We start from the raw sequence: 57,671 nt of genomic DNA on the forward strand, positions 1-57,671 counted from the left end.
ATTGACAGCTCTGTTTTAAGCGTAAGCAAATTAAAAGCTTTTGCTGCTGATGTTATCGCTGAAGCTAAAGCGGCAGGAGTTTTACTTTCTGTACACTTAAAAGCTACAATGATGAAAGTTTCTGATCCAATTATCTTCGGCGCTATCGTTGAAGTATATTTTGCAGATGTTTTCAAAAAATACGCTTCTTTATTCGCAGAATTAAATGTGGATACTAAAAACGGTTTGGGCGATATCTACGCTAAAATCGCTGGAAGACCTGAGCAAGCTGAAGTTGAAGCTGCTATTGATCAAGCAATCGCTAACGGACCTGCTTTGGCAATGGTTAATTCTGATAAAGGAATTACAAACTTACACGTTCCATCTGACGTTATTGTTGATGCTTCTATGCCAGCAATGATCCGTACTTCTGGACAAATGTGGAACAAAGAAGGAAAAGCTCAAGATACATTTGCTGTTATTCCAGATAGATCATACGCTGGAGTTTATACTGCAACAATTGATTTCTGTAAAAAACATGGTGCTTTTGATCCAAAAACAATGGGAAGTGTTCCTAACGTTGGATTAATGGCTCAAAAAGCAGAAGAATACGGATCTCACGATAAAACTTTCCAAATGAAAGCTGACGGAGTTGTTCGTGTTGTTGATGCAAACGGAACTGTTTTAATGGAGCAAAACGTTGAAGCTAATGACATTTTCAGAATGTGTCAAGCTAAAGACGCTCCAATTCAAGACTGGGTTAAATTGGCTGTAAACAGAGCTCGTTTATCTAGTACTCCTGCTGTTTTCTGGTTAGATGAAAACAGAGCACACGATAGAGAATTGATCGTAAAAGTTCAAAAATACCTTAAAGACTACGATACTACAAACTTAGATATCCGTATTTTAAACCCAATTGCTGCTACTGAATTTACTTTAGACAGAATCATCAAAGGTTTAGACACTATCTCTGTAACTGGAAACGTTTTACGTGATTACTTAACAGATTTATTCCCAATCTTAGAATTAGGAACTTCTGCTAAAATGCTTTCTATCGTTCCTTTAATGAACGGTGGTGGATTATTCGAAACTGGTGCTGGAGGATCTGCTCCTAAACACGTAGAGCAATTTACAGAAGAAGGATATTTACGTTGGGATTCATTAGGAGAATTTTTAGCTCTTGGTGCTTCATTAGAGCACTTAGGACAAACTTTAGACAACTCTAAAGCAATTGTTTTATCTGAAACTTTAGATCAAGCTAACGATAAATTCTTAGCTAACGATAAATCTCCAGCTCGTAAAGTTGGGCAAATTGACAACCGTGGATCTCACTTCTATTTAGCATTCTACTGGGCTCAAGCTTTGGCTGCTCAAACTAAAGATGCTGAATTGCAAGCGATCTTTACTCCAATTGCTGCTGAATTTGAAGCTAACGAAGCTAAAATCGACGCTGAATTAATTGGCGCTCAAGGAAAAGCTCAGAACATTGGTGGTTACTACCAACCAACTCCTGAGTTAGTAAGTAAAGCAATGCGTCCTAGCGAAACTTTCAACGCTATAGTTGCTAAAATCAAATAATTCAGAATACATCTGTATTTCTAAATAAGTAAAAAGGACAACTCACAAGGTTGTCCTTTTTTTATCTTAACTTTTGTTTAACAAAGGTTTCGCAAGAATATTTAGTAAGAATTTGTTAACTATGTAAATCAAAATCAATGTAATGATTACAAAAAATACCTGCACATTTTTTCTTTTTATTTTAACGATTTTCACCTCATTTGCACAGGAAAAATTCACTCTAAGCGGAACCATCAGCGACAGCAAAAACAACGAGACTCTAATTGGAGTTAATATCTATATTCCCTCTCTAAAAATTGGAACTACTACGAACGAATATGGTTTTTATTCACTTTCTGCTCCAAAAGGCGAATATGAAATCGAAATTACTTATGTTGGCTATCAAACTATTCAGAAGAACATCACTTTAAATAGAAACACAAAAAGCAACTTTTCTATTAGCTCTGGCGAAGAACTTCAAGAAGTAGTCATTACAGAAAATAAAGGCAAAATCAATGTCAAATCTCCTGAAATGAGTGTCAATAAACTCTCGATTTCAACGATAAAAAAGATGCCTGTCGTTTTAGGCGAAGTTGATGTCATTAAATCTATTTTATTACTTCCAGGCGTAACTAATGCAGGTGAAGGCGCCTCTGGATTTAATGTTCGCGGAGGTGGTGCAGATCAAAACCTGATACTTTTAGACGAAGCTACTATTTTTAATTCATCTCACGTTTTCGGATTCTTTTCTGTTTTTAATCCAGATGCTATTAAAGATTTAAAACTGTACAAAGGTGGAATTCCAGCACGTTATGGAGGAAGAGCTTCTTCTGTTCTCGATATTTATCAAAAGGATGGAAGCAGTAAAGATTTTCATATGAATGGTGGTATCGGATTAATTTCTAGCCGCCTTCTTGCCGAAGGTCCTATTGTAAAAGATAAAGGTTCTTTTTTAATTGGCGGAAGAGCTTCTTATGCTCATTTGTTTTTAAAACTATCAGAAGACAACAAAAACAACGCTGCTTATTTTTATGATTTGAATACCAAATTAAGCTACAAATTTAATGACAACAACAGTTTGTATTTATCGGGTTATTTTGGGCGCGATGTTTTTAGTTTGAATAAAAGTTTTACTAATACATACGGAAATTCAATTCTAAATTTACGATGGAATCATTTGTATTCTGACAAGCTATTTGCTAATCTGTCTCTTATTTACAGTGATTATTATTACGGATTAGATCTTAATTTTGTTGGTTTTAATTGGGATTCAGGTATTAAAAACTACAATATCAAATACGATTTCAAACATTATCTTTCAGATAAATTAAAACTAAGCTACGGAATAAACGGAACTTATTACCAATTTAATCCTGGAACAATTAAACCAACTGGCGAAGATTCTGGAATTAATCCCGATCAACTGGATAAAAAATATGCTTTCGAACCTTCAGTTTATTTAGATGCCGAAAGTCAGCTTTCTGATAAAATCAACATCTCTTATGGATTACGATATAGTCTTTTTTACAGATTAGGTTCTTCTACTATTAATTATTACGATAATGACCAAGCTGTTATTTTTAATACTAATACGGAGATTTATGAAAAAGGAACACCTACTTCTACACAGTATTTCGGCAAAAATAAAGCCATTAAAAGTTACAACAACTTTGAACCCCGCTTTTCAGTTTCTTATCAGTTAAATGAAAATCAAGCAATCAAGGCTAGTTATAACCGAATGACACAGTATCTTCAGTTAATTTCAAACACCTCTTCTCCTACTCCTCTGGATGTCTGGATGCCGAGCGACAAATACATTAAGCCACAACTTGCAGATCAGGTCGCTCTTGGGTATTTCAAAAATATTCTTAATGGTGATTATTCATTTGAAATAGAAACCTATTACAAAGAAATACAAAACAGACTGGATTATATTGATGGAGCCGATTTAATTGCAAACAACGCAATTGAACAAGTGATTTTAAATGGACAAATGAGATCTTACGGTCTGGAAATTATGTTGAAGAAAAATAAGGGAAAATTTAACGGCTGGATTGCCTATACTTTATCAAAATCAGAACAACAAACTCCAGGAAGAACACCAGAAGAAACTGGAATCAATAATGGCCAATGGTACGCTTCTGCTTATGACAAAACACATAATTTAGCCATTACCTCAGCTTATAATTTAAATGAAAAATGGTCATTCGGAGCTAACTTTGCTTTGCAATCCGGACAGCCTGTTTCCTATCCAAACGGTCAATATGAATATTTAGGAATCACCGTTCCAAGTTATGGTTCAAGAAACGAAAACAGACTTCCTGCTTACCATCATTTGGATGTTTCTGCAACTTTGACTCCACGAAAAAACAAAGACCGAAACTGGAAAGGAGAATGGGTTTTTAGTATTTACAATTTATACAACCGACACAACGCTGCTTCTATCAATTTTCAACAAAACGTTGATACTGGCAATAACGAAGCAATTAAAACATCCATTTTTGGAATTGTTCCTGCGGTTAGTTATAATTTTAAATTCTAAAAAACACTTTTTATCAAAAGGAATAAAAAATACAGTATGAAAAAAGTAATCTTAATAATCGTGTTTTTCATATCAATTTGCTTCTCAGGTTGCGAAGAAGTTGTTGATGTCGACTTAGATACAGCACCTCCAAAATTAGTAATTGAAGCTGCTATCAATTGGGAAAGAGGATCTTCTGGAAATGAACAAACAATAAAGCTCACTACAACAACTGGTTATTTTGACAATGTAATTCCAACTATTTCTAATGCAATTATCTTCATAAAAAATAGTCATGGTGAGCAATTCAATTTTATGGAGGTAAAAAAGACTGGTCAATATATATGTACAGATTTTAAACCTGTGATCGATGAGGAATACACTTTAACGGTTATTAGCAGAGGAAACAGATACATAGGAACTGAAATTTTAAAATCTGTTGCGCCTATTACCCGAATAGATCAAAATAATCAGGGTGGTTTTACTGGAAAAGACATCGAAATAAAAGCCTTTTATAATGACCCTGCCGATGCAGATAATTTTTATCTGTACAAATATTTGTATCCTAACAAAATAAAATCAACCTATTATGTAGATGAGGATAAATTTTTTAACGGTAATGAATTTTTCAGTCTTTCAGATGATGAAGATTTAAAACCTGGATATGAAATCGAAATAACGCATTACGGAATCTCCAAACAATACTACAACTATATGAGCATTTTAGTTAGCATTGCCGGAAGCAATGTTGGCGGACCTTTTCAGACTCCTCCGGCAACAGTAAAAGGAAATATGGTCAATGTAACCAATAAAGAAAATTACCCACTAGGTTATTTTTCGCTCAGTGAAACAGATACTCAAAAATACAAGATAAAACAATGATGCTGCCTCTTATCAAGACCTTAACCGAAAAAAAACTAATGGGTCATTCCATAGAAATGTCTTTTATCGAAAACAAAACCTTTCAACTATGGAGCGGTTTTATGCCAAAACGAAAAGAAATTAAAAATTCGATCAGTCCGAATTTGTATTCTTTAGAAGTTTACAATGAAAATCATTTTGACAATTTTGATCCTAATGAGAAGTTTCAAAAATGGGCTACAGTAGAAGTTTCAGATTTTGAAAATGTGCCAGAAGAAATGAAAACTTTAATTGTTCCTGCTGGCTTGTACGCTGTTTTCCTTCATTTAGGTCCAGCGACAGAAGCACATAAGACTTACCATCATATCTTTGCAGAATGGCTTCCAAATTCAGAATACACTGTAGATGAAAGACCTCATTTTGCAGTAATGGATCACAAATACAAAAAAGACGATCCTGAGTCTGAAGAAGAAATCTGGATTCCGATAAAAAATAGAAATTAGTTATGATTACCGAATCTTTAAAAACGCTTTTCAACAGAGATTTAAACAAACTAAAAGTCGAAATTGAATCGTACCAAAATGAAAATACCATTTGGATGATTGACAAAAATATTTCCAATTCTGCAGGAAATTTGTGTCTTCATTTAATGGGAAATATCAATACCTATATTGGAGCACGACTTGGCAATACAGGATATGTTCGTAATCGACCGTTAGAATTTTCACTGAAAGATGTTCCCAGAACAGAATTAATCGATAAAATTGAAAACACAATTACAATGGTCAATACGGTTCTAGATTCTTTAACCCAAGCCGATTTACAAGTCATTTATCCTGAAATTGTTTTTGAAGAAGAAATGACAACCGGTTTCTTTTTAATTCATCTTTCAACACATTTGGCTTACCATTTAGGACAAATTAATTATCACAGAAGACTTTTGGATTTCTGATTTTAGATTGCAAATTTCAAAAAATCTAAAATCTAAAATCCCTCGTCCTCAACATATGTAAATGTTTTAAAAATTAGAATTGCGAAACCTTTGTATTCTTAATTTTAATTTTTAAAACATGAAACATTTAATTTCATTTCTAGTATGTATTTGTGCATTTCAAACCAAAGCACAGACTTTCAAAAATCCCGATTCTTTATTTAATCCAACACCTTACGGCTTCAGTCACGCTTCTTCGGTTAAAACATCTGGAGAACTTGTTTACATTTCTGGCCAAAGCGGTGGTTTAGGAAAAGATCATATTTTAAGTTCTGACTTTAGAAAACAAGTCCAAGTTGCCTTAAAAAACTTGACAACAGTTTTAGACAGTTATCGTTTGAAACCAGAAAACGTCATGAAAATCACAATCCTGATAGTAGATCATTCCTCAGAAAAACTCAAAATTTGGGAAGAAGAAATCAGCAAAACATGGAAAAACAAACCATTTCCTGCCAGTACATTAATTCCGGTTCCAAGATTAGCCCTTGACAATATGCAGATAGAAGTAGACGCCGTTGCTTTTAAAGCCAATTAAACAAATTGATTTTCTGTCAAAGCCCATAACTTTCGTACATTTGCGGCATATTTTAAATCAACTCTAAATGTCTTCACACCATATTGTACGCGACGATCAGGAACCTGCCTTAATTATTGCTAACGGAGCTGCCTGCAGTTCTGAACTTCTAGGACAATTATTAGAATGGTCGCCGTTGGTAGTGGTTTTAGATTCGGCTATTGAAAGAGTAATCGAATTAGGAATTAAAGTAGATGTTCTTTTAGGTGATTTTGACCGCGGTTTCGATCCCGAAATTTACAGAACAGCGCAATATCCTATCGAAATTGTACATACTGAAGACCAAGAAAAAACAGATCTCGAAAAGGCCTGTGATTATCTTGTAGAAAGAAAAATTCCAGCCGTAAATGTAGTTTGGGCAACAGGAAAGCGTGCCGATCATACGATTACCAATCTTACCAATATTGTTCGTCATCGCGATTCGCTTAAAATTGTAATTCTGGACGATCATTCAAAAATATTTCTTTTACCTAGAAAATTTGAAAAATGGTATACTGCCAAAACGCCAATTTCACTTATTCCAATTGGAGTCGTAAACGGAATTTCATCCACTAATTTAAAATATGAATTGAATGATGACACGCTTACAATGGGCTACAGAACCGGAAGCAGTAATTCTGTTGAAAAAGATGGAATTGTGAGTATTACACATAAAGATGGTGATCTGCTTATGATGGAGTGTTTTGATTAGAAGCAAATTCCTGCTGTCCACTGTATCTTTTGTGGTGAACCCCACCACAAAAGGATGCCGTTTCCATCAGGGCTAGGGATTCATTTTCAAAACAAGTCTTTCTTACCTATCTTTGCAACCGAAATCAATAAAAATGAAAGCAAACGACAATTCTGAAAAAAACATTCTACACCCGCGAAATCTTCATCGAAACCGATATGATTTCGAAAAACTAATTTCGAATTGTCCAGAATTAAAAGTTTTCGTTGCTATCAACAAACATGGAATCGAAACCATTGATTTCAGTAACCCAAATGCTGTAAAAACGTTAAACAGCGCTTTACTGCAAACATATTACGATATTCAGAATTGGGATATTCCTAAAAATTATCTCTGTCCGCCAATTCCAGGACGAGCAGATTACATTCATTACATAGCCGATTTATTAGCGGAAAGCAACAATAATGAAATCCCGAAAACACCGACTGTTTTAGGATTAGATATCGGAACTGGTTCTAATTTGATTTATCCGATATTAGGAAATTCTATTTACAATTGGAGTTTTGTTGGAACCGATATCGATCAAAAAGCAATTGAAAATTGTAGTAAAATTATTGAAGCCAATCCAAAACTAATCAATTCAATCAGCTTACAACAACAGACAGAACCAAGGTTTATTTTCAAAAATATTGTTACTCCCAAAGACCGTTTTACCTTCACAATGTGTAACCCACCTTTTCATGCATCTGCGGAAGAAGCGAACAAAAGCGCAACTAGAAAAGTCACAAATCTAAATCCGAAAGAAAGAAAAAATACAAATCCTGTTTTAAACTTCGGAGGACAAAATGCCGAATTGTGGTGCAACGGTGGCGAAATCGGATTCATCACACAAATGATTTACGAAAGTGCAAAATACGCATCGCAAGTTTTATGGTTTACTACTTTGGTTTCTAAAAAAGAAAATCTTTCTTCGATTTATAAAACTTTACAAAAAGTAAATGCCGTTTCTGTCAAAACGATCGACATGGCGCAAGGACAAAAAACAAGTCGCATTGTGGCTTGGAGTTTTTTAAATAATGCTCAACACCTTTCTTGGAAATTTTAAGATCCCTGATTTTTTAATGACTCCTAATATGTCACTCCTCTGGAGCTTTTATACGATGTGATTATGACTTTTTCTATAAATAATATTTAGCTCCTCTGGAGCCTTAACATAAATTGATATAAAAATCATTTTTAAATAGTCCCAGCGGGACAACATATTTATAGGGAAATTTTAGACCTATTTTTCAAAGCCCCAGCGGGGTGAAATATTTTTTCACAAAACGTTTTTCAAATGTCTGATTTCCAAAACAAAATCTTGATTTTATAATTTGCTTTCGCTACATTTATTATAAAATATTTAAAATCAAGATCATGGCAGAATACATTGGTTATCTCGCATCTGTTTTTATAGTTGGTGGTTTTTTATTAAAAAATCTTCAAACCATTCGGCTAATCAATATGTTTGGTTGTATCTGTTTTGTTATTTATGGCATTTTTTTAAATGATTACCGCGATTTCAGTCAATGGCTTTGGCCTGTGATTATTCCGAATGCTATTTTAGCTTTGGTACAAATTTATTATCTGACTTTCAAAAAGGATAAATCTTAAAATTATGATATTTTAAAATAAAATTGTGATACACTTTCCGCTTACGATAATCGTAACTTTAAGTTCAAAATCGAATTTTATTACTATGTTTAAACATTATTCCCGAATCATTATTCTCTTATTTTTACTCTCCAGTTGTGCTTCAAAAAAAGCAAAATTTGAAGATTATGTTTTTAAAACCAAAAGTGAAGAAATAAAATACCAATCTGCTTACGACAAAGCTTTAAGACTTTGGAATATTCCTTATACCGAGGAAGATGTAAAAACAAGTTTTGGAACCGCACACGTTATTATCGCTGGACCAAAAAATTCAAAAGCTTTAGTTTTACTTCACGGAATGGACGCCAGCTCCACAATGTGGTATCCAAACATAAAAGCTATGGCAAAAAATCATCGTATTTATGCTATTGATTTTATTATGGAACCCAATAAATCGAATTTAACGTCAAAAGCACTTTCGTCAGAAGAAATTGCTGTTTTTTATAATGAGGTTTTCAATTATTATAAATTAAAGAAATTTGATATTGTCGCAGCTTCACGAGGCGGCTGGATCGCAACATTGTTAGCAACTGAAAAACCTAATTCAATTGATAAAATTGTTTTACTAAGTCCAGCACAAACTTTTAAATTTATTGATCAGGTTGGGAAAACCACTTCCGCAATAATGTTAAAGCTTTTTCCAAGTGAGAAGAAATTTGGCAAAACTCTTACTACTTTTTCTACGCATCCAGAAAACATTAGCGTGATTTATAAAAGGCAATTTTATTTGGCTAATAAATATGCAAAATCCAATTCTAGTATGCTAAAAATGCATCCATTTTCTAACAAAGATTTAGAATCGATACAAAATCCTGTTTTGGTTTTAATTGGAGACAAAGATGTAATCAATTCTGAAGAAAGTCTCGAACGAGCTCAGAAATATTTAAAAAACAGTAAAACTAAAATGGTAAAAGATGCGGGACATTTTTTAACTATTGATCAGCCTAAAATAGTGAATGATGCTATTATAAATTTTTTAGATTAGCACACAATCTTCGTATCTTTACAAACCTAATTTTCATCAGCAACAAATGAATTTCCACGTAGCCTCAGAATATAGTCCAAAAGGAGATCAGCCACAAGCCATACAAAAATTGGCGCAAGGTGTAATCGACGGAGAAAAATATCAAACTTTATTAGGAGTTACAGGTTCCGGAAAAACATTTACGGTTGCCAATGTAATACAAGAAGTTCAAAGACCTACTTTAGTTTTAGCACATAACAAAACCTTAGCTGCTCAATTGTATTCTGAATTCAAACAATTTTTCCCGAATAATGCAGTAGAATATTTCGTTTCTTACTACGATTATTATCAGCCAGAAGCTTTTATGCCAGTTACGGGAGTTTTTATTGAGAAAGATTTATCTATCAATGAAGAACTAGAGAAAATGCGTTTAAGCACCACTTCTTCCCTCCTTTCTGGACGTCGTGATGTTTTGGTTGTAGCTTCTGTTTCTTGTTTATATGGTATCGGAAACCCTGTAGAATTTCAGAAAAACGTAATCGAAATCACTCGCGATCAAGTTATTTCAAGAACCAAACTGCTTCATAGTTTGGTACAAAGTTTATATGCCCGAACTGAAGCTGATTTTAATCCTGGGAACTTTAGAATAAAAGGAGATACCGTCGAAGTTTTCCCAAGTTATGCTGATGATGCCTACAGAATTCATTTCTTTGGCGATGAAATTGAAGAAATAGAATCTTTTGACCCTCAAACTTCTCTGGTAATCGAAAAGTTTAAGAGATTGACTATTTATCCGGCTAACATGTTTGTTACTTCTCCTGAAGTTCTTCAAGGCGCTATCTGGGAAATTCAGCAAGATTTAGTGAAACAAGTCGATTATTTTAAAGAAATAGGAAAACATCTCGAAGCAAAGCGTTTGGAAGAAAGAACCAATTTTGACTTAGAAATGATTCGGGAATTGGGTTATTGCTCAGGAATTGAAAATTACTCTAGATATTTGGACGGACGCCAAGCAGGAACAAGGCCTTTCTGTTTGCTAGATTATTTCCCAAGTGATTATTTGATGGTCATTGACGAAAGTCACGTAACGGTTTCGCAAGTTCACGCCATGTATGGAGGCGACCGCAGCCGTAAAGAAAATCTTGTAGAATACGGTTTCAGATTACCTGCTGCAATGGATAACCGTCCTTTGAAATTTGAAGAATTTGAAGCTTTACAAAATCAGGTTATCTATGTTTCTGCAACTCCTGCCGACTATGAATTGCAAAAATCGGATGGAATTTATGTAGAACAGATTATTCGTCCGACTGGGTTATTAGACCCAGTTATTGAAGTGCGACCAAGTTTGAATCAGATTGATGATTTGATTGAAGAAATTCAGGTGCGCTGCGAATTAGACGAAAGAGTTTTGGTGACCACTTTGACCAAAAGAATGGCCGAAGAATTGGCTAAATATCTAACAAAAGTAAATATTCGCTGTCGTTACATACATTCTGAAGTAGATACTTTGGAACGTATTGAAATTATGCAGGATTTAAGAAAAGGACTTTTTGATGTTTTGATTGGTGTAAACTTACTTCGTGAAGGTCTTGATTTACCCGAAGTTTCTCTTGTTGCAATTTTAGATGCTGACAAAGAAGGTTTTTTAAGAAATCACAGATCGTTAACGCAAACTATTGGTCGTGCGGCAAGAAACTTAAATGGTAAAGCTATTATGTATGCTGATAAAATTACAGCAAGTATGCAGCGTACTATTGATGAAACGGAATACAGAAGAACGAAACAGATTAATTTCAACGTTCAAAACAATATAACGCCACAGGCTTTAAACAAGAAAATCGACAGTGCTTTCACCAAAAATCCATTAGTTGAGTATGAATTAGGACATCCAATTCCTGTTGCAGCTGAGCCAGAAACGGCTTATTTATCTAAGACTGAATTGGAAAAAATGATTCGCGAAAAGCGTAAAACAATGGAAAAAGCAGCTAAAGAATTAGACTTCCTTCAAGCAGCTAAATTACGAGATGAAATTAAAAAATTACAGGAACAATTAGCTTAAACATTTAATAAACAAAAAGTTAAACTCAACATTCAGAGTGGAATTTATTTTAAAAATAATCTGACAAAAATAGTTTAGATTACATATTAAAATTCGTTAGATTTATCAAAATTTAAATTCTGAAATGAAATATCGTTTACTCTTTTTTATTTTTTTAATTTTTAATGCAATTTCCACAGCGCAATCAGATCAGAACGATTATTGGAATGAAGAAATAGAAAATTCATCAGATATTATAAAGCCTTATTTGCTTTCTACACATCCGCTTGGAATTTACATTTCGAGATTAAATCACAATTTTAATGTTCGCTCTCCCGAAAAATATTCTTTCGGATTCGAAGTTTCTAGTGGAAATGTTGTGTTGCCTTATGTAAAATCATACGAGTTAACCGATCCGAATGACCGAGCGTTTTCTAAAAGCATTCCTTGGCATGCTCGTGAATTTGCATTTGATTTTGACAAAGTTCCTTCTAAAATCAAAGAATTTACAGCAGATGGCGTGATTCGATCTTATCGTTTCACTTTTATATTACCCATTACTGTTCATCACGAACTTAGTTTTAACCTTCGTGCCAATTCATTAGATCGCGGAAAATATCCTTTTTCTGTTTTTACTTCTGACGAAACTATCGAATGGTTTCATCGCAATATTGCTGGAGGAAAAGATCCTTTTTCCAGATATCATTATGGCGTAAATCAAGCGGGAATATCTTATAAAGATGAGAATGACAAAGTGATTACAATGGAAAATAATGATTTTATAATTCCAGGTTTTGAAATCAACTACAATTATTATCCAAAGTTAGAAATGAATAAAAAACATCATATTTATTTGAATTTTGGAGCACAACTTGGCATCAACACTACAAAATATAATCCCGTTGCAGACATTGGAATTTCCTCTTCTATCCTCAAAAAAATGATTATTAGAGACAAAAATATTTTAAGTTTTGGCTTAAGTGCAGGAGCTTTACGCCAGCATTTTATAGAATATGGAGATCGCGTTAACATCAGCAATCAAGATTTCCTGTATAGTTTTGAAGGTTTGGTTGACTACAAAGTAAAACTCCGCAATAATAATCGTATTTCTTATGGCATTAATTATAATTTTCAAACTGCATTCAACAAAAAAAGAGATGTAGATTATATTGTTTTTACTGGCGAAAGAATCAATACGCACTGGCAAAAAACAATTTATCATCTGTATGAAGATTTAGAAGGATGGAGCTTTATTTGCACCTATTCGACTAAGCGATTCTCTTATTTTGTATATTTCCGCGAAGATTTAAATTTAGATAATGCACCCGATTTTCAGACCGGCATTGGCTTAAAAATGGCTATCAAAAAGAGTTAGAATTCTATTTTACAAAACAAAAAACTACCAGATTAACCATGAAACTAATTTTAAGAGAATACAATCTCAAACTTAAACATACTTTTACTATTTCAAGAGAATCCATTGATTTTCAGCCGTCTTTAATTGTAGAATTACAAAGTGATGGTTTTTCAGGTTTTGGAGAAGCCACTTCAAATCCGTACTATCATATTACAGTTCCCATTATGATGAATGATTTGGAAAAAATCAGATCTATAATTGAAAATACTGAGAACGAAACTCCCGAGGTTTTTTGGGCAAAAATTCATCCATATTTAAAAGATGATATGTTTGCTTTGTGCGCTTTAGATTTGGCTTACAACGATTTGTATGCCCGCAAAAAAAGCAAGAAATTATACGAATTATGGAACTACAAAACCGATCATAATCCGTTGACCGATTATACTATCGGAATTGATACGATTGAAAAAATGGTTTTCAAAATGCAGGAACTTCCTTGGCCGATTTACAAAATTAAATTGGGTACAAAGGAAGATATTGCGATTGTAAAAGAATTGAGAAAACATACCAATGCCATTTTTAGAATTGATGCCAACTGCGGATGGACAGTCGAAGAAACCATTAACAATGCTATCGAATTAAAAAAACTAGGCGTCGAATTTCTAGAACAACCCATGAAAGCAGACAATTGGGAAGGTCACAAAGAAGTTTTCAAACATTCTGTTCTTCCTGTAATTGCTGACGAAAGCTGTATTATTGAAGAAGACGTTGCAAAATGCTTCAATCATTTTCATGGTGTGAATGTGAAACTGGTAAAATGCGGCGGTTTAACTCCAGGAAAACGCATGATTGAAGAAGCTAAAAAATTAGGTTTAAGAACCATGGTTGGCTGTATGACCGAATCGACAGTTGGAATTTCTGCAATTGCGCATCTATTGCCGCAATTGGATTATGTAGACATGGATGGTGCTTTGCTTTTGGCTGAAGATATTGCAACCGGAGTAACCATAAAAGATGGGGTTGTAAGTTATTCAGATTTAAACGGAACAGGAGTTACACTTTTATAAAAATGATAGTCGAAAGATTTCCCGACCGCACAATTGAAGCAGATCAAAAACACTATTTGTATTTTGGTGGAACTGCGTATTTGGGACTTCCAACAAATAAAAATTTTCAGGATTTAGTTGTTCAGAACATTTTAAAATGGGGAACGACTTATGGAAGTTCCAGAACAGCAAATATTCAATTAACGGCTTACGATGCAGGCGAAACTTTTTTAGCTTCTCATATAGGCTCTGAAAGCACGGTAACAGTTTCTTCTGGAATGTTGGCTGGAAGATTGGTTTTAGAAAAATTAAAAAAGCAGACGGATTCTTTTTTTCATTTAAATGAAATTCATTCAGCAATTAAAATTGAAAATACTCTTCCTGTTTTTGTAAACAAAAAATTGAATGATCGTTTACTAGATTCAAAACCAGAAGAAATAACAATTTTGACTGATGGAGTTCCTTCTTTTCAAACGAAGCCTGTTGATTTATCTTTTTTAAATGAAATTTCAAATCACAAAGAAATTACTTTAGTTGTTGATGAATCTCATTCGTTAGGAATTATCGGCGAAAATGGTTCTGGAATTTACTCTAATATTGATTTTCCAATTAAAAGAAAAATCTTGGTTTCGTCTCTTGGAAAAGCTTTCGGATTAACGGGCGGTGTTATTGCATCAGATTCCGAATTCATTCAAGAAATAAAAGAAATCGAAACCTTTACAAGCGCTGCAGGAATGAATCCAGCTTTTGTACAAACACTTTCTGATGCTTCCGAAATTTATAAAATACAGCATCAAAAACTTTTAGATAATTTGAGTTACATTGATTCAATTTTAACTCAAAATCAGAATATTAAGTTTGATAAAAGTTATCCTTTAATTTATTTATTATCGAATGAATTAGTTCATAAATTAAAAGACGAAAACATAATTATTGCCAGTTTCAGATACACCAAAGAATCCGAACCGTTGAATAGAATTGTTGTAACCGCAAATCACACAAAAGAAGATTTAGATAAATTGGTTGGCGTTTTAAATAATTACAGCTCTTAACCACAAATTTGCGCAAATTCTTTTTCTTTTAAAATTCTGGAATTTGTGAAAATTCGTGTAATTCGTGGCAAAAAAATAAACCGTACATTTGTAAAAAATAAACAATGACAAATAACGATATACTTAAAAAACTTCGCGTGGCTTTGATGCTCCGTGATGACCAAATAGTTGAGATTTTAGAATTAGTAGATTTTAGAATTTCAAAGTCAGAATTGGGTGCTTTTTTTAGAGCTGAAGATCATCCAAATTATATGGAATGTGGCGACCAAGTTTTACGTAATTTCCTAAACGGATTGGTAATTCATTTAAGAGGAACTAAAGAAAACCCAAAAAATCCAAACGAAGTTTTAGCAAAACATAAAGCCGAAATTCCTAAAAAGGAAACTTCTAAAGAAAGACCTGAATTTAAAGCAGCTCCAAAAGATTCTGAGAAATACAGAGGAGATCAAAATCCATCAAAGTCAGGCTCATCAACTGGAAAACCTAAAAAGAAATCATTCCCAAAAGGAAATGGAAAACCAGTTGTTGTAGAAAAAGTGGTTTACAAAAACGGTAATAAGAAAAAGTCTTAAAGTTTAACCGCAAAGGAAGCTAAGAATTACGCAAGGTTCGCAAAGATATTTTATAGCCACAGATTAAAAAGATTAACGCAGATTTTTAAATCCCTCTAATCTTTTTAATCTGTGGCTATATTTTTTTTAAACATACAGCTTTGCGAACTTTGCGTTTATATATTCACAATATTTAGCAAAAAAACCTTGCGCGCTTTGCGGTTAAATTTTCTTCTGATCAATTTCATCAAAAAAGGCATCTTTAAAAGTCGCCCCAATTGGCAACTCTTTTCCATTTACAAAAACAGAAAAATTATCTGTTGATTCGATGTGCTGCAATGAAACCACATACGATTTATGAATTTGAATAAAATCAGTTGACGGAAGTGATTCAATTACATTTTTTAAAGATGAATGTGTAACAATTTGCTGTTTTACAGTATGAATGCAAACATAATTTTGGAGACTTTCTACATATAAAATATCATTCAGAAACACTTTCTGAAATTTATTTTTTCCATCCGTTTTTATAAAAAGAAAATCTGGAGCACTATTATTACTGTTATTTGAAACTTCTATTTTTGGTTCAGAATTGAGTTTTGAAACTGCTTGATAAAAACGCTCAAAGGCAATTGGTTTTAAAAGATAATCGACAGCATTCAGCTCAAATCCTTCTAAAGCAAAATCAGGATAAGCAGTCGTAAAAATGACTTTTATATCTTTAGAAATGATTTTAGAAATCTGCAAACCTGTCAATTGAGGCATTTGAATATCCAAAAAAATAACATCCACCGCTTGCGTATTTAGAAATTCTAAAGCTTTTAAGGAATCATTAAAAACGCCAACTTTTTCCAGAAAATTCACTTTCCCGATATAGTTTTCTAATATTCTGGTTGCAGGCGGTTCGTCATCGACAATTATACATTTAAAAGCCATAAATTATTTCTTTAGTGGTATTTTCAAGTAAGTTTTAAAGGTATTATTTTCTTCTGTTTTTTCAAGAATAAATTGGTTTTTATATGTGTATTCTAATCTTTTAGTCAAGTTATCAAAACCAATTCCGGTTGAAGAATAATTTTCTCCTTCGATGAAATAATTAAAAGTCGAAATTTCTAAAAAATCGTTCTTTATCCGAATAGAAATAATGGCTTTTTCTTCTTCATTATTAAATTTTCCATGTTTGAAAACATTTTCAACAAAATGAACCAAAGCCGAAGAAATAATTTTTTCGTTTGAATAATTTCCTTCAACCGAAAAATCTAAAAACAGCTGATCTTCAAATCTTTTCTTTTGTAAATGAATGTAGTTTTGAATGAATTGAATTTCTTTTGAAAGGATCGCTTCATCTTTGTCTGTTTCCGTAATTACATATCGAAGTAAATCAGAAAGTACTAAAACATCATCGGCCATTTTATCGTCTTTTAGAATCAATTGACTGTAAAAAGAATTCAAAGTATTAAACAAAAAATGCGGGCTCACTTGCGCTTTGAGCATTTGAAATTCGGCTTTTTTATTTTCTAAAAGTAATTCCTGATTTTGATGTTGTGCAGTTTGGAACTGCCAAAATAAAAAAGTCAACGCACTTAAAATGATAGCCGGCAATCCGAAGAAAAAATTATCTTTTATGTAATAGGTAATTTCTCTTGCTTCTTCGTAATAGTTGTGTTGTCCAATAATATTGTACATAACAACTTCTTGCAAAAAATAACGAACAGCCGCAAAAAACAATAACGAAACTGGAATGGTCAGAATATAAAAAAGTAATTTCTTTTTATTCAAAAACCAATTACAAAAGAAATAAAAATTAAAAAGGTAAATACAAAATACTGCCAACATGTAAGTTGATGTAGTCCAATAATACATTTCTGTCATTACGATTTCTATTTTTCTGTCATTAAGCCCAATATCCCAAGAAATGTAGGTTAGAAATAATAAAAAGAAAAAGACAATGTGATAGTAAAAAGGGATTCTTGATTTCATAGTTTTTGATAATTAGTTCAAAAATACAATTAAGCCTTAAATAGAAAATCAGATTTATTTAAAACATGCTTTTTTAGGGATGAACTGCCAAAAACTTTACACCAAAATATTCCATCACAAATTTCATGTGTTTATAAAATGAAATCCTGTGTTCATCAAAAACAAAAAATTGCCTCTAAAAGTCGGAATATATTTGCCATGAATTAAAAACAAACCATCATGCAAAAAATCATTTTACTATTAGCCTTTATTACATTTAACATCACTTTTGCTCAACAAGGCAAGAAAAAACAAATTTTATTAATTGGAACTTTTCATTACGCAAATCCAGGAAACGATATTGCTAAGATTAAAACTTTCAATGTAATGTCTGAAAAAAGCCAAAAAGAACTCGAAATAATGAGTGATAAAATCAAAAAATTTGGTCCAGATAAAATATTTGTAGAATGGAAATTTAGTAAACAAGTAGAATTAGACAAATTTTACAATAAAAATACCGACAGTTTACTTAAAAAAGATCCGAATGAAATTACTCAGTTAGCGTTACGTACTGCTAAGAAACTGAATCATAAAAAAATGTATGGAATTGATTATCGTACTCGTTTTCCTTATGACAGTTTAATGATGTCAATGGAAAAAGCGAATCAGAAGGATTTAATGAAAAGAAGCAATGAGACTAAAAAAGGATACGAGAAGGCTGACAATGAACAAATCAGTAAAAATTCTCTAATCAATCTTATGCTTTACAACAATCAAAAAGAGACTCTTGATAAAAATATTCAGTGGTATTTGGAAGTAGCCAACAGAGCTGGAAATCCAGATGATTTCACAGGAGCTTCTTTGGTTTCAAATTGGTACAAAAGAAATTTATATATGTATTCTTTAATTCAGAAATTAACTGAAAGCACAGATAATAAAATAATGGTTTTAGTTGGTGGCGGACATGCTTCAATTATTAGAGACTTTTTAGCGCATGATCCTGAATTCGAAATTATAGAATTATCAACTGTTTTGAAATAATAGCTTTTTTAACCGAAAAACAAGCAATCATATTTAATATACGAGAACGATATACATTATCCATAAAAACAAAAAATCATGAAAAAAATCATTCTATTACTAGCTCTTATTACATTTAACATGACATCTGCTCAAACTAAGAAAAAGCAGATTCTACTGGTCGGTACTTTTCATTATGCTAATCCAGGTCTTGATGTTGCTCAACTAAATAATTTCAACATCATGTCTGAAAAGAGTCAAAAAGAACTTGAGATTATGAGTGACAAAATCAAAAAATTTGGTCCCGATAAAATTTTTGTAGAATGGGAATTTAAGAAACAAACCGACTTAGACAAGTTTTACAATAAAAACACCGATAGTCTTTTTAAAAATAATAAAAGCGAAATAACACAACTGGCACTTCGCACGGCTAAAAAACTGAATCATAAAAGATTATACGGAATGAATCTTTACACTTCTTTCCAATATGACAGTTTAATGATGTCAATGGAAAAAGCCAACCAGAAAGATTTGATGGAGAAAAATAAGTTGACAACAGAAAATTTTGAAAAACAACATAACGAAAAAATCAGAAAAAGCACTTTACAAGAAATGATGCTGTATTACAATACCAAACAAGCCGAAAATGAAAACCTTCGATGGTATTTGGAAGTAGCAAACAGAGCTGGAAATCCAGATGATTTTACAGGACCATCTTTGGTTTCAAATTGGTACAAAAGAAACTTATATATGTATTCTTTAATTCAGAAATTAACTGAAAGTACAGATAACAAAATAATGGTTTTAGTTGGAGCTGGTCATGCTGCAGTGATTAGAGAATATATAATGCACGATCCTGTATTCGAAATTGTGGATTTATCAACTGTTTTGAAATAATACTTTTGGTTTTCTAACAACCGCAAAGAGTGCAAAGATTTACACAAAGTTCGCAAAGTTATTTGGATATAGCTTTGCGAACTTGTGTTTACATTAAATCTCACAGTTAAAAATCCTTGCGTGCTTTGCGATTAAAAAAGCAATAAACGCATGATAAAACATTCAATATTAAACCCAGATAAATTATAAAGTATTGTTCTGACGAGATACAAGGAGGACAATCATAATTATCCAGACAAGGTTCGCAAAATGGTTGATAATACCAATAGAGTAGTAATAAAAACAAGTCTAGAATTAGTATTTTGAAAAAACAATTTTTAATTATTTTGTGTATCTGAATCATTTTCTAAATCCTTTAATCTTAATAACAAAAAAACCATTCCTTTCGGAATGGTTTTCTATATAAATTGATTTCTTATTTAATTAAGAAAGAGCAGCTTTAACTTGGTCAGCAGCTTCTTGGAATTGAACTGCAGATAAGATTGGCATACCAGAGTTGTCAATTAATTCTTTTGCAATTTCAGCATTTGTTCCTTGCAAACGAACGATAATTGGCACATTGATAGCATCACCCATGTTTTTGTAAGCGTCAACAACACCTTGAGCAACACGGTCACAACGAACGATACCACCGAAAATGTTAATTAAGATCGCTTTTACGTTTGGATCTTTCAAGATAATTCTGAAAGCTGTTTCAACACGCTTAGCATCAGCAGTTCCTCCTACGTCAAGGAAGTTAGCAGGCTCAAAACCAGCGTATTTAATTAAGTCCATAGTTGCCATAGCAAGACCAGCTCCGTTTACCATACATCCTACAGTACCGTCAAGGTCAACATAGTTAAGACCAACTTCTTTAGCTTCAACTTCGATTGGATTCTCCTCACGGATATCTCTCATTTCAGCATATTTAGGTTGTCTGTATAAAGCGTTATCGTCGATATTTACTTTAGCATCTACAGCTAAGATTTTGTTATCAGAAGTTTTTAAAACTGGGTTGATTTCAAACATAGAAGCATCAGAACCAATGTAAGCATTGTAAAGTGCGTCGATGAATTTCACCATTTCTTTGAAAGCATTTCCAGAAAGTCCTAAGTTAAAAGCAATTCTTCTAGCTTGGAAACCTTGCAAACCTACAGAAGGATCAACTTCTTCAGTAAAGATTAAGTGTGGAGTGTGCTCAGCAACTTCTTCGATATCCATTCCACCTTCAGTAGAATACATAATCATGTTGCGTCCTGTACCTCTATTCAATAAAACAGAAACATAAAACTCAGAAGTTTCGCTTTCTCCAGGATAGTAAACATCTTCAGCTACTAATATTTTGTTTACTTTTTTACCTTCTGGCGGAGTCTGAGGTGTAATCAATTGCATTCCGATGATTTGTTCTGCTAACTCCTCAACTTGTTGTAAGTTTTTTGCCAGCTTAACTCCACCACCTTTTCCACGACCACCTGCGTGAATTTGTGCTTTTATTACATGCCATCCTGTACCAGTTTCGGCAGTTAATTGTTTTGCAGCAGCCACAGCTTCAACCGCATTGTTAGCCACAATTCCGCGTTGTACGCGTACTCCGTAACTCGCTAAAATTTCTTTTCCTTGATATTCGTGTATGTTCATAATATAGAATTTGTCTGGTTCTGAATTTATTTCAGAATAAAAGTGCGACAAAAGTAACAAATAACAACTTAATAGGAAAATCTTTTTCAATTAAATAAATGTTACCTATAGGTATTAAGCGTTGAAATTTTAACAACGCAAACAAATCGTTAACGAAACAATTTGTTAATGTTAACACAAAACCACTAAAACGTTTGATATTTAACAAAAATTTCACTGGATTCAATAGCTAAGCGACGATTTTTCTTAATATATTTTATTAGCAATTATGATTTTGATAATTCGTAATGCTTTATCTGATAATTTTATCATTTAAGAACCCTTTTTCTAATATAACAACAAAAATGAAAGCGATTATATAATTTCAATACATTATGTTTAACGAAATCTGTATTTTTGTAAAAAAAATATCAAGAATGAGAGTTAAAGAACAAGGGCTTTATCTGCCTGAATTTGAACACGACAATTGTGGTGCAGGATTTATTTGTAATTTGAATGGTATTAAGTCAAATGATATTATTCACAAAGCATTAGACATCTTAATTAAATTAGAACATCGTGGTGCCGTTAGTTCTGATGGTAGAACTGGAGACGGAGCTGGAATTTTATTCGACATTCCTCATGATTTTTTTAAGAAAGTATGTGACTTTGAAATCCCTGAAGCACGTGAGTACGCAGTAGGAATGGTTTTTTTACCAAAAAGCAAAAACCAGGTTTCTTTTTGTATTAATGCATTTGAGGCAACAATTAAAGATCAGAACTTAAAAGTTTTAGGTTGGAGAGATGTGCCAGTTGACGTTGAAAATTTAGGTGAAATCGCCGCAGAAAAAGAACCAACAGTTAAACAAGTTTTCGTTTCTAAAAACGGTCAGGATTTAACTGAAAATGAATTTAATGCAAAACTTTTTGCAGCTAGAAAAATTGCTGAACATGCCGTAAGAGGATCTAAAACTTCTGAAAGCCATATGTTTTATTTTACTAGTTTATCGACCACTACTATAATATATAAAGGTCTATTGATGCCGGAAGACATCAGCCGTTATTATATAGATTTGAAAGATCCAGATTTGGTTACACGTCTTGCACTTGTACACCAACGTTTCTCTACAAATACATTCCCATCTTGGGACTTAGCTCAACCGTTTAGATACATGTGTCATAATGGTGAGATCAATACACTTCGTGGAAACGTAAGCCGTATGCGTGCTCGTGAAGAGCTTATGCAAAGCAACGTTTTTGGCGATGATATCAAAAAATTATTCCCAATTATCTTAGAAGGAAAATCAGATTCTGCTTCTATGGATATGGTGGTTGAACTTTTATTAATGACTGGTCGTTCACTTCCAGAGGCAATGATGATGGTAGTTCCTGAAGCTTGGGAAAAACACCAAACAATGTCTGAAGAAAAAAGAGCTTTCTATGAGTACAATGCTTGTATCATGGAGCCTTGGGATGGTCCTGCTTCTATTCCGTTTACTGATGGTAACGTAATTGGTGCATTATTAGATAGAAATGGTTTACGTCCTTCTCGTTATACTTTAACACATAGCGGATTCGTAATTATGTCATCTGAAATTGGTGTATTAGATATAGATCCAGAAGATGTAATTCAACACGGTCGTTTAGAGCCAGGAAAAATGTTCTTGGTTGATATGAATGAAGGTCGTATCATCGAAGACGAGGAAGTTAAGAAAGCGATAGTTACAAAACGTCCTTACAAACAATGGGTTGACGAAAACTTATTGCCTCTTGCTAGCGTTCCTTACACCAACAACCCTACTCCTGTTGAAAAATTAGATTTCTTAACAAGACAACGTTTGTTTGGTTATACAATTGAAGATTTAAAAACAATCATCAACCCAATGGGTAGCGACGGAGCTGAAGCCATCAGTTCTATGGGTAACGATACACCGTTAGCTGTATTATCAGATCAGCCGCAATTGTTGTACAACTACTTCAAACAATTGTTTGCTCAGGTTACTAACCCGCCTTTGGATGGTATTCGTGAAGAGATCATTACGGACATCAGTTTAGCAATTGGTGGAGATTTCAATATTTTCGAAATCGAATCTAAACAATGTAAAAAATTAAAAATCCAAAATCCAGTTGTTTCTAATGAGGATTTGGATAAAATTAGAAATATCGATCACGCAGATTTCAAATCGGCTACTATTTCTACTTTATATAAAATAGAAAAAGGAGTTAACGGTTTAGAGCGTGCTCTTGAAAAATGTGTTCAAGCGACTTTTAAAGCTGTTGAAGAAGGATGCAATATCATCATCTTGTCAGATAGAGGTGTAAGCGAACAATTAGCTCCAATCCCTATGTTATTGGCTTGTTCTTACATTCACCACTCTTTGAACATTTTACAAGTTCGTTCTAAATTCGGAATCATCATCGAATCTGCTGAACCACGCGAACCGCATCATTTTGCTTTATTGTTCGGATATGGCGCAAGTGCGATCAACCCTTACATGGTAAACGAAATCATTCACGATCAAGTTGAAAAAGGTTTCATTACAAAAGTAAAAGCTGATTACGCAGTTGTAAACTACAACAAAGCAATCGCAAAAGGAATCGTAAAAATCATGAACAAAATTGGTATCTCTACTTTACATTCGTACAGAGCTGCTCAAATTTTCGAGATTTTAGGATTAAACAAAACATTTACATCTAAATATTTCCCTTACACACCTTCAAGAATCGAAGGAATTGGTTTAATGGAAGTGGAAAAAGAAGTGAAGAAACGTTTCCAAAAAGCTTTCCCAAATTCAAAAATCGCAAACTTGCTTTCTCTTGAAATTGGAGGTATTTACAGATGGAGACGTGGTGGCGAAAAACACATGTTTAACCCAACTACGATTTCTAAATTACAACAAGCAGTTCGTTTAAACAGCCCAGAAAGCTATAAAGAATATGCTAATGCTGTAAACGAGCAAAGCTCAAACTTAATGACGATTAGAGGTTTATTTGAATTCAACAATTTAGATCCAATTTCTATTGATGAAGTAGAGCCTTGGACAGAAATCGTTAAGAAATTCAAAACTGGAGCAATGTCTTACGGGTCTATCTCTAGAGAAGCGCATGAGAACTTAGCGATTGCAATGAACAGAATTGGTGGAAAAAGTAACTCTGGAGAAGGTGGAGAAGATCCTAAACGTTTCCAGAAAGAAATTAACGGAGATTCTAGAAACTCTGCAATCAAACAAGTTGCGTCAGGACGTTTTGGTGTTTCGATCAACTATTTGACAAACGCTAAAGAAATCCAAATCAAAATGGCTCAGGGAGCAAAACCTGGAGAAGGTGGACAGTTACCTGGAGAAAAAGTAGTGCCTTGGATTGCTGAAACTAGAAACTCTACGCCTTATGTAGGTTTGATTTCACCTCCGCCTCACCACGATATCTACTCTATTGAGGATTTATCTCAGTTGATTTATGATTTGAAAAATGCAAACCGTGAAGCTCGTATCAACGTAAAACTGGTTTCTGAAGTTGGAGTTGGAACAATTGCTGCCGGTGTTGCAAAAGCAAAAGCTGACGTTATCTTAATCTCTGGTTATGATGGAGGAACTGGTGCTGCACCATTAACTTCATTACAGCACACAGGTATTCCATGGGAACTTGGTTTAGCTGAAGCACAACAAACGCTTATCTTGAACGACTTAAGAAGCCGTGTAGTTTTAGAATGTGACGGACAGTTGAAAACAGGACGTGACGTGGCGATCGCAGCTTTATTAGGTGCTGAAGAATTCGGATTTGCTACTGCTCCACTTGTAGCTTCTGGCTGTATCATGATGAGAGCTTGTCACTTAAATACTTGCCCTGTTGGTATTGCAACTCAGGATCCTGAATTGAGAAAAAATTTCAAAGGAACTCCAGAGCACGTAATCAACTTCATGTATTTTATTGCTGAAGAGTTAAGAGAAATCATGGCTCAGTTAGGTTTTAGAACTTTAAAAGAAATGGTAGGTCAGTCTCAAAAATTAAACGTAGACAAAGCTATCAAACATTATAAAGCTAATGGTTTAGACTTATCGACTATTCTATACAAACCGGAAAAAGCGAAAACAGTTCCAAATCATAATACAACTACTCAAGATCACGCTCTTGAAAATGTATTGGATTTCGACATCATCAAAGAAGCTATTCCATCTATCTATAGAAAAGAGAAAACGAGAGTTACCTTCAAAATCAAAAATACAGACCGTTCTGTAGGTGCGATTTTGAGTAACGAAATCTCAAAAATTTATGGCGCACAAGGATTACCAGATGACACTATTTTAGTTGATTTTGAAGGTTCTGCCGGACAAAGTTTTGGTGCATTCGCAACAAACGGATTGTCATTTAAAATTCACGGAAACTGTAATGATTACTTAGGAAAAGGTCTTTCTGGAGGAAAACTAATTGTAAAAGTACCTCCTACTGCGACTTTCAAACCTGAAGACAACATCATTATCGGGAACGTTGCCCTTTACGGAGCTATTACCGGAGAGGCTTATATTAATGGTATCGCAGGAGAACGTTTCTGTGTGAGAAACTCTGGAGCAACAGCAGTTGTAGAAGGAATTGGAGATCACGGATGCGAGTACATGACAGGTGGTACAGTTGTAGTTTTAGGAAAAACTGGAAGAAACTTCGCTGCTGGTATGAGTGGTGGTGTAGCTTACATTTACGATCCAAACAAAAAATTCGATTCGACAGTTTGTAACATGGAAATGGTTGCATTCGATCCGTTGGAAGAAGAGGACGTTACTAAACTAAGAAAACTGATCAAAAACCATTCATTGTACACCAGCAGTCCATTAGCTAAGAGAATTTTAGCAGACTGGAAAAATGAACAACAGCACTTCGTAAAAGTAATGCCGACAGATTACAAAAAAGCATTAAAACGAATTGCAGAAGAAAAACAAATAGAAGAATTAATAGCTAATTAAGAGATTCTGAGGTACAAAGGTGCAGAGGTGCTAAGTTTTCAAACTTCACCTCTCACATTTCACAACTCACAACTAAATTTATTAAAAATGTCATGGGTAAAATAGGCGGATTTAAAGAATATAATAGAGCCGACGAAAGTAATTTAGCAGTTGCAGAACGTGTTTCCAACTACAACGAATTTACTATTCCGGTACCAAAAGATAAATTAAAAGAACAAGGATCAAGATGTATGGACTGTGGTATTCCTTTTTGCCACAGTGGATGTCCGTTAGGAAATTTAATTCCTGACTTCAACGACATGGTACATCAGGAAGAATGGCAGAGTGCATTAGAGATTTTGCAGTCTACTAACAACTTCCCTGAATTTACAGGTCGTTTATGCCCTGCTCCATGTGAGAAATCATGTGTGTTAGGAATCATCAAAGATCCAGTTTCTATCGAAAACATTGAGAAAAGCATTATCGAAAGAGGTTTTGCCGAAGGATGGATTAAACCACAACCACCAAAAACTAGAACAGGAAAAACTGTTGCTGTTATTGGTTCAGGACCTGCTGGTCTTGCGGCGGCTCAGCAATTAAACAGAGCAGGTCACACTGTAACTGTTTTTGAAAGAGATAATGCAATTGGAGGCTTATTACGTTACGGAATTCCAAACTTCAAATTAGAAAAAGGAATTATCGATCGTCGTGTAGTTGTTCTTGAAGCAGAAGGAATCACTTTCAAAACTAATGTAAATGTTGGAGTTAACTTCAGCGTTGAAGAATTAAACCAATTCGATTCTATCGTTTTATGCGGAGGAGCAACTGAAAGAAGAAGCTTGCCAACTAAAGGAATCGAAAGTAAAGGTGTTGTTCAAGCAATGGATTTCTTGACTCAACAAACTAAAGTTTTATTTGGAGAATCTATTCCAGACCAAGTTAAAGCTACTGGTAAAGATGTAATCGTTATTGGTGGTGGAGATACCGGTTCTGACTGTATCGGAACTTCTAACAGACACGGTGCAAAATCAGTAACTAACTTTGAGATTTTACCAAAACCTCCAGTTGGAAGAAGCGAAACAACTCCATGGCCTTTCTGGCCGTTACAGTTGAAGACATCTTCTTCTCACGAAGAAGGTTGTGACAGAAACTGGTTAATCAATACTAAAGAATTCATCTCTAACGAAAAAGGGGAATTAACAGGATTGAAAACGGTTGAAGTACAATGGAAAATGACTCCAGGTCAAAGACCAGAATTGATCGAAAAAGAAGGTTCTGAGAAAATCTGGCCTTGCGACTTAGCGTTGTTAGCTCTTGGATTTACAGGTCCGGAGAAAACATTAAGCGAGCAGTTGGGCATCGAAACTGATATGAGAAGCAACTATAAAGCACACAACTATCAGACAAACGTTCCTCACATTTTCACTGCTGGTGATATGAGAAGAGGACAATCATTAATTGTATGGGCTATTTCAGAAGGTCGCGAAGCAGCAAGAGAAGTAGATTTATTCCTAATGGGATCTACAAACTTGCCTACTAAAGGAAAAGGAGATCTTCCTAGCTTGTAATTTTTAAGGTTCTGAGATGCTAAGTTGCTAAGATTCTAAGTTTTTCTTACATACTTCATGTGTAGAACTAAAAATTAAAACTACAAAAAACAACAACACATACTATTTGACAAACCCTTGAATTTACATTCAGGGGTTTTGTTTTTTTGTTTGCCACGAATTCCACGAATTGCACTAATTTTTATTTTTCTCTTTCTATCAAAAAAAATAGCCCACGGTTTCAACCGTGGGAACGCAATTCAAATCCTCAACTATACGCAACAATACGTTTCCCACGGTTGAAACCGTGGGCTATGCTCAATAATAATTGCGAAAAAATTGTTTAAAATTATTTACACCTTCCAATATAAATTAGTGGAATTCGTGGAATTCGTGGCAAAAAAACTTAGTATCTTAGCATCTCAGAACCTTAGTATCTTAAAAAGAGTTATAAAATCTCAAAAACAGCAACTTTTTGTTTAAAAACAAACAATTTGTTATAATTTGTTATTTTTCTGCAATTAATTTGCAGTTACTCAAAAGAGTAATAACTTTGCTCAAAATAAGTTTAAAAATGCAAGCAAAAGATTTACTGCAGTTAGCAGACCAATTTGGAAGTCCATTGTATGTTTACGATGCTGAAAAAATCCAATCTCAGTACAACAGATTAACTAAAGCTTTCTCTAAGGTTGAGAACTTAAGAGTTAATTACGCCATGAAGGCATTGTCTAACGTTGCGATTCTTCAGTTATTAAAGAACATGGGGTCTGGCTTAGATACTGTATCAATTCAGGAAGTTCAGTTAGGACTTCATGCTGGCTATGATCCTGACAAAATTTTCTTTACACCAAACGGAGTTTCTTTAGAAGAAATCGAAGAAGTTGCCGCAATGGGTGTACAAATCAATATCGACAATTTATCTATTTTAGAGCAATTCGGAACAAAACATCCTCATATTCCAGTATGTATTCGTATCAATCCGCACGTAATGGCGGGTGGAAATGCTAATATTTCTGTTGGACATATCGATAGTAAATTCGGAATCTCTGTTCACCAAATTCCGCATATTTTGCGAATTGTGGAGAACACAAAAATGAGCATTGTCGGAATTCACATGCACACAGGATCTGATATTTTAGATATCGAAGTATTCTTGTATGCTGCTGAAATTCTATTTGATACAGCTAAACATTTCAAAGATTTACAATTCTTAGATTTCGGAAGCGGATTCAAAGTGCCTTACAAAAAAGACGATATCGAAACAGACATCGAAGAATTAGGTAAAAAATTATCTAAAAGATTCAACGCTTTCTGTACAGAATACGGAAGAGATTTAACGCTGATTTTCGAACCAGGAAAATTCTTGGTGAGTGAAGCAGGTCATTTCTTAGTAAAAGTAAACGTAGTAAAACAAACTACATCAACAGTATTTGCTGGAGTTGACAGTGGTTTCAACCACTTGATTCGTCCAATGTTGTACGGATCTTCACACCACATTGAAAACATCTCTAACCCAAAAGGAAAAGAGCGTTTTTACTCTGTTGTAGGATACATTTGCGAAACAGATACTTTTGCAAACAACCGTAGAATTCCAGAAATTACTGAAGGAGATATTTTAGCTTTCAGAAACGCTGGAGCATACTGTTTCTCAATGTCGTCAAACTACAATTCAAGATACAAACCAGCCGAAGTTCTTTGGAAAGACGGAAAAGGAATCTTGATTCGTGCTCACGAAACTTTCGAAGATTTACTTAAAAATCAAATTCCGTTGCCAGAAGAAATCGCTGCAACAGTTTAAAAATAAAAAAAAAGAGAATATCACTTTAATCCCGTTTCTTAATTGAGGCGGGATTTTTTTATTATAGATTTCTGATTTATAATATTCTGACTAAACAAAATAGAAAAAATCAGCCTAAATGTAGATTGTTCTTAAAAGCAATCTAACCCGAAGCTCCGGACAGTATATCAACCTGAAATTCATTATCATTTTTGTCTCCCTCTGTCTATCAAGCTCAGTTATATATTTTACTACCCTCCATTTCACAAAAGTTCAATACCCATATACTCAAAAAAACATCTCCAAAAAAAACAAGAATTAAACTACAAAATTATTATATTGCTCCAATAATTAAAATTAAAAAAATGGATGAATGACAAAAGTAATCATTGTAATAAAAACTAATTAAATTAATAAGTAAATTCAAAAAAAAGAAAAATTTAAATGCGATGAAAAATCTACAAACTATAGTATCAGCCTTAATTCTAGTATCCTTAATAGCCAGTTGCTCTAATAAAAAAATAGATGAAAAAGGTTTCCAAGTTAGTTCAAATGACGATTCTATTAACGAACAATCGAACGGAATTAAAAGTGATTCGCTAAAATTTAACACTCAACCAACTGATGTGTTATTAACAGGTGTCCCAAATGTAAGACTTACAACAATATACAAAGTAAACGTAAACAAAAAAGACAAATCAACTTTTACAGGTTCAAATACTCATATTTATAGATATGCTGAAAATGAAAAGGGTTCTGAAAATAATTGGAATAATAATTTAATGCCAGGGATTGGAGCCGTTTATGGATATAATATGGTAAATATTTCGCATTATGACATTCAAGAAAGAAAACAAAAAACTTTTTTTAAAAATTCTGTCTTGATTAAAACACTTTACTATCCTGCATTTTCTAAAGATACATTAAATAACAAACCTATTACTACTAGAGAATATTTTATGGTTTCTGTTTATAATCAAGACACAAACAAAGATGGCTTTATCAATCTTAAAGATCTAAGACGACTTTATCTATTCAATATAAATGGAGAAAAACAAAAAGCACTTATTCCCGAAAATTATTCTGTTTTTAAATCCGAATATGATTCAGGCAATGACTTTATGTATGTTTTTGCAAAACTAGACACTAATAATAATGGACAAGCAGATGAAAACGAACCTATCCATATTTTCTGGATTGATCTTAAAGATCCGAATAAAACAGGCCGACAATATTAGGTAATAAATGGCTTTATAAATTTTAAAAAAAGTTCCATTAATGTATAATAAAATAAAACTACATTTTAGTTTTCAGAAACGCTGGAGCTTACTGTTTCTCAATGTCTTCGAACTACAACTCAAGATACAAACCAGCCGAAGTTCTTTGGAAAGACGGAAAAGGAATCTTGATTCGTGCTCACGAAACTTTCGAAGATTTACTTAAAAATCAAATTCCGTTGCCAGAAGAAATTGCTGCAACAGTTTAAAAATAAAAAAAAGAGAATATCTACGAAGTCCCGTTTCTTAATTGAGGCGGGATTTTTTTGTTTTTGTTTCTCGCAGATTTCGCAGATTGGACAGATTTATTTTATTATTCATTTTTTATCAGGCTGAGTGAAGTCGAAGCCCTCGCAAGTATAACCATACTTATTTAATCTCAAACCCCGTTAGCGCGGATTTGCAATCCGTGCCCGCAAAGATGAGCACGTTCCTCTTCATTGATTCTCTTTGTGGGCACGGATTGCAAATCCGCGCTAACGATTCTAAGAAAGTTTAACTTATTTAAATAAGAAAAATCATATTTTTGTTTCAGAAAAATTTAAATACCTTTGAAATATGAGCACAACAACAAAACCAAGACATATCGGTAGAAATATCAGCCGAATTAGAGAGCTTAAAGGTATGAAGCAGGAAGCGCTTGCACAAGCAATTGGCTCGAACCAGCAGGCAATTTCTATGATTGAAAACAGCGAAAGTGTTGATCAAGAAAAACTTGCCAATATTGCAGAAGCACTTGGTGTTACGGTAGAAGCGATTGAGAATTTTTCTGAAGAAGCTGTTTTCAATTTTTTCAATAATTTTTACGATCACAGTTCTAGTGCTCAAGGAAGTGGTAACAACAATGTCAATTGCAATTTCAATCCACTTGATAAAGTTGTAGAACTTTACGAACGTTTGGTTCAGGCTGAAAAAGACAAAGTGGAGTATTTAGAAAAGTTACTAAAAGGAAAATAACTTCCTATAGAATATAAATTTATGAAAACACAAATATCTTATGATTTTGTGTTTTTTTTTTAAAACTAAAAACAAAACTATGAAAAAACTAATTCTGCTTTTTTTTATCATTCTGGTTTCTTTTTCAATCAAAATAAACGCACAAAATGCTCAGTCAATTTTTCTAGATAATCTCGAATCGTTTGAAAGGTTAGCAAAAAATAAAAATGAATCAATAAGTTTAAACAAAGTTTATGAAGCTCGAAAGTTTTTAATAGATATTACTGGCATTACTTATAAGATGGAACAACCATTTGATATGCCTGTATTTCCACCAGATAAAACTATAAAAAAATGGAGATCTTGGTTTGAAAAAAATAAGGATCTCTTATATTATGATGAAAAAGAGAAAGAAGTTAAAGTGATAAAAAAATAAAAAAACTAATTTTAGCCTACCAAATCAATCCCCAAAACAAATGAAATTCACAATCCCCCTATCAACCCTACTCCTAGTATTTACAACAAATCTATTCAGCCAAACCATTGCTGATTTAAAACTAAAACCAAAAGAAATTCCTAGAAATTATGCTGTAAGCGACGGAAATATTTGCATTACACCACAAGCTTGTACTTTCTATAACGACATTCAAACCTATATTAATATTGTTGGAACTGTAAAAAGTAAAGCCATTCAAAGTTTTAAAAGCAAAGGAGACAGTGGTTCGATCATGTATTTTGAATTTGAACACGTTTTTAAAGGTGATCGATTCCTGCAAGGTTTACTCTGGGGAAAAGCCGGAGAACCAACAGACGAACATCCAGAAGAATATATTGCAAAAGGAAAATTTCTAGTCATTTGGAGTTTGAAATCTGATAGTCCGTTAAAGGAAAAATCGGAAACTAAAGTGGAGAACATTCTTCCATAAAAAATAAATTCTACAAAATATTTACTGAATACATTACAAAAAATAGAACAATCCATTAATGAAAAAAACATTACTTATACTTATTTCGATTTTAGCCATAAGCTGTAGCAACGACGATACACCTAAAACCGACAAAACTTCTATAAATCTGGTAACAGGAATTAATTTTAGATCAACTACAGATGACTTAGGATTAAAACTCGGAAACCCAAATGTTTTGATAAAAAACAACTTTTTAATTTACCCTAATCCTGCGCGTAACAACAATTATCTTTATATTTCAACGCAAGGAAACATTACAGGAGTTTGGTTTGTACCCGCAAAACCTGAAAAAATTTATCAAGATGTTCAGTTTAGTACTATCTTAAAGAGCGATTTGTATAGTGAACAATCTATTGCCTCAAACGCTACGCTTTCTTACAATGATTTACCTGCAAATACTACTAAACTTGATATAACAACTCTTACTACAGGGTATTATAAAATCTTCGTTAAAATTGGAGGTACTATTCATTGGGATAATTTGTATGTATACAGTGATGCAGAAGATAATGAAGAATATTTTGTAGAAGTCAAGAATTTTTGGAAATAAGTCTCAGTCCTTATCATAACTGCATTTAAAACATTTAGTAGTATCTTCGTATTTCAAAAAAAATACATTTTAAACATTACAAAAAATGAAACTGCAAATACGAATCCTGCTTTATTCTATACTCTTCTTTTTATATCTAACTGCAACTCAGTTTTTCCTATCGCTTGGGCAAATATTAAAAACAGATCCTTATATCACTCTTGGTTGCGGATTCGCTGTTTTTAATCTGATATATGCTTTTTTCGCTTTAAAATGGAAGCCGCTTTTAAATATAATCTGTGCGGTTGGAATTGCCGCTTTATCTTTATTTCTGGCTTTGCAATTTACCAATCTTCATCTTTTTATAGATTATGATCCGTATCAGGTTAAAACGGCCATTTTTGCCAATGCTGTTTTATCAATTATTTTTTGGGAGATTGTGTATCAAGTGAAGATTAGAAAATAATAAAAAAATCAATTGCCTCCAGCTTTAGTTGGAGGTTTATATAGAAAGTCTAGAGCGGGCTTTAGTCAAATGAATAAATTTTGGCTAAAGCCTTTTTTATTATTATATGCTGACCTCCAGCTAAAGCTGGAGGCAATTTATCTGATCTGGATTTCTGTTGTAACTTTACTTTACAAACCTTCTAAATGGTTTGGAAAATATAAAGCCGAAAATCAACATTGGTGTTTGAAATATATTAAAAAAAAATAGAGAGAATCTGAAAAAACACGCTCTAGCATACTCAGTCCTACAATTTAAAAGACGGAATTTCGTACATAATTTTCTATATTAGCATTTTAAATTTTATCCAAGCCAAAAATGCCTAATATGAAAATTAGAACTTTAATCCTTTTATCAGTACTTACTATTTCTTGTAAAAAAGAAACAAAAACGGAAACCGAAACTCCAAAAACTATAACAAAAGACAGTGTATCTATTTCTCCAAAAGAAGAACCTGAAACTCCACAATCTGATACAATTTTGCTTTCGACCAAACACAAAACCAACAAAATTACATGCGATCTTGATGGAGACAATTTAGACGAAACCGTAGAAATCTTCAGAAGTACCAAAAACAAAAAAAGCGGACTGAAAATTACTTATGGAAATGGAAAAAAAACAGATTTTCTAGGTTTTGGAAATGATATTCTGCAACAAGGTTTTGATGAAATTGACTGGGTTGGCATTTTTGAAAAAGCTCCTAAACATGAAATTTACTTTAATAATGTAAATGATGATGGCGAAATTATTGGTGAAGAACAAGTTGCAGAAGAGGACAAAATAAAATTGCCAAACGACGGAATTTTTATTCACGCTGACGAAAGCTGTGGCGGTGGCGTTATTTATCTAAAAAACGGTAAATACGAATGGATTCAGCAAGAATAAACAGATTGTGATTGAACCTAAAGTATTCTGAATATGAAAAGTACATCCGAAATTGCAAATCGTTTTAGAGAAGTCATTTTAAACGGAACCTGGATTGCAAATACCAATTTTAAAGATCAACTTGAAAATCTGGATTGGAAAATTGCGGTTAGTCCTGTTCAGAATTTAAATACTATTGCTGCTTTGGCGCAACATATTCATTATTATATAGACGGAATAAATACTGTTTTTAAAGGCGGAAATCTAGATATAAAAGACAAATTCAGTTTCGACTTCCCTCCTGTTCAATCTCAGGAAGAATGGAATATTTTTCTAACTCAATTCTGGAATGCTGCCGAAGAATTTGCTTCGTTAGTAGAACAAATTCCTGATAAAAAACTCGATGAAAGTTTTGTCGATATCAAATACGGTTCATACAAAAGAAATATCGAAGCGATGATTGAACATAGTTATTATCATTTAGGACAAATCGTTTTGATTAAAAAATTACTGACCAATTAGAACTTCTTTTCCTAAAAATCACAAACTTAAAAAGACTTTGATTCTACAATTAAAAATGAAGAAACTACTTTTACTTTTGCCTTTATTCTTATTATTTATTAACTGTAAGAAAAACGAGCCAATCCAGAAAAAAGAAATTGTTAATGCTACTGATACCACAAACATAGCTGACGCTAAAAATGATAGCATCGCTTTATTAGCAATCACTAAGAAGCTTTACCAATGGGCAGAAGAAAAAAGCACAGGAAGCGACTTCAGTCCTATTGAAGATCAAAATACAGATAGTATTTACAGCGGAATCGATATGAAACTTCATAAAGCCCGACTTAAAGAACTTGAAAACACTCATTTATTTTCAAAAGATTTTATTGCGAATTACAATAAAATTGCCCTAAAAATTGATACTGATCTTAAAAATGGATCTCTAAAGTGGAATGTTGGCGAACTGCCTCCATTTGGTACTGGTGCAAGTCCCTGGTGTAATTGCCAGGACACTCCTGATAATTTCTTAAATAAAATTTGGATCATGCATCTTTCGATAGAAAACAATAAAGCATTCTACAATTGGAGTTGGGGTGATGGAATTGTGTATAACATCAAAACTGTAAAAGAGAATAACGAATGGAAAATATCCTATCTGGAAGGTTTTGATTACGACGGTTTTATTAGAAGCTTTCAGAAAACAAATGATTTTACCGGAAAATGGAAAAACGATATGGTTTCACTTAGTATTGGTGATACTTCGCTGGCTTTCGAATATCATGGACAATGCGTTTATTTTTATCCCATTCGAAAAATAAGCAATACTGAATTTGAAATGATTTGGGCTAGAGAAATGGACTGTAAATTTGATAACGGAACAGATGAAACTTTTGGATTAAAAGAGATTCCGCAAATTGGCAAACCATTTTCTAAAATGACACTTAAAAACAATACTTTACATGTTCAGTATTATTACAAAAAATGGGTAGAAAAATACAGCGAACAAACAGATGGCGTTTTTACAACAGAATATATCAAGTATAGAGAAGAATATTAATTTTTTAAAACCAAGAAAAATGATAATGAGAAAATACTTCTTCTTTGCTTTACTGTTTTGCATGCACTTTTCATTTTCGCAAAATATAGATCATCTTAGTACTATTTTAAAACAACTCAAATTAAAAGAAAAACAGATTAATCTTGAGCTTGTCAGTCAAAAAGTATTGCCGTATGATAAAACTAAAAGTGTAGTGGTTGTTCCAAAATACGCTTCTGAAGTAGCTGACGATTATTTTGTCTTAGACGCTTATATACTGGTAATCGATAATGCAACGGGAAAAATAATCTATAAATTTGTTGAACCTGAGGCATGGACATCTGATGCCGTGATTTTAACTGATATTTCTGTCGATACTGGACTGTATCATTTAAACAAAACCACAAGAGCTTTTGGAATAAGAGTAAGTTATCGAACTCAAAGTCAGCCAAATCCCTACAGTGAAAGTAATCTATCTTTGTATATTATTGATAAAAATTCTTTAAAAGAAGTACTTCACAATTATAGTATTTCAAGATATGGTGGAGAATGGGATACCAAATGTAATGGAGAATTTGAAGACAGTAATTCTACTATTGATATTGACAAACTACAAACCAATAATTTTAATAATCTCATTGTAAAAACCAAGATTACCAAAACAAAAAGCGTTTTTAAAAATGATGATTGTATTTCTAAAGAATCCATTAAAAAAGAAACAACAAAGCTGGTTTTCAATGGCAAGGAATACAAATAGAGAAATGAATTATTTAAACCAACTTTAATACAACCAACAAATGCAAACAAAATTTTTAATCTTAATAGCTATTCTTTGTTTAGCCAGCTGTAAAGATTCTAATAAAATTGAAAGAGAAGGCGAACCAACAATTTATGGAGTAAAAAGCGAAGATGAAGAAATGAACGCCGCTATTTTACAAGCGAATGAAACCTTAGACGATTTCAAAAAAGGACTATTGGATCCTACCGCTGACAGCCACGCATTAAAAGTTAAGTTTTCAAATGAAAAAGGCATCGAACATATGTGGATTGGCGATATTGTTTATAAAGATGGTCAATATACTGGAATTCTAAACAACGAACCCGAATACATTACAGAGTATAAATCGGGGGACAAAATAGAGGTTGACGCTTCTAAAATTAGCGACTGGATGTATCTCGTAAATGGAAAATTACATGGTGGCTATACGATCCGAGTTTTGCGTGACCGAATGACTGAAGAAGAAAGAAAACAACTAGATGAAGAAAGCGAAATGCAATTTGATTAATCTTTAAACTATTTCATGAAAAATATTCTGTCTTTATTATTATGTATTGTGTTGTTTTCAAACTGTAAAACAGATAAAAAAGAAGCAATCAAAACCAATATTTCTACTGAAGAATCTTCAAAAGAAGAACCTTTTGTATTGAAGGTTGAAAAAATTGATTCGACACAATTTCCAGAATCAATAAAATATGAAGGTTTTATAAAAAATGCCGTTCGCTGGAAAGACAAATCGGGAGACAATATTGTTATTACTACAGAAACAGGTTATCATATTAATAAAAAATTCGAACATGATTCTGATGGTTCTGATGCTGAATTATTTGCCTATCATTATATTATTTCGGGAAATGAAGCAAAACAAACCTGGAAAGTTTACGATTTTATTTCAGACTGTCCTGTCGATATTGTGGCTTCGTTTGTAAAAAATACTTTTCAGGTTACTGATTTAAACCAAAACGGAATTGCAGAAACATGGCTTATGTACAAAACCGTTTGTCATGGAGATGTAAGTCCGTGTAATATGAAAATTATTATGTACGAAGGAAATCAAAAATACGCAATTCGTGGCGAAAGCAAAGTTGCTGTTGGAATTGATGATCATGGCAAAAAACAATTTATTGGAGGCGAATACAAACTAGATGATAACTTTAAAAAAGCTCCAAAAGCCTTTCAAGAATTTGCTCAAAAATTATGGGCCGATAATTTGATAGAAAACTGGGAAAATTAACATTCTATTTCACTCACATTAAACACATAGTAATGAAACGACTCATTTTAGTTTTACTGCTTTCTATTTTTGTTTCTTGCAAAAAAGAAAATCAAACTCCGGAATCAAAAGGATCAAATAAAGAAATTCAGAATGATACGGAATCTGTCATTGAAGAAGAAAATGACAGAAAAACGGATACTTTAAAAATTACGTATCAGGATCATAAAAACTTATTTGATATTCTGACCCTATTACCAGACAGTACCATGTCAAGCTGGTCTTGGCCTAAAAATGACCGAATTGAATTTGTAAAAAACATTCAAAAAAATAATTATGCAACGGCATCCCGCGATCATTTTTCCAATATTTCCTTAATAGCTCCAAACACGATCCAAATTGGAGTTGTTGACGGATCTTGGATTTTATCTATTTATAAAAAAAGCACTAAAAACTACATTGTACTTACCGATGACAAAGTTGGAGATGGAAACGATTTTCATGCTTTTGAATATGTAAATGGAAAATTAATGAGTTTATCGATGGAAAAGCTTTTCAACGGTTTTCTAAAAACGATTTTGGTGGATCAAAATGATAAAAAATGTCTGGATTTTTTTGAGGAAAATAAAATCGGATTTGAATATTCTTTTATCGGAACTAAAAAAATCGAAATCAGTAATTCTTCATTAGAAGATACTGATGGCTGTTTTAAAGGAAACACATTGAATTATGAATTTAATCCAGAATCGGCAACATTTCATTTAACCAATATTCAGTAAATCCAGACAATCAAAAACGATCTGAAATGATGAAAAATTTAAAAACTATCCTTCTACTTCTTACAATCTCAATTTTTGGTCAGTCCATTGCACAAACCAAAACAAAAATACCGGTTCCGTCAAGAGAAACAATTGAAGAATTTTATGATGCTATTTTTGCTGATAACACGCAAAAAGTACTTAAAATGATTGGAACTAAATTTCCAGCCAATTACGAACCTAAAAATAAAATTTTACCACTGCAAGCTGCTATCTGGCAAAAGAATCTGACTGTTGTAAAAGCTTTAACAGAAGGCGGTGCTAATATCAATAATCCGACCTTGTCTGTTGTAGATACTGCTGCCGAAAAAGGAGCATTTGAAATTCTTTCGTATTTTATTCAAAAAGGAGCAAAGATTTCGAACAAGTCGTTTAACATTGCGGGATTTTATCAGTCTTATAATTGTGCCAAATTATTATTGCAAAAAGGAGCCAATCAGGACGGAGGAGATATTCGCGGTAAATTTTGGGTATTCGAACAAGCCGTTAGAAAATCTGATTATGAAGTTTTGAAAGCTTTGAAATTAGATAAAGATGAAATAAACTATCACAATTATGATGGTGAAACAGCACTGATTATTGCTATAAAAAATAAAAACATTGACATGGTAAAATATCTGCTTCAAAGAGGAGTAGATAAAAACAAACCCGAAACATTTGATGCTGGTGATGACATTTCGTACGGTAAAAAACCAATTCAGATTGCTACAAAAATGAAATTGACTGAAATCGTCAAATTACTAAAATAATAGCTTTACATTTTCATCAAAGCTTAACCTGTCGTTTTCTTACGAATTAAAAGAATTCAGTATATTTATTTTAGAATTTTAAACTTTCAAAAAAATGAAAAAATTAATCTTCTCTCTTTTATTTTTAATAGGCTTATCAGTATCTGCACAGACTTCTAAAGAATTGATTGGAAAATGGCAAATGGTAAAATGGACTAAAAACGGAAAAGAAAAAGATATTAAAAAACGTTTTAAAACAGATCAGGTTTTTCAGGTTTTTAAAGAAAATGGTGATTTCGAAAGTGTTATTGGCGAAGAATCACACAAAGCAAAATGGAAATTATCTGATGACAATTCTCAACTGACTATTATTTCAGTTATTCTTCCAGTCGTATTTACTGTAAATTCTTTTGATAGCCAAAAACGTGTGATCACCAATACAGAAGTGGGTACTTTTGAATATAAAAAAGTAAGTGAATAAAGTAACTTTAGTATTTTGATTTCTTATAAAAAAGAGATTTCTGCTTCCTAAAAAAATCTGAGAAAAGGCATAGTTGTTGAATGTGAAATGAAATATATTTACACCTTCAAAAGAAATACTATGCAAAAAACTACTTTACTATTTTCTATACTCTTTTTGACACTTTTCTCTTGTGGTGTAAAAACAACGCAAGCCTTAATAAGTGATGGAAATTATGACGGTGCAATTGACCGTGCAGTAGAAGCTTTAAGAACTAATAAAGATGCTAAAGGCAAACAAGATTATGTGTATTTGCTAGAAGAAGCTTTTGCTAAAGCGAAAGATAGAGATCTTCGCAATCTTGAATTACTGTCTAAAGATGCCAATCCTGCGAATGCAGAACGCATTTACAATACTTATTTACAGCTGAATAATCGTCAGGAAAAAATTGCTCCACTCTTACCATTGAAATTAATAAAGTTGGGAAAAAACGCTTATTTCCCATTTGATAATTATTCGAATGAAATTGTAAACAGTAAAAATGCACTTTCAAAATATTTGTATGAGAATGCTTCTTCTCTTTTAAAATCAACTAACAAAATGGATTTCAGAAAAGCGTATGATGATTTCGCTTATCTGGAAAGCATTAATCCTGGTTATAAAAACACTAAAAAATTAATGGATGACGCTCTTTTTAAAGGAACTGATTTTGTTGATGTATACGCCAAAAACGAAACCAATTTGGTGATTCCGAAAATGCTTCAGGATGATTTATTGGATTTCAAAACGTACGGATTAAATGATAAATGGACGGTTTATCATAGCACAAGACAGAAAAATACAACTTACGATTACAGTCTGATTATTAATTTTAGAGATATATTTATTTCACCAGAACAAATTAAAGAGAAAGAATTCATAAAAGAACGTCAGGTAAAAGATGGTGTAAAAACGCTTTTGGACAGCCGTGGAAGACCTGTAAAAGACAGTTTAGGAAAAGAAATTAAAGTGGATAATTATAAAATTCTTCGTGCCACAGTTTATGAATTCAGACAATTTAAATCTTGTCAGGTCACAGCAAAAGTAGATTACATAGATTTAAAAACGAATCAGTTGGTACAAACTTTCCCTATTAGCAGCGAATTTGTTTTCGAAAATATTTATTCCAAATATAGAGGAGACAGAAATGCTTGTGATGACAATTACCTGAATTATTTCACCAAACGCCCTGTTCCATTTCCAAATAACGAACAAATGGTTTTTGATACAGGTGAAGATTTGAAAGCTAAAATCAAAGAGATCGTAGTTAGAAATAAGTTTAGGCTATAATTATGTAACACAACAACATAAAAAAAGGTGCATCTTTGATGCGCCTTTTTTATTTACGATCATATTAAATTAAAAAAAATGCTATTTCTTTATTACGCAACCAAAAAGTTGTATATATTTGCAACTGATTAGTTGCGTAATTTATTAAATAAATGAAACGAGATATTTTTCAGGCTATTGCCGATCCGACCCGCAGAGCGATTTTAGTTTTAATCTCTTCGACTGCATTAACTCCTAATGCAATTGCCGATCAGTTTAAAACGACAAGACAAGCTGTCTCTAAGCACATTAAAATATTAAATGAATGTGATTTACTAGAAGAAAAAAAACTGGGCAGAGAAATTTATTATCAGCTCAAAATTGACAAAATGAAAGAAATAGATCATTGGCTGGAACAGTTTAAAAAGATTTGGGAACAACGTTTTAATCAATTGGATCAAGTATTAATGAATTTAAAATCTAAAGAAAATGAAATCTGATCTTTTAATGAATTTTGCTGTAGACAAGGAAAATAAAACAGTAAATATAAAACGCGAATTTAATGAGTCATTATCTAATGTGTGGTCTGCCTGGACAGAACCCGAAATTCTGGATTTATGGTGGGCACCAGCTCCTCTAAAATCAAAAACAAAGTTTATGGACTTTAGAGAAGGTGGAAAAAGATTATATGCGATGGTAGGCCTTGATGGCGTAGAACGTTGGAGCTATTTTGAGTATAGCTCTATTTCTCCTAAAACAAATTTCAAACATTCTGCCACTTTTTGTGATGCAGAAGGAAATCCAAATTCAGAATTTGGAAGCTCCTATTGGGATATTACTTTTTCTGAAAAAGATGATTTAACAGTTGTTGATATTCATATAAAACGTGACAGTTTTGAAGAACTACAAAAAATAATTGAAATGGGCTTTAAGGAAGGATTTACCTCTGCACTGAAAGGTTTGGATAAAGTCTTAGCTGAAAAATAAAACCGTTTCAAATAAACTAACTATTTACAAATTAAAATCTAAAGAAAATGAAATCGAATCTATTAATGAATTTTACGGTAAATAAGGAAAACAATACAGTAAATGTAAAACGAGAATTCAACGCTTCATTATCAAATGTCTGGTCTGCCTGGACAGAAGCCGAAATTCTGGATCAGTGGTGGGCGCCAGCTCCATGGAAATCAAAAACAAAAAGCATGGAATTTGAAATAGGTGGACGACGATTATATGCTATGGTAGGACCTGAAGGTGAAGAACATTGGGCATTGGCAGATTACACTTCGATAAATCCGAAAACAAATATAAAATGGCTGGATGCTTTTTGCGACAGCGAAGGAAATTTAAATGACGAATTTCCACGTTCTGACTGGGATGTTACTTTCTCAGAAAATAGTGATACGACTTTTGTTGATGTTGCCATTAAACACGAAAAACTATCTGATCTGGAAATGATTATTCAAATGGGCTTTAAAGAAGGCTTTACTATTGCAATGGAAGGTTTGGATAAAATTTTTGATGCAAAAGCAAAATAAAAACTTCTAATTAAATTGTAGAAATCCTGTCTCAACCTGAGCAGGATTTTTTTGTTTTTAAGAAGAAACCTACACTTCTATTTTTCAATCATGTAATCTCAGAATATTTTTGAGTTTTTATTGATTTTTAACCTACTTTTAAAAAAAATTAAAACAACCCAAAAACCACAACCAACTAAAGACCAATACCATAATCATGAAAAAGCTATTTTTCATTTGTTTTATTTTGTTCTCTTTTTTCAGCTACGCGCAAGAAAATTGTAATAATGGTATTGATGATGATGGCGATGGAAAAATTGATTTAAACGATGAGGATTGCAAATGCTCTGTTTCTCCAACAACTAGTTTAGTCAATAATCATGATTTTGAGATTAAAAATTCTTGTCCAGATAATTTCGCTCAATTCGGAAAAGTACAAGGGTGGTTTCTACCCAGTACGGCTACTTCAGATTATATTAATACTTGCAATTTCATTCCTGTTTCTGCTGTAGATGCAGGCGTTTATCCGTTCCCAGCCAGAAATGGAAATGGAGTTGCCGGAATCTTAATCTCTCAGGATTATAAAGAATTTATTGCGAGCTGTACCAATACGACTTTAAAAGCCGGTACAAAGTATCAGGTAAACTTTGATATCGCAGCCTCTACTTCTGGAAGAGATCCTTTTGGGAGTCTTCCTTTGGGACAAGTCTGTAATCTTGGGCGTTTAAATGGCGGAATTGTAGACATAACCATTTACGGTAGAGCAAATTGTATCAAAACAATTCCGCCGAACAGTAACAACATGCCTCCTGATTGGATTCCGTTAGGTAAAGCAACTTATTTGCCTTCCAAAAATTGGGGTCAGCTAACGATAGAATTTACTCCTCCCTTTGATATGAATGCTATCATGTTAGGTTCACCAAAAGAACTGTCTGACACCTACGTCAAAGAATATGATTATCATCTTTGTTTTCCTTACTTTTATTTAGATAATGTTGTTTTAAATAAATCTTCTGATTTAGGTCTCAGCATAACTTCTACTGGTAGTTACTGCGAGAATAATTTAGTTTTACAAGCCCAGATAGATTCGAGCATAGGATCTGATTATACGTATCAATGGTATCGAAATGGTATTGCCATTGTGGGAGAAACTAATAGTACTTTACCCATTGTTTTTGCACCTACCAACATTGGTGATTATCAGGTAAAAATCACAAATTCAAGCAACTGCAAAATAAGTCCGCTTTTTAATGTGATCGAAATTATTGATGTTCCAGAATATTCTATTGATCAAAGTCCGTGTTTTCCAGGAATTACAACTCTAACTATAACGACTCCTGCAGATGAATACAGTTTTGATGGAGGTATCGTGTATTCCACAAATCCAACTAAAAGTGATTTAACAGCGTTGGTGAATCCAATTTACATCTCCATTAAAAAAAATGGCTGTTATTCAAGTCTTAGAAATGTGATTTTACAATATCCCCCTTTAGAAACCGTTATGAATCCTCCGAAAGTAACTGTTGTACAGCCTACATGTGGTCAAAATAATGGATCTTTAACTGTAACGACACCAGCCTTAGAATATAGTTTTGATGATGGAGTTACTTGGAGTACAAATCCTGAATTAAATAATTTACCTCCAAATCCTCATCATGATTATAAAATCAAGATAAAATCATTACTAGGCTGTATTTCGACTGCTTACTATGCCGTAATGTATCCTTTTTTATTGCCTTTGCCAAATGTAACCCAAACCAATGCGAGTTGCGGAATTGGAGGAACCATATCATTCACTCCTTCTCCATCATACGAATACAGCATTGACAATGGTGCAAACTGGTCAACAAATCCGAACTTTACCAATGTAAAAGCGGACTCTTATGTTGCTATGACTAGAAATGAATTAGGCTGTGAATCTCAAAAAAAAATGATTTATATAGGAACTGATTTTAAGCAAAAACCTCAAGTTACTTCTACAAATGCTAGTTGCGGAAAACTCGGTAGTATTTCTGTAAAAACAATCGCTTCACAATATAGTTTTGACGGAGGAATGTCTTGGTCAACAAATAACACTCTTGAGGACCTGACTTGGGGATGGTATACAGTAATGGTCAAAGATGATCAAGGTTGTACTTCTTTGCCAGAATCAGTCTATATTCAAGATTATATTCTTGATATTGATATAAAATACAAGGTTGAAAACGCAAACTGTTATAATAATGGAAGTATTCAGTTTACAACTACCGCTTCAGAATTTAGTATTGATAATGGAAGAACCTGGTCATCAGATCCTTTGTTTTCAAATCTTCCTGCCGGAGACTATTTCTTAAAAGTTCGAAATAGGATTAATTGTGAATCTGCTGTAAAATATGTCCCTGTACGAGACCTTTCAAATAGTACTCCTGATTATAAGATTACAAATGCCAGTTGTAATTCTTTTGGAAGTATTACCATAACATCATCAGCTGATTATTACAGTTTTGATAATGGCGTAACATGGTCTGAGGATAATTCTATTTCTAATTTAACTGGTAATTTAAACTTTACTTTATTAGTAAAAAATGGCACAAGCTGTTTTTCTAAACCTGCTACAATCAATTTTAATTCTACGATTTTAGCGAATCCTACGGTTAATAATCATACCGTTTCTCTTTGTGATGAATGGAATGATAAAATTGAAAAGGCAAATTTATCTTCTTATGAAAGTGCCATTATCACTAATTGTTCTAATTATACGTTTCATTATTTTACATCACTCTCAGATGCCGAAAATCTAAATCTGGTCAACGAAATTATAAATTACAACAACTTCGAAGTTTCTGATAATACCACAATTTTTACAGCCGTTGTTTCTACTGAAAACTGTCATAGCGTAGCCGAAATTAGATTTTCATTATTAAAATCACCAACATTTGATCTAATTCCTGATTCTGTTGTATTATGCGAAAACGAAACTGTTTTGGTTAATGCAGGTACTAATTTTGACAGCTATCTTTGGTCTACTGGAGCAAACACAAGTTCCATTATTGTTAATCAGCCAGGCAATTATTCTGTCACAGCAACATCCAAATATGGTGCACAAGTATGTACTTCGACTAAAAATTTTCAGGTAGTTTTATCCAACCGTGCTGCAATCCAAAAAATTACCACTCAGGATTTTACTGAAAACGACAACATAATTGAAATAAACTTATCCGGCAAAGGTGTTTATGAATATTCTGTTGATGGTATTTATTACCAAAACGATCCCGTTTTTAGAAACTTATCTAGTGGTATTTATACCGTTTATGTTCGAGATAAAAACAATTGCGGAATCACAACCGACGAAGTGTTTTTACTAATGTATCCTAAATTTTTCACTCCAAATGGAGATGGTTTTAACGATACCTGGAATATCCATTTTTCTGCTTTAGAACCAGAACTTGATGTAAGCATATTTGACCGCTATGGACAACTTATAAAAAAACTGAATTACTCCAATTCTTGGGACGGAACACTAAATGGACAAAATCTGCCTGCTGATGATTATTGGTTTGTTGTAAAAAGAAAAACCGGCAAAGAATTTAAAAGTCATTTTAGTTTGAAAAGATAAAAACAAACTCTTCTAAAAACTTTATAATAAAGGAATTTTGGAATGAAAATCGAGTAGCAAAGAATTAGTTCAACAAGGGAAATCCTTTACAAATTGCAGGATTTTTTTGTATTTTTGATTTGCAAATTTGATTTTCGACTTCCAATATCTTGTAAACCAAAAACATAACAAAATGACAAAATTGTTTCTTCTACTTTTTGCATTCACTACGGTAACTGTTTTTTCTCAAAATAGATATGAACTTTCAGACGAAGGAAAAGACAAACTTTATTTATCAGATTCAATTGCAAATCTTGCCAAAGCCGGAAAAATTACAGATCATCCGATAGTTGTAGTTGACGGAATTCCACATCGTTATCAGGATTTAGAAAAAGAAAAACTTGCGCTTTCTAAAATTGAAATTGCAAAAATAATTCCGCTTCAAAAACAGACTGGTATTAATATTTATGGAAATTATGCCGAAGACGGCGTTTTGATCGTTACAACAAATAGAAATAGTTACCACAAACCTTCACAAGAAATAAAACAAGAATAATTACAACGCATACCCAAAATTAATGAACAAATTTTTTACCCTGGCATTTGTACTTTTATCTTCAAGCTTAGTATTCAGCCAAAAAAGCAAAACTAAAACGACAGAAACATCAAAACCTTTTGTTTTAGGTGTTATTGACGAAATTCAATCCAAAGAATTAAACGAAAAAAGAACTTTAAACATTTATCTTCCTGAAGGTTATAATCCTGCCGAAGCCACAAAATATCCCGTTATTTACTTACTTGACGGTTCTGCCGATGAGGATTTTATACATATTTCTGGATTGGTTCAGTTTAATAGTTTTGAATGGATCAATCAGGTTCCAAAATCAATTGTAGTTGGTATTGCAACTGTAGATAGAAAAAGAGATTTTACTTTTCCAACTACTATTGAAAATGATAAAACCCGTTTTCCAACAACAGGTCATTCTGATCAGTTTATTGCTTTTATCGAAAAAGAATTACAACCTTTTATTGCGAAAAAATACAAAACAACCGAATCAAAAATGTTCATTGGACAATCTTTAGGCGGATTGTTAGGAACAGAAATTTTGCTTAAAAAACCTTCTCTGTTTAATAAATATGTTATTGTAAGTCCGAGTTTATGGTGGAACAACGGTTCTTTACTCGATTTAGATGCCGAAGTACTAAAACAGAATTTCAAACCGCAAACTGAAATTTATATCGCTGTTGGAAAAGAAGGATTAACTCCGACCGAAATTCCAAGAGTTATGGAAGTTGATGCTAATTTATTGGCTGATAAACTAAAAGAATCCAAAAGCAAAAATGTAAAGATTTATTTCGATTATTTCCCTGAAGAAAATCACGGATCGATTCTTCACACAGCTGTTTCTAATTCTTTTAAATTCTTTTATCCTCAAATTAAAGAATAAGAAATGAAAATTACTGACGAAAATAAACTGGACAATCCTGTCTGCTATTCTTTGCTAGAAAATCATAAAGAACTGGCTCTGAATTATGATGGAACGAAATTTTACAATCCGGATTACTGCCCGTTCGGCGGGTTTATTGAAGTTGAAAGTACTTTAAACGCTGCGAATCAATATGCGCTTTCCTGCGAAAATTTCTTTCTTGTTGGAGAAAAACCTGAAATCACCGATTCTCTTCAAATTACAAAAGAGTTAGTTTGTCTTCAAATGATCATTCGTGAAAAAATTCAAATAACTTCAGAAAATGAAATCGTAAAATTGACCGAGGAGCATAGCGATGAACTGTTCGATTTAGTTAATTTAGTACAACCTGGATATTTTAAACCTAAAACATTTCTATTAGGTGATTATTTCGGAATTTTTCTAAATGGAAAATTAATTGCCATCGCAGGCGAACGAATGAAAATGAATCATTTCACAGAAGTCAGCGCCATAATAACACATCCAGATCATACGGGGAAAGGCTACGCCAAACAGCTGATTGCACATGTTGTAAATAAAATCTTTAGTGAAGAAAAAATCCCTTTTTTACATGTTGTAGAAAACAATATTGGCGCTATAAAATTATATGAAAAATTGGGTTTTACTACTAGAAGAAAAATGAGTTTTTGGAATATTTCAAAATAACTTTTTTGTTTAAGCATATAAACTAAAAAAAAATCGTTATTTCTAGTTTTCATTAAAAAAACAAATACTAAAAAATCAACAAATTAAAGGCAGAAACAACACTACAGATTGACTACTAGTAACTTATATTTTAATCTATCAAAACATAAACAAGAGTACGGTTTCCCGTAAAAACAATACAGTACTACATCTTATATTTGGCTCAAGAAAAAATTCACTTTTTTCTAAAAACCAGACCAAAATAAATTTAATACTGAATCAATTTTAATGAAAAAACAAATTCTACTTATTGCTTTTACCTTTCTCCTTGCTATTAAAGGTCGCTCTCAAATCACTTTTGAAAATGGATATATCGTAACAGAAAACAATCAAAAAACAAATTGTTTAATTGAAAACGTGGACTGGAAAAATACTCCGATAAATTTTAGATATAGACTATCCGAAAATCAGCCAATTATAGAAGCCGATATAAAAACTATAAAAGAATTTGGTTTGACTGGCAAAAATAAATTCATTCGATCACTGGTAAATATAGACCGATCTACTAAGAATTTACAGAACATGACTAGAGATAAAAATCCTGTTTTTAGAGAAGAAAATCTTTTTCTACAAGTTCTTATGGAAGGAAATGCCTCTCTTTATTTATATGATGACGGAACAGTTAGAAGATTCTTTTACAAAACTAACGGACAAGAAATTAAACAACTGGTTTACAAAACATACTTTGCAAATGAAGATTCTGACCAAATTGCTAAAAACAACTATTTTAGAGAGCAACTTTATCTTGATTTGAAGTGTGAAAACATACAACAAAATGAATATGAAACCCTTAATTACACAAAAAATGCTTTATTACGCATTTTTACCAAGTACAATAAGTGTACTAATTCTGAATTTGTTGATCATGAAGTAAAAGAGAAAAAAGACTTATTCAATCTTAACTTACGACCAAGATACAATAACAGTTCACTATCTATGAACAACTCTCTTTTTGAGGGATTAGATTTTGATTTTGGAGGAAAGTCTTCTTTTAGTTTAGGAATTGAGGCTGAGTTTATCTTACCTTTTAACAAAGATAGATGGGCTGTTATCGTAGAACCAACTTATCAATACTACAAAAGCGAAAAAACTATAGAAAGTTCACAAGTTGTTGGAGGAACTCTTACTGGTAAAGTAGATTACAAATCAATTGAATTACCAATCGGTTTAAGACGTTACTTTTTTATAAATGAAAATGTAAAAATATTTGCAAATGGATCTCTTGTTGTAGACTTTAACAATAACTCCACTGCAAGTGTTACAAGAAAAGACGGATCTGAGTTAAATAAATTAGAGATCAAATCTGGAATCAACTTCGGGTTTGGTTTAGGAGTAAAATTTATGGATAAATTTAGTGCCGAGGTGAGATATCAAACTCCAAGAGGCCTTTTAGCTGAAAATCCAAACTGGGGTTCTTCTTACCAAACCACTTCCTTAATTGTTGGATATTCTTTCTTTTAATTATCTATAATTGACTATATCTGCTAATTGATATCATTTTCAATTAGCAGATGTAAATCAAGAATAGCAAATCATCCCAACCATCCTTCTCTGTCCAGACTTCTATACTGAATTGCTTCTGCAATATGAGATGAAATAATATTTTCAGAATGATCTAAATCAGCTATTGTTCTTGAAACTTTCAAAATTCGATCATATGCTCTCGCGGAAAGGTTTAATTTTTCCATTGCTGTTTTTAGTAATTCTTTTGAAGCTTCGTCTAAAGCACAAAATTCTCTAATCAATTTACTGCTCATCTGCGCATTGTAATGCACATTTTCTATAGTTTCAAATCGTTTGGTTTGTATTTCTCTTGCTGCAGTCACACGTTTACGAATTTCTACGCTGCTTTCCGCTTTTCTGTCATCGGCCAATTTTTCGAAAGGAACCGGAGTTACTTCGATATGAATATCGATTCGGTCTAATAAAGGTCCAGAAATCTTACTCATATAACGCTGCATATCGTGCGGAGAAGTTGTATTTGGCGAACTCGGATCATTAAAAAAACCACTCGGACTCGGATTCATACTGGCCACCAACATAAAAGAGGAAGGATAAGTGATAGTGAACTTAGCTCGCGAAATGGTCACTTCACGGTCTTCTAAAGGCTGGCGCATTACTTCTAAAACGTCTCTTTTAAACTCTGGCAATTCATCTAAAAACAAAACACCATTATGCGCCATCGAAATCTCGCCAGGTTGAGGGTAACTTCCTCCGCCGACAAGTGCTACATTCGAAATAGTATGATGCGGACTCCTAAAAGGTCTTTGATTCATTAAACCTACTTCTTTCAATTTTCCTGCAACACTATGAATTTTAGTAGTTTCCAAAGCTTCGCGAAGCGTCATCGGAGGCAGAATACTTGGAACTCGTTTTGCCAACATCGTTTTTCCTGCTCCTGGCGGACCAATCAAAATAATATTATGACCGCCCGCTGCTGCAATTTCCATACAGCGTTTAATACTTTCCTGTCCGCGTACGTCTGAAAAATCAAATTCTGGAAAGTCTAATGTTTTGTAAAACTCTGCCCTTGTATCAATGACTGTTGGTTCTAATGTTCCTTTTCCTGCAAAAAAATTGATTATTTCCTTTAAATTTTCTACGCCATAAACATCTAAACCAGATACAATTGCCGCTTCTTTGACATTTTGAATTGGAAGAAAAAATCCTTTGTAACCTTCTTCTTTTGCTTTAATAGCAATCGGTAAGGCACCTCGAATTGGTTGCAAACTTCCGTCAAGCGAAAGTTCTCCCATTATGATATAGCGCTCAATTTCGGGAGCTTTTATCTGATCTGAACCAACTAAAATTCCCATTGCCAATGTCAAATCATACGAAGAACCTTCTTTCCGAAGGTCTGCCGGCGCCATATTAATTGTTATTTTCTTCCCTGGTAGGTTATAACCATTATTTTTAAGTGCAGCTGCAATTCGATAACTGCTTTCTTTTATGGCATTATCTGGAAGTCCAACCAAATGATAACCAATTCCTTTGTCCATGTGCACTTCAATTATAATCGTTGTGGCTTCAACACCAAAAACAGCACTTCCGTAAACTTTTACTAACATAAATAAATTCTTATAAAAAAGTAAAAGTATTTAATTCTAAATTAAAAATCTTTAATATTGTAAATATTTTACTACTTAAAAATACATCGATGTTAGATACAATAACAATTGAATTAAAAGTTACAGCTGTACAAGGAGAATCAGATATTTGGATGCAGGGCGATCTTGAGATTACTATCAATGGAGAAAAACCATACAGCCATAGCGACATTGTTGATTCTTATACTATGTTGGAAAGCTTAGAATCAAACGGAAAATACTTTATATTCTCTTGTTGCTGTGGTCTTCCCCAATGTAGCGGTTGGAATAATGGAATCGAAGTTATTCATGAAGAAAATAATATTAAATGGATTGATTCTGATCATAACCGAACATGGAATTTTGATCGAAAGAAAATTGAGGAAGATTTGAATAACATCAATAAGGAGGTCAAAATTTATAAAAAGTTTTTTAACGAGAAACAAATAGATTATGTTGGTTTTGGATTTGGATGTGAGTAAAGAAAGTCTCTTAAAAATTTAATCCAATTTCCGCTTTAATCTCCTCCACAATCTTACTCAAATCTAAACAATTTTGATGCGACCAAAGTTTGCTTTCAATTTGATTATTCGAAATACAATTTTGGCATTCTATAATCTCATGAGAATATCCTATTCCGAGAGTTGGTAGGGTTACAACAGCCTCTTTTTCTTCATTTTTAAAAAGGGTATAACCATCGGCAACATACCAAGGCCCGTTTAATTCTATCCGTCCTTTTGTTCCAGAAATAACCGCTTTCATTTCAGATTCTGAAACTATAGAAGCATGTAAAACCGATTGACCAGATTCGTATTGCAAAATCATAGAAGTTTGCAAATCAATATCATTTTTATTTTTGATTGCTTTTGCTAAAATCTCTTTTGGCTTTCCTAATACTATATAAGATAGAAATAAAGGATAGACACCAATGTCAAATAAAGCTCCGCCTCCTAATTCTTTTTCAAAAAGTCTTTTGTTTTCTGTTTCACTTCCGTGAAAGGCAAAATCGGCATTGATATAATTTACGTCACCAATTACGCCATTATTTATTTTCTCCAAAACATCTTGAACAGACGGAATAAATCGTGTCCAAAAAGCTTCCATAAAAAATTTATTATACTTTTTTGAAGCTTCAATCATTCTCTGTGCATCTTTATAAGAAAGAGCCATTGGTTTTTCGCAGAGAACATGTTTTCCTTTTTCTAAAGCTTTAATAGACAATTCTACATGCGAATTATGCGGAGTGGCAATGTAGACAATTTCAACTTCGGGATCTTCAAAAAGTGAATCATAAGAATCATACGTTTTAAAGGCTTTGAATTTTTCTGCAAATTCATTCGCTTTTACAATATCTCTAGAAGCCACTGCATTTAGTTCCGCATTTTCTATCAATATTAAATCTGATGCAAACTTAGCTGCAATTTTCCCTAGGCCAACAATTCCCCATTTAATTCTTTTGCTTTCCATTCTTTAAATTTTATTCACCAAATCTGTTAAAAAGATTAAAAAATATCCTTTACAACATTCAAGAGACGATTTTTAAACAACAAATATCTATTATCCTACAAAAAATAGCAATCAATTACCCCAAAAATTATCAAAACAAGTCCAAAGTGAAAAAAAAATGTTGTCAAATTGTAAATTTTAAGTTTGTTTTAAGAAATTCACGCAAAATCATAGGGGTTAAATTTTAAATTTAACAAAAATTAAACATTGAACCCTATTTTTTTAGGGGGTATTAAATGATTTTATACTTTTATCAAAAATTTTAAAACTAAATAACTATGCGAAAAATTATTTTAAGTGTGATTCTTATCACGATTTTAGTACTAACCTTTATTTCAAACTTTATTATTGCAGACAACCCAATTCCTGCCGAAGCTGTTAAGTTTGATACAGGAGATACTGCCTGGATGATCGTTGCAACTGCATTTGTATTGTTAATGACGCCTGGATTAGGATTTTTCTACGGAGGTATGGTAGGTAAGAAAAACGTAATTAGTACTATGCTACAAAGTTTTATGGCAATGGTAATTGTTACTATTTTATGGACTGTTGTTGCTTTTGGATTAGCTTTTGGACCAACTATTGGAGGAATTATCGGAAATCCATCTTATAATTTATTCTTTCAGGGAGTTGGAACCAATACAGCATGGAGCCTTGCACCAACAATTCCTTTTATATTATTCGCATTGTTTCAGGCAAAATTCGCCATCATTACTCCTGCATTAATTACAGGTGCTTTTGCAGAACGTATTCGTTTCTGGGCTTATTTGTTATTCATGGTTTTATTTATCTTATTAATATACACACCACTTGCTCACATGACTTGGCACCCTGATGGAATTTTCTTCAAAATGGGAGTTCTTGACTTCGCTGGAGGAACTGTAGTACACATGAGTGCGGGATGGGCTGCATTGGCTGGAGCTATGTTCTTAGGAAAAAGAAAAGTTCAAAAAGTGAATCCTGCTAGAATTACTTATGTATTATTAGGAACAGGTTTACTTTGGTTCGGATGGTTTGGTTTCAACGCTGGATCTGCATTAGGAGCAAATGGCCTTGCTGCTCAGGCTTTAGGAACAACTACTGTTGCTGCTGCCGCTGCTGCTATGGCTTGGGTTTTCCTTGACAAAATCTTAGGACACAAATTATCTGCTCTTGGAGCTTGTATCGGAGCTGTTGTAGGTCTTGTTGCTATTACACCTGCTGCTGGTTTTGTAAGCATCTCTCACGCTATCTTCATTGGTTTATTTTCTGCAATTGTAAGTAACCTTGTAGTAAGCAAATTCCCTAAAGGAAAAATTGATGATGCACTAGATGTATTCGCTTGTCACGGTGTTGGTGGTATGGTAGGTATGTTGTTAACTGGTGTTTTTGCTTCAAAAGCTATCAACCCAGCTGTTGGTGACAACCAAGGTTTAATCTTCGGAACTCCAACTTTGTTCATCAACCAATTAACTGCTTTAGTTGCTGTATCAATCTTCGCTTTTGTTGCTTCTTATGTTTTATTCTTTGTGGTAAATAAAATTACTCCTCTAAGAGTTACTGAAGAAAAAGAAGAATTAGGATTAGATATTTCTCAACACGGAGAGTTCTTGTAAGAAATTAATTTTCACTTTCGCTTGATAAATAGAAAAGCACTCTAATTCATTTTAGAGTGCTTTTTGTTTGAATTTATCTTTATCCGTTTATTTCATTAGGCTTTTCAAACAAAAATATCCTAAGATATAAACTTCATTATAACCAATAAAAAACGCTCTAATTGCTAGAGCGTTTTTTGTTTGAATTAATTTCAACCCCCAAAGAAAATATATAGATTTTAGAATATAGTTTTCATCTTAAAGTTTTTGCCCCCACAATACCATTATGAATCAACTATATTCTTTTTATTATTTGAAATTCGAAATTCCTTCTTTCAACCATTGCAGATACTCTTCTGTACTAACGTAACTGATTGTTGGTTTATTATTATTTAAATTATTTCCTTCTAAATCTGTAATCACGTACAATGGCTGTGTATTGGTTTTGTATTTAGAAATCATAAAATCAGTCCATTTATCACCAGCTGTAATGATTTTATCTCCTGCTTCAGTTGTAAATTGCTCTTCTTTCGGTAATTCACGTTTATCATCAACATAAAGAGAAATTAAAACCACATCGTTTTTAAGAATTGGTAAAACCGTAGGATCTGACCAGACATTATTTTCCATTTTTCGACAATTCACGCAAGCATAACCTGTAAAGTCAAGCATTATTGGCTTTTTAATTTCTTTCGCATAAGCTAATCCATCTTCATAATCATGGAAAACCATAATACCATGCGGACCTAATTCAGCTCCAGCAGGAAGACCTTTTCCTGCTTCTGCAGAAACAGCTCCATTTCCTGAACCTCCAACTCCAAATGGACTTTCGCTATATTGCGGTGGTGGTGGGAAAGCACTAATTAATTTCAAAGGAGCTCCCCAAAGTCCTGGAATTAAATACATCGTAAATACGAAAGTTAATAATCCTAAATACAATCTTCCAACAGAAATATGTTGTGTCGGACTATCATGAGGTAATGTAATTTTGCCGAATAAATATAAGGTCATAGCTCCAAAAATGGCAATCCAGATTGCGATGAAAACTTCTCTTTCTAAGAAATGCAATTGCAATACCAAATCGGCATTAGACAAGAATTTGAATGCTAAAGCTAATTCTAAAAATCCTAAAACTACTTTTACTGTATTCAGCCATCCTCCAGATTTTGGTAATGAATTCAACCATCCTGGAAACATTGCAAATAACATAAACGGAAGTGCTAATGCAGAAGAGAATCCTAACATTCCAACAACTGGAGCAATTCCACCGTTTGAAGCTGCTTCAACTAATAAAGTTCCAACAATTGGTCCTGTACAAGAGAATGACACAATTGCCAAAGCCAAAGCCATAAACAAGATTCCGATTAATCCGCCTTTATCTGCTTGTTGATCTGCTTTATTCGCCCATGAATTTGGAAGCATAATTTCGAAAGCCCCCAAAAATGATGTAGCAAAAATAACTAAGATTACAAAGAAAATCAGGTTAAACCAAACATCTGTAGACAAAGCATTTAAAGCGTCTGCACCGAATATTTTAGTCACAATAAGACCCAAAACTACATAAATCGCAATAATTGAAAGTCCATAAATAATAGCATTTCTAATTCCTTTTGCACGGCTTTTACTTTGTTTCGTAAAGAAACTCACTGTCATCGGAATCATTGGAAAAACACAAGGAGTTAACAAAGCTGCAAATCCAGATAAAAAGGCAATAAAAAAGATGGACCACAAACTTCTTGAAGGAGCTTGAGCAGGAGTTTCCGCATTTACTTTAGCCAATTCTTTATCTTTCTTTATCACGTTTTCCACTTCAGCAGCAGGTGCTTTTGCAACAGTATCAACAGCAATTCCAACAGTTTTGGTTTCGTCTAATTTTGCTTCTGCTATAGCAGGAACTTCATTCATTTTAAAAGTTGAAGGAACTGCAATCGAGAATTTTTTACTTGAATTGATACACACCTCTTTACAAACCTGGAAATCAAAATCTACATCAACCGTTTTTAAGTTTGGGTTAATGATTTTTATTTCCTGTTCTATATGTGCTTTTCCTTCAAAAAAGGTTTCATTCACTTCAAAAACATCATTGTAAGCTGTTTTGGTTTTACCTTCTTTGGCTTTTCCAATTAACTCGTAATTTCCTTTTTGGTTTTTAAAAGATATTTCTAAAGCCAAAGGTCCGCCTTCTGGAGTAAACTGCGAATACATATGCCAGTCTTTCTCGATTACTGCATCGAAAATTAAAAGCGCGTTATTTCCTTTTTTTTCAATTTTAGAAGTCCATTTTACTGGCTCAAGTATTTGAGCGTTACCTTTTGCAAAAGCAAAGAAAAACAACAGAAGTAAAACAGTTTTAGTCCAAATATTTCTTGACATATTGGTCTGGTAATTTTGAGTAAAGTTCATTATTGCAGTTCTATTTTAAGTATTTTATTTGTGGTCTTTTTAATTTTAAAGCGTTCATCTTGCCTCATTCCAACAATCCAGACAATCTGGTCGTTCGAACATAAAATCCAAGTTTTCTCTTTTTCGATTAAAGAAAGTTTTTCATCTTTAAAAAGCTTACTAACTTTTTTCGACTTTCCATTCATTCCAAAAGGCTGAAAAACATCTCCTTCTTTCCATTTACGTAATACCAAAGGAAAACGGATTTTATCGGCATCGACAAATATAACTCTATTTGAATCGAATGTTGTGTGACCTACGTTACAAAGGCTCATTTTTAAGGGAAAATTAACT

Annotated in this window: 53 protein-coding genes and 1 pseudogene (2 of these 54 only partly in view); 47 read left to right on the plus strand and 7 right to left on the minus strand. The window is 33.0% G+C overall.

The window, feature by feature from the left end; all coding sequences use genetic code 11:
• The 15 genes from NQQ59_RS06770 to NQQ59_RS06840 form a co-directional block, all read left to right on the plus strand.
• A protein-coding gene (locus NQQ59_RS06770; RefSeq protein ID WP_144214895.1) for an NADP-dependent isocitrate dehydrogenase crosses the window boundary here: on the plus strand, window positions 1–1,557 show its 3' portion. 663 nt of this gene lie to the left of the window's left edge; only the last 1,557 of its 2,220 coding nucleotides appear in the window; the start codon falls outside the window, past its left edge; the stop codon is at window positions 1,555–1,557.
• 142 nt (window positions 1,558–1,699) lie between these two features.
• Window positions 1,700–4,078 carry a TonB-dependent receptor gene (locus tag NQQ59_RS06775; protein WP_144214896.1) on the plus strand — a complete coding sequence of 793 codons (2,379 nt, stop codon included), beginning with the start codon at window positions 1,700–1,702 and terminating at the stop codon, window positions 4,076–4,078.
• A 36-nt stretch (window positions 4,079–4,114) separates the two neighbouring features.
• Window positions 4,115–4,939 carry a DUF4249 domain-containing protein gene (locus tag NQQ59_RS06780; protein ID WP_144214897.1) on the plus strand — a complete coding sequence of 275 codons (825 nt, stop codon included), beginning with the start codon at window positions 4,115–4,117 and terminating at the stop codon, window positions 4,937–4,939.
• Window positions 4,939–5,421: a GyrI-like domain-containing protein gene (locus NQQ59_RS06785; protein ID WP_144219758.1), complete on the plus strand. Its 483-nt coding sequence runs from the start codon at window positions 4,939–4,941 to the stop codon at window positions 5,419–5,421. Before NQQ59_RS06780 ends, NQQ59_RS06785 begins: the two co-directional genes overlap by 1 nt.
• A 2-nt stretch (window positions 5,422–5,423) precedes the next feature.
• The gene (locus NQQ59_RS06790; RefSeq protein WP_144214898.1) at window positions 5,424–5,870 is read left to right on the plus strand and encodes a DinB family protein; all 447 of its coding nucleotides are present in this window, start codon (window positions 5,424–5,426) and stop codon (window positions 5,868–5,870) included.
• A 118-nt stretch (window positions 5,871–5,988) separates the two neighbouring features.
• Window positions 5,989–6,444, plus strand: a complete 456-nt coding sequence (locus tag NQQ59_RS06795) for a RidA family protein (RefSeq protein ID WP_144214899.1) — start codon at window positions 5,989–5,991, stop codon at window positions 6,442–6,444.
• Window positions 6,445–6,511: 67 nt separating this feature from the next.
• On the plus strand, window positions 6,512–7,174 hold the full coding sequence (locus tag NQQ59_RS06800) for a thiamine diphosphokinase (RefSeq protein WP_144214900.1): 663 nt from the start codon (window positions 6,512–6,514) through the stop codon (window positions 7,172–7,174).
• A 133-nt stretch (window positions 7,175–7,307) separates the two neighbouring features.
• On the plus strand, window positions 7,308–8,258 hold the full coding sequence (gene rlmF / locus NQQ59_RS06805; protein ID WP_144214901.1) for a 23S rRNA (adenine(1618)-N(6))-methyltransferase RlmF: 951 nt from the start codon (window positions 7,308–7,310) through the stop codon (window positions 8,256–8,258).
• Window positions 8,259–8,569: 311 nt separating this feature from the next.
• Window positions 8,570–8,806, plus strand: coding sequence for a uroporphyrinogen decarboxylase (locus NQQ59_RS06810; RefSeq protein ID WP_186296576.1), 237 nt, complete (start codon window positions 8,570–8,572; stop codon window positions 8,804–8,806).
• Window positions 8,807–8,891: 85 nt separating this feature from the next.
• Window positions 8,892–9,830 (plus strand): alpha/beta fold hydrolase, encoded by a 939-nt coding sequence (locus tag NQQ59_RS06815; RefSeq protein ID WP_144214903.1) that lies wholly within the window; start codon window positions 8,892–8,894, stop codon window positions 9,828–9,830.
• Between the two features lie 46 nt (window positions 9,831–9,876).
• Window positions 9,877–11,868 (plus strand): excinuclease ABC subunit UvrB, encoded by a 1,992-nt coding sequence (gene uvrB / locus NQQ59_RS06820; protein WP_144214904.1) that lies wholly within the window; start codon window positions 9,877–9,879, stop codon window positions 11,866–11,868.
• 124 nt (window positions 11,869–11,992) lie between these two features.
• Window positions 11,993–13,222 (plus strand): hypothetical protein, encoded by a 1,230-nt coding sequence (locus tag NQQ59_RS06825; RefSeq protein WP_144214905.1) that lies wholly within the window; start codon window positions 11,993–11,995, stop codon window positions 13,220–13,222.
• A gap of 38 nt (window positions 13,223–13,260) precedes the next feature.
• Window positions 13,261–14,271 carry a dipeptide epimerase gene (locus NQQ59_RS06830; RefSeq protein ID WP_144214906.1) on the plus strand — a complete coding sequence of 337 codons (1,011 nt, stop codon included), beginning with the start codon at window positions 13,261–13,263 and terminating at the stop codon, window positions 14,269–14,271.
• A 2-nt stretch (window positions 14,272–14,273) separates the two neighbouring features.
• Window positions 14,274–15,302, plus strand: coding sequence for an aminotransferase class I/II-fold pyridoxal phosphate-dependent enzyme (locus NQQ59_RS06835; RefSeq protein WP_144214907.1), 1,029 nt, complete (start codon window positions 14,274–14,276; stop codon window positions 15,300–15,302).
• Between the two features lie 104 nt (window positions 15,303–15,406).
• On the plus strand, window positions 15,407–15,874 hold the full coding sequence (locus NQQ59_RS06840; protein WP_144214908.1) for a DUF1456 family protein: 468 nt from the start codon (window positions 15,407–15,409) through the stop codon (window positions 15,872–15,874).
• 201 nt (window positions 15,875–16,075) lie between these two features.
• On the opposite strand, the gene NQQ59_RS06845 is transcribed toward NQQ59_RS06840, so the two are convergent.
• Both NQQ59_RS06845 and NQQ59_RS06850 read right to left on the minus strand, forming a co-directional pair.
• Window positions 16,076–16,789, minus strand: coding sequence for a LytR/AlgR family response regulator transcription factor (locus NQQ59_RS06845; protein WP_144214909.1), 714 nt, complete (start codon window positions 16,787–16,789; stop codon window positions 16,076–16,078).
• A gap of 3 nt (window positions 16,790–16,792) precedes the next feature.
• Window positions 16,793–17,833 (minus strand): sensor histidine kinase, encoded by a 1,041-nt coding sequence (locus NQQ59_RS06850; RefSeq protein WP_144214910.1) that lies wholly within the window; start codon window positions 17,831–17,833, stop codon window positions 16,793–16,795.
• A 219-nt stretch (window positions 17,834–18,052) separates the two neighbouring features.
• Between NQQ59_RS06850 and NQQ59_RS06855 the strand changes: the two genes are divergently transcribed.
• Entirely contained in the window at window positions 18,053–18,853 is an 801-nt protein-coding gene (locus NQQ59_RS06855) for a DUF5694 domain-containing protein (protein ID WP_144214911.1), read from the plus strand.
• A 78-nt stretch (window positions 18,854–18,931) separates the two neighbouring features.
• Window positions 18,932–19,729: a DUF5694 domain-containing protein gene (locus tag NQQ59_RS06860; RefSeq protein WP_144214912.1), complete on the plus strand. Its 798-nt coding sequence runs from the start codon at window positions 18,932–18,934 to the stop codon at window positions 19,727–19,729.
• A gap of 423 nt (window positions 19,730–20,152) precedes the next feature.
• Here the strand turns inward: NQQ59_RS06860 and sucC are convergent, their stop codons facing one another.
• Window positions 20,153–21,346 (minus strand): ADP-forming succinate--CoA ligase subunit beta, encoded by a 1,194-nt coding sequence (gene sucC, locus NQQ59_RS06865; protein WP_144214913.1) that lies wholly within the window; start codon window positions 21,344–21,346, stop codon window positions 20,153–20,155.
• Between the two features lie 416 nt (window positions 21,347–21,762).
• Between sucC and gltB the strand changes: the two genes are divergently transcribed.
• The 28 genes and pseudogenes from gltB to NQQ59_RS07005 all read left to right on the plus strand — a co-directional run bounded on the left by gltB (window position 21,763) and on the right by NQQ59_RS07005 (window position 50,230).
• Window positions 21,763–26,280, plus strand: coding sequence for a glutamate synthase large subunit (gene gltB / locus NQQ59_RS06870; RefSeq protein ID WP_144214914.1), 4,518 nt, complete (start codon window positions 21,763–21,765; stop codon window positions 26,278–26,280).
• 92 nt (window positions 26,281–26,372) lie between these two features.
• Window positions 26,373–27,827 (plus strand): glutamate synthase subunit beta, encoded by a 1,455-nt coding sequence (locus NQQ59_RS06875; protein ID WP_144214915.1) that lies wholly within the window; start codon window positions 26,373–26,375, stop codon window positions 27,825–27,827.
• Between the two features lie 553 nt (window positions 27,828–28,380).
• Window positions 28,381–29,604: a diaminopimelate decarboxylase gene (gene lysA / locus NQQ59_RS06880; RefSeq protein WP_144214916.1), complete on the plus strand. Its 1,224-nt coding sequence runs from the start codon at window positions 28,381–28,383 to the stop codon at window positions 29,602–29,604.
• Between the two features lie 428 nt (window positions 29,605–30,032).
• The gene (locus tag NQQ59_RS06885; RefSeq protein WP_144214917.1) at window positions 30,033–30,821 is read left to right on the plus strand and encodes a hypothetical protein; all 789 of its coding nucleotides are present in this window, start codon (window positions 30,033–30,035) and stop codon (window positions 30,819–30,821) included.
• A 62-nt stretch (window positions 30,822–30,883) separates the two neighbouring features.
• Window positions 30,884–31,069, plus strand: a pseudogene (locus NQQ59_RS06890) (diaminopimelate decarboxylase); the annotation flags it as partial.
• 349 nt (window positions 31,070–31,418) lie between these two features.
• Window positions 31,419–31,817, plus strand: coding sequence for a helix-turn-helix domain-containing protein (locus tag NQQ59_RS06895; protein WP_144214918.1), 399 nt, complete (start codon window positions 31,419–31,421; stop codon window positions 31,815–31,817).
• Window positions 31,818–31,896: 79 nt separating this feature from the next.
• Window positions 31,897–32,232 carry a hypothetical protein gene (locus NQQ59_RS06900; RefSeq protein WP_144214919.1) on the plus strand — a complete coding sequence of 112 codons (336 nt, stop codon included), beginning with the start codon at window positions 31,897–31,899 and terminating at the stop codon, window positions 32,230–32,232.
• 40 nt (window positions 32,233–32,272) lie between these two features.
• Complete coding sequence (locus NQQ59_RS06905) at window positions 32,273–32,722, plus strand: hypothetical protein (protein ID WP_144214920.1); 450 nt, start codon at window positions 32,273–32,275, stop codon at window positions 32,720–32,722.
• Between the two features lie 58 nt (window positions 32,723–32,780).
• On the plus strand, window positions 32,781–33,314 hold the full coding sequence (locus NQQ59_RS06910) for a hypothetical protein (protein ID WP_144214921.1): 534 nt from the start codon (window positions 32,781–32,783) through the stop codon (window positions 33,312–33,314).
• An 85-nt stretch (window positions 33,315–33,399) separates the two neighbouring features.
• On the plus strand, window positions 33,400–33,759 hold the full coding sequence (locus NQQ59_RS06915; RefSeq protein ID WP_144214922.1) for a hypothetical protein: 360 nt from the start codon (window positions 33,400–33,402) through the stop codon (window positions 33,757–33,759).
• Window positions 33,760–34,125: 366 nt separating this feature from the next.
• The gene (locus tag NQQ59_RS06920; protein ID WP_144214923.1) at window positions 34,126–34,683 is read left to right on the plus strand and encodes a hypothetical protein; all 558 of its coding nucleotides are present in this window, start codon (window positions 34,126–34,128) and stop codon (window positions 34,681–34,683) included.
• A gap of 33 nt (window positions 34,684–34,716) precedes the next feature.
• Window positions 34,717–35,184, plus strand: coding sequence for a DinB family protein (locus NQQ59_RS06925; protein WP_144214924.1), 468 nt, complete (start codon window positions 34,717–34,719; stop codon window positions 35,182–35,184).
• Window positions 35,185–35,239: 55 nt separating this feature from the next.
• The gene (locus NQQ59_RS06930; RefSeq protein ID WP_144214925.1) at window positions 35,240–36,223 is read left to right on the plus strand and encodes a hypothetical protein; all 984 of its coding nucleotides are present in this window, start codon (window positions 35,240–35,242) and stop codon (window positions 36,221–36,223) included.
• 19 nt (window positions 36,224–36,242) lie between these two features.
• A complete protein-coding gene (locus NQQ59_RS06935; protein WP_144214926.1) occupies window positions 36,243–36,959 on the plus strand; it encodes a PA3715 family protein in 717 nt (238 codons plus the stop codon).
• A gap of 40 nt (window positions 36,960–36,999) precedes the next feature.
• Window positions 37,000–37,488, plus strand: a complete 489-nt coding sequence (locus NQQ59_RS06940; RefSeq protein WP_144214927.1) for a YegJ family protein — start codon at window positions 37,000–37,002, stop codon at window positions 37,486–37,488.
• A 15-nt stretch (window positions 37,489–37,503) separates the two neighbouring features.
• On the plus strand, window positions 37,504–38,214 hold the full coding sequence (locus NQQ59_RS06945; RefSeq protein WP_144214928.1) for a M949_RS01915 family surface polysaccharide biosynthesis protein: 711 nt from the start codon (window positions 37,504–37,506) through the stop codon (window positions 38,212–38,214).
• Between the two features lie 32 nt (window positions 38,215–38,246).
• The gene (locus NQQ59_RS06950; RefSeq protein ID WP_144214929.1) at window positions 38,247–38,972 is read left to right on the plus strand and encodes a hypothetical protein; all 726 of its coding nucleotides are present in this window, start codon (window positions 38,247–38,249) and stop codon (window positions 38,970–38,972) included.
• Window positions 38,973–38,998: 26 nt separating this feature from the next.
• Window positions 38,999–39,760: an ankyrin repeat domain-containing protein gene (locus NQQ59_RS06955; protein WP_144214930.1), complete on the plus strand. Its 762-nt coding sequence runs from the start codon at window positions 38,999–39,001 to the stop codon at window positions 39,758–39,760.
• A gap of 94 nt (window positions 39,761–39,854) precedes the next feature.
• Window positions 39,855–40,220, plus strand: coding sequence for a hypothetical protein (locus NQQ59_RS06960; protein WP_144214931.1), 366 nt, complete (start codon window positions 39,855–39,857; stop codon window positions 40,218–40,220).
• 120 nt (window positions 40,221–40,340) lie between these two features.
• Window positions 40,341–41,528, plus strand: a complete 1,188-nt coding sequence (locus NQQ59_RS06965) for a hypothetical protein (protein ID WP_144214932.1) — start codon at window positions 40,341–40,343, stop codon at window positions 41,526–41,528.
• 152 nt (window positions 41,529–41,680) lie between these two features.
• The gene (locus NQQ59_RS06970) at window positions 41,681–42,007 is read left to right on the plus strand and encodes an ArsR/SmtB family transcription factor (RefSeq protein WP_144214933.1); all 327 of its coding nucleotides are present in this window, start codon (window positions 41,681–41,683) and stop codon (window positions 42,005–42,007) included.
• Entirely contained in the window at window positions 41,997–42,494 is a 498-nt protein-coding gene (locus tag NQQ59_RS06975; RefSeq protein ID WP_144214934.1) for an SRPBCC family protein, read from the plus strand. Before NQQ59_RS06970 ends, NQQ59_RS06975 begins: the two co-directional genes overlap by 11 nt.
• A gap of 47 nt (window positions 42,495–42,541) precedes the next feature.
• On the plus strand, window positions 42,542–43,045 hold the full coding sequence (locus NQQ59_RS06980; protein ID WP_144214935.1) for an SRPBCC family protein: 504 nt from the start codon (window positions 42,542–42,544) through the stop codon (window positions 43,043–43,045).
• Window positions 43,046–43,241: 196 nt separating this feature from the next.
• Window positions 43,242–46,619 carry a T9SS type B sorting domain-containing protein gene (locus NQQ59_RS06985; protein WP_144214936.1) on the plus strand — a complete coding sequence of 1,126 codons (3,378 nt, stop codon included), beginning with the start codon at window positions 43,242–43,244 and terminating at the stop codon, window positions 46,617–46,619.
• Between the two features lie 172 nt (window positions 46,620–46,791).
• Window positions 46,792–47,154, plus strand: a complete 363-nt coding sequence (locus NQQ59_RS06990; RefSeq protein WP_144214937.1) for a hypothetical protein — start codon at window positions 46,792–46,794, stop codon at window positions 47,152–47,154.
• Between the two features lie 22 nt (window positions 47,155–47,176).
• Window positions 47,177–48,046, plus strand: coding sequence for an alpha/beta hydrolase (locus tag NQQ59_RS06995; RefSeq protein ID WP_144214938.1), 870 nt, complete (start codon window positions 47,177–47,179; stop codon window positions 48,044–48,046).
• 3 nt (window positions 48,047–48,049) lie between these two features.
• Window positions 48,050–48,730 carry a GNAT family N-acetyltransferase gene (locus NQQ59_RS07000; RefSeq protein ID WP_144214939.1) on the plus strand — a complete coding sequence of 227 codons (681 nt, stop codon included), beginning with the start codon at window positions 48,050–48,052 and terminating at the stop codon, window positions 48,728–48,730.
• A gap of 267 nt (window positions 48,731–48,997) precedes the next feature.
• On the plus strand, window positions 48,998–50,230 hold the full coding sequence (locus tag NQQ59_RS07005) for an outer membrane beta-barrel protein (protein WP_144214940.1): 1,233 nt from the start codon (window positions 48,998–49,000) through the stop codon (window positions 50,228–50,230).
• A 71-nt stretch (window positions 50,231–50,301) separates the two neighbouring features.
• Here NQQ59_RS07005 and NQQ59_RS07010 read toward each other — a convergent pair whose 3' ends face one another.
• On the minus strand, window positions 50,302–51,837 hold the full coding sequence (locus NQQ59_RS07010) for a YifB family Mg chelatase-like AAA ATPase (RefSeq protein WP_144214941.1): 1,536 nt from the start codon (window positions 51,835–51,837) through the stop codon (window positions 50,302–50,304).
• Window positions 51,838–51,926: 89 nt separating this feature from the next.
• On the opposite strand from NQQ59_RS07010, the gene NQQ59_RS07015 reads away from it, so the two are divergent.
• Entirely contained in the window at window positions 51,927–52,337 is a 411-nt protein-coding gene (locus NQQ59_RS07015; protein WP_144214942.1) for a hypothetical protein, read from the plus strand.
• A gap of 10 nt (window positions 52,338–52,347) precedes the next feature.
• Here NQQ59_RS07015 and NQQ59_RS07020 read toward each other — a convergent pair whose 3' ends face one another.
• On the minus strand, window positions 52,348–53,322 hold the full coding sequence (locus NQQ59_RS07020; protein WP_144214943.1) for a Gfo/Idh/MocA family protein: 975 nt from the start codon (window positions 53,320–53,322) through the stop codon (window positions 52,348–52,350).
• Between the two features lie 317 nt (window positions 53,323–53,639).
• On the opposite strand from NQQ59_RS07020, the gene NQQ59_RS07025 reads away from it, so the two are divergent.
• Window positions 53,640–54,956, plus strand: a complete 1,317-nt coding sequence (locus tag NQQ59_RS07025) for an ammonium transporter (protein ID WP_144214944.1) — start codon at window positions 53,640–53,642, stop codon at window positions 54,954–54,956.
• Between the two features lie 288 nt (window positions 54,957–55,244).
• Here NQQ59_RS07025 and NQQ59_RS07030 read toward each other — a convergent pair whose 3' ends face one another.
• Window positions 55,245–57,338, minus strand: a complete 2,094-nt coding sequence (locus NQQ59_RS07030) for a protein-disulfide reductase DsbD family protein (protein ID WP_257698157.1) — start codon at window positions 57,336–57,338, stop codon at window positions 55,245–55,247.
• Window positions 57,338–57,671: the final stretch of a tRNA lysidine(34) synthetase TilS gene (gene tilS, locus NQQ59_RS07035; RefSeq protein ID WP_144214946.1), read on the minus strand. The gene runs 977 nt beyond the window's last position; 334 of the gene's 1,311 nt are visible here — the last part of the coding sequence; the start codon falls outside the window, past its right edge; the stop codon is at window positions 57,338–57,340. Before tilS ends, NQQ59_RS07030 begins: the two co-directional genes overlap by 1 nt.

This window comes from Flavobacterium panacis (assembly GCF_024649945.1).
GTDB lineage: Bacteria > Bacteroidota > Bacteroidia > Flavobacteriales > Flavobacteriaceae > Flavobacterium > Flavobacterium panacis.

Excerpts from the sequence above, each read along its gene's own strand:
- NQQ59_RS06935 (WP_144214926.1), top strand. The coding sequence starts at position 36,243 with ATGATAATGAGAAAATACTTCTTCTTTGCTTTACTGTTTTGCATGCAC.
- NQQ59_RS06960 (WP_144214931.1), top strand. The coding sequence starts at position 39,855 with ATGAAAAAATTAATCTTCTCTCTTTTATTTTTAATAGGCTTATCAGTA.
- NQQ59_RS06845 (WP_144214909.1), bottom strand. The coding sequence starts at position 16,789 with ATGGCTTTTAAATGTATAATTGTCGATGACGAACCGCCTGCAACCAGA.
- NQQ59_RS06910 (WP_144214921.1), top strand. The coding sequence starts at position 32,781 with ATGAAAAAAACATTACTTATACTTATTTCGATTTTAGCCATAAGCTGT.
- NQQ59_RS07010 (WP_144214941.1), bottom strand. The coding sequence starts at position 51,837 with ATGTTAGTAAAAGTTTACGGAAGTGCTGTTTTTGGTGTTGAAGCCACA.
- NQQ59_RS06895 (WP_144214918.1), top strand. The coding sequence starts at position 31,419 with ATGAGCACAACAACAAAACCAAGACATATCGGTAGAAATATCAGCCGA.
- sucC (WP_144214913.1), bottom strand. The coding sequence starts at position 21,346 with ATGAACATACACGAATATCAAGGAAAAGAAATTTTAGCGAGTTACGGA.
- NQQ59_RS06875 (WP_144214915.1), top strand. The coding sequence starts at position 26,373 with ATGGGTAAAATAGGCGGATTTAAAGAATATAATAGAGCCGACGAAAGT.
- NQQ59_RS06920 (WP_144214923.1), top strand. The coding sequence starts at position 34,126 with ATGAAAATTAGAACTTTAATCCTTTTATCAGTACTTACTATTTCTTGT.
- NQQ59_RS06995 (WP_144214938.1), top strand. The coding sequence starts at position 47,177 with ATGAACAAATTTTTTACCCTGGCATTTGTACTTTTATCTTCAAGCTTA.
- NQQ59_RS06940 (WP_144214927.1), top strand. The coding sequence starts at position 37,000 with ATGCAAACAAAATTTTTAATCTTAATAGCTATTCTTTGTTTAGCCAGC.
- NQQ59_RS06965 (WP_144214932.1), top strand. The coding sequence starts at position 40,341 with ATGCAAAAAACTACTTTACTATTTTCTATACTCTTTTTGACACTTTTC.
- NQQ59_RS06810 (WP_186296576.1), top strand. The coding sequence starts at position 8,570 with ATGGCAGAATACATTGGTTATCTCGCATCTGTTTTTATAGTTGGTGGT.
- NQQ59_RS06860 (WP_144214912.1), top strand. The coding sequence starts at position 18,932 with ATGAAAAAAATCATTCTATTACTAGCTCTTATTACATTTAACATGACA.
- NQQ59_RS07000 (WP_144214939.1), top strand. The coding sequence starts at position 48,050 with ATGAAAATTACTGACGAAAATAAACTGGACAATCCTGTCTGCTATTCT.
- NQQ59_RS06930 (WP_144214925.1), top strand. The coding sequence starts at position 35,240 with ATGAAGAAACTACTTTTACTTTTGCCTTTATTCTTATTATTTATTAAC.
- NQQ59_RS06900 (WP_144214919.1), top strand. The coding sequence starts at position 31,897 with ATGAAAAAACTAATTCTGCTTTTTTTTATCATTCTGGTTTCTTTTTCA.
- rlmF (WP_144214901.1), top strand. The coding sequence starts at position 7,308 with ATGAAAGCAAACGACAATTCTGAAAAAAACATTCTACACCCGCGAAAT.
- NQQ59_RS06780 (WP_144214897.1), top strand. The coding sequence starts at position 4,115 with ATGAAAAAAGTAATCTTAATAATCGTGTTTTTCATATCAATTTGCTTC.
- NQQ59_RS06975 (WP_144214934.1), top strand. The coding sequence starts at position 41,997 with ATGAAATCTGATCTTTTAATGAATTTTGCTGTAGACAAGGAAAATAAA.
- NQQ59_RS06905 (WP_144214920.1), top strand. The coding sequence starts at position 32,273 with ATGAAATTCACAATCCCCCTATCAACCCTACTCCTAGTATTTACAACA.
- NQQ59_RS06800 (WP_144214900.1), top strand. The coding sequence starts at position 6,512 with ATGTCTTCACACCATATTGTACGCGACGATCAGGAACCTGCCTTAATT.
- NQQ59_RS06835 (WP_144214907.1), top strand. The coding sequence starts at position 14,274 with ATGATAGTCGAAAGATTTCCCGACCGCACAATTGAAGCAGATCAAAAA.
- NQQ59_RS06825 (WP_144214905.1), top strand. The coding sequence starts at position 11,993 with ATGAAATATCGTTTACTCTTTTTTATTTTTTTAATTTTTAATGCAATT.
- NQQ59_RS07005 (WP_144214940.1), top strand. The coding sequence starts at position 48,998 with ATGAAAAAACAAATTCTACTTATTGCTTTTACCTTTCTCCTTGCTATT.
- gltB (WP_144214914.1), top strand. The coding sequence starts at position 21,763 with ATGAGAGTTAAAGAACAAGGGCTTTATCTGCCTGAATTTGAACACGAC.
- NQQ59_RS06840 (WP_144214908.1), top strand. The coding sequence starts at position 15,407 with ATGACAAATAACGATATACTTAAAAAACTTCGCGTGGCTTTGATGCTC.
- NQQ59_RS06925 (WP_144214924.1), top strand. The coding sequence starts at position 34,717 with ATGAAAAGTACATCCGAAATTGCAAATCGTTTTAGAGAAGTCATTTTA.
- NQQ59_RS06980 (WP_144214935.1), top strand. The coding sequence starts at position 42,542 with ATGAAATCGAATCTATTAATGAATTTTACGGTAAATAAGGAAAACAAT.
- NQQ59_RS06950 (WP_144214929.1), top strand. The coding sequence starts at position 38,247 with ATGAAACGACTCATTTTAGTTTTACTGCTTTCTATTTTTGTTTCTTGC.
- NQQ59_RS06955 (WP_144214930.1), top strand. The coding sequence starts at position 38,999 with ATGATGAAAAATTTAAAAACTATCCTTCTACTTCTTACAATCTCAATT.
- NQQ59_RS06815 (WP_144214903.1), top strand. The coding sequence starts at position 8,892 with ATGTTTAAACATTATTCCCGAATCATTATTCTCTTATTTTTACTCTCC.
- lysA (WP_144214916.1), top strand. The coding sequence starts at position 28,381 with ATGCAAGCAAAAGATTTACTGCAGTTAGCAGACCAATTTGGAAGTCCA.
- NQQ59_RS06830 (WP_144214906.1), top strand. The coding sequence starts at position 13,261 with ATGAAACTAATTTTAAGAGAATACAATCTCAAACTTAAACATACTTTT.
- NQQ59_RS06945 (WP_144214928.1), top strand. The coding sequence starts at position 37,504 with ATGAAAAATATTCTGTCTTTATTATTATGTATTGTGTTGTTTTCAAAC.
- NQQ59_RS06970 (WP_144214933.1), top strand. The coding sequence starts at position 41,681 with ATGAAACGAGATATTTTTCAGGCTATTGCCGATCCGACCCGCAGAGCG.
- NQQ59_RS06850 (WP_144214910.1), bottom strand. The coding sequence starts at position 17,833 with ATGAAATCAAGAATCCCTTTTTACTATCACATTGTCTTTTTCTTTTTA.
- uvrB (WP_144214904.1), top strand. The coding sequence starts at position 9,877 with ATGAATTTCCACGTAGCCTCAGAATATAGTCCAAAAGGAGATCAGCCA.
- NQQ59_RS06775 (WP_144214896.1), top strand. The coding sequence starts at position 1,700 with ATGATTACAAAAAATACCTGCACATTTTTTCTTTTTATTTTAACGATT.
- NQQ59_RS06855 (WP_144214911.1), top strand. The coding sequence starts at position 18,053 with ATGCAAAAAATCATTTTACTATTAGCCTTTATTACATTTAACATCACT.
- NQQ59_RS06985 (WP_144214936.1), top strand. The coding sequence starts at position 43,242 with ATGAAAAAGCTATTTTTCATTTGTTTTATTTTGTTCTCTTTTTTCAGC.
- NQQ59_RS06990 (WP_144214937.1), top strand. The coding sequence starts at position 46,792 with ATGACAAAATTGTTTCTTCTACTTTTTGCATTCACTACGGTAACTGTT.
- NQQ59_RS06785 (WP_144219758.1), top strand. The coding sequence starts at position 4,939 with ATGCTGCCTCTTATCAAGACCTTAACCGAAAAAAAACTAATGGGTCAT.
- NQQ59_RS06790 (WP_144214898.1), top strand. The coding sequence starts at position 5,424 with ATGATTACCGAATCTTTAAAAACGCTTTTCAACAGAGATTTAAACAAA.
- NQQ59_RS06915 (WP_144214922.1), top strand. The coding sequence starts at position 33,400 with ATGAAACTGCAAATACGAATCCTGCTTTATTCTATACTCTTCTTTTTA.
- NQQ59_RS07020 (WP_144214943.1), bottom strand. The coding sequence starts at position 53,322 with ATGGAAAGCAAAAGAATTAAATGGGGAATTGTTGGCCTAGGGAAAATT.
- NQQ59_RS06795 (WP_144214899.1), top strand. The coding sequence starts at position 5,989 with ATGAAACATTTAATTTCATTTCTAGTATGTATTTGTGCATTTCAAACC.
- NQQ59_RS07025 (WP_144214944.1), top strand. The coding sequence starts at position 53,640 with ATGCGAAAAATTATTTTAAGTGTGATTCTTATCACGATTTTAGTACTA.
- NQQ59_RS07015 (WP_144214942.1), top strand. The coding sequence starts at position 51,927 with ATGTTAGATACAATAACAATTGAATTAAAAGTTACAGCTGTACAAGGA.
- NQQ59_RS07030 (WP_257698157.1), bottom strand. The coding sequence starts at position 57,338 with ATGAACTTTACTCAAAATTACCAGACCAATATGTCAAGAAATATTTGG.
- NQQ59_RS06885 (WP_144214917.1), top strand. The coding sequence starts at position 30,033 with ATGAAAAATCTACAAACTATAGTATCAGCCTTAATTCTAGTATCCTTA.